Origin of the sequence: Alishewanella sp. WH16-1 (genome assembly GCF_001441695.1) — a bacterium.
Taxonomy (GTDB): domain Bacteria; phylum Pseudomonadota; class Gammaproteobacteria; order Enterobacterales; family Alteromonadaceae; genus Alishewanella; species Alishewanella agri.
In genome coordinates, this window is the sequence record NZ_LCWL01000112.1 from 1 (window position 1) to 56,719 (window position 56,719).

58 protein-coding genes (1 of these 58 cut by a window edge) are annotated in these 56,719 nt (G+C 50.8%); 45 read left to right on the forward strand and 13 right to left on the reverse strand.

All coding sequences use genetic code 11. From position 1 onward, the window contains the following. Nucleotides 1-256: 256 nt before the first annotated feature. Entirely contained in the window at nt 257-2,791 is a 2,535-nt protein-coding gene (locus tag AAY72_RS11370; protein WP_057787588.1) for a penicillin-binding protein 1A, read from the reverse strand. Between the two features lie 156 nt (nt 2,792-2,947). Here AAY72_RS11370 and AAY72_RS11375 point away from each other — a divergent pair, with 156 nt between their 5' ends. The 9 genes from AAY72_RS11375 to AAY72_RS11415 all read left to right on the forward strand — a co-directional run bounded on the left by AAY72_RS11375 (nt 2,948) and on the right by AAY72_RS11415 (nt 11,829). Further along, the gene (locus AAY72_RS11375; protein WP_057787590.1) at nt 2,948-4,027 is read left to right on the forward strand and encodes a pilus assembly protein PilM; all 1,080 of its coding nucleotides are present in this window, start codon (nt 2,948-2,950) and stop codon (nt 4,025-4,027) included. Further along, nucleotides 4,015-4,608 (forward strand): PilN domain-containing protein, encoded by a 594-nt coding sequence (locus tag AAY72_RS11380; protein WP_057787592.1) that lies wholly within the window; start codon nt 4,015-4,017, stop codon nt 4,606-4,608. The genes AAY72_RS11375 and AAY72_RS11380 overlap by 13 nt, the downstream gene beginning before the upstream one ends. A gap of 2 nt (nt 4,609-4,610) precedes the next feature. Next, nucleotides 4,611-5,210, forward strand: a complete 600-nt coding sequence (locus AAY72_RS11385) for a type 4a pilus biogenesis protein PilO (RefSeq protein WP_057787594.1) — start codon at nt 4,611-4,613, stop codon at nt 5,208-5,210. Next, nucleotides 5,207-5,737: a pilus assembly protein PilP gene (locus tag AAY72_RS11390; protein ID WP_008985601.1), complete on the forward strand. Its 531-nt coding sequence runs from the start codon at nt 5,207-5,209 to the stop codon at nt 5,735-5,737. The genes AAY72_RS11385 and AAY72_RS11390 overlap by 4 nt, the downstream gene beginning before the upstream one ends. A gap of 15 nt (nt 5,738-5,752) precedes the next feature. Beyond that, the gene (locus AAY72_RS11395; RefSeq protein WP_008985602.1) at nt 5,753-7,819 is read left to right on the forward strand and encodes a type IV pilus secretin PilQ; all 2,067 of its coding nucleotides are present in this window, start codon (nt 5,753-5,755) and stop codon (nt 7,817-7,819) included. 163 nt (nt 7,820-7,982) lie between these two features. Further along, complete coding sequence (gene aroK, locus AAY72_RS11400) at nt 7,983-8,501, forward strand: shikimate kinase AroK (protein WP_008985603.1); 519 nt, start codon at nt 7,983-7,985, stop codon at nt 8,499-8,501. 23 nt (nt 8,502-8,524) lie between these two features. After that, complete coding sequence (gene aroB, locus AAY72_RS11405; RefSeq protein ID WP_057787596.1) at nt 8,525-9,580, forward strand: 3-dehydroquinate synthase; 1,056 nt, start codon at nt 8,525-8,527, stop codon at nt 9,578-9,580. Next, nucleotides 9,580-10,995 (forward strand): SPOR domain-containing protein, encoded by a 1,416-nt coding sequence (locus tag AAY72_RS11410; protein WP_057787598.1) that lies wholly within the window; start codon nt 9,580-9,582, stop codon nt 10,993-10,995. The genes aroB and AAY72_RS11410 overlap by 1 nt, the downstream gene beginning before the upstream one ends. Before the next feature lie 3 nt (nt 10,996-10,998). Beyond that, nucleotides 10,999-11,829 (forward strand): Dam family site-specific DNA-(adenine-N6)-methyltransferase, encoded by an 831-nt coding sequence (locus AAY72_RS11415; protein ID WP_040292135.1) that lies wholly within the window; start codon nt 10,999-11,001, stop codon nt 11,827-11,829. On the opposite strand, the gene AAY72_RS11420 is transcribed toward AAY72_RS11415, so the two are convergent. From AAY72_RS11420 to AAY72_RS11430, 3 genes are all read right to left on the reverse strand, one after another. Further along, the gene (locus AAY72_RS11420; RefSeq protein WP_057787600.1) at nt 11,826-12,020 is read right to left on the reverse strand and encodes a DUF2970 domain-containing protein; all 195 of its coding nucleotides are present in this window, start codon (nt 12,018-12,020) and stop codon (nt 11,826-11,828) included. The genes AAY72_RS11415 and AAY72_RS11420 overlap by 4 nt on opposite strands. A 1-nt stretch (nt 12,021) precedes the next feature. Continuing rightward, entirely contained in the window at nt 12,022-12,261 is a 240-nt protein-coding gene (locus tag AAY72_RS11425) for a hypothetical protein (protein WP_008985608.1), read from the reverse strand. Between the two features lie 115 nt (nt 12,262-12,376). Then, the gene (locus AAY72_RS11430) at nt 12,377-13,060 is read right to left on the reverse strand and encodes a TorF family putative porin (RefSeq protein WP_057787602.1); all 684 of its coding nucleotides are present in this window, start codon (nt 13,058-13,060) and stop codon (nt 12,377-12,379) included. A gap of 226 nt (nt 13,061-13,286) precedes the next feature. On the opposite strand from AAY72_RS11430, the gene rpe reads away from it, so the two are divergent. The 11 genes from rpe to speD all read left to right on the forward strand — a co-directional run bounded on the left by rpe (nt 13,287) and on the right by speD (nt 23,501). Further along, nucleotides 13,287-13,961 (forward strand): ribulose-phosphate 3-epimerase, encoded by a 675-nt coding sequence (gene rpe / locus AAY72_RS11435; RefSeq protein ID WP_057787604.1) that lies wholly within the window; start codon nt 13,287-13,289, stop codon nt 13,959-13,961. A gap of 49 nt (nt 13,962-14,010) precedes the next feature. Then, on the forward strand, nt 14,011-15,015 hold the full coding sequence (gene trpS, locus AAY72_RS11440; protein ID WP_008985611.1) for a tryptophan--tRNA ligase: 1,005 nt from the start codon (nt 14,011-14,013) through the stop codon (nt 15,013-15,015). 29 nt (nt 15,016-15,044) lie between these two features. After that, nucleotides 15,045-15,836, forward strand: coding sequence for a DUF6671 family protein (locus tag AAY72_RS11445; RefSeq protein ID WP_057787606.1), 792 nt, complete (start codon nt 15,045-15,047; stop codon nt 15,834-15,836). A 59-nt stretch (nt 15,837-15,895) separates the two neighbouring features. Beyond that, the gene (locus AAY72_RS11450) at nt 15,896-16,867 is read left to right on the forward strand and encodes an L-threonylcarbamoyladenylate synthase (RefSeq protein WP_057787608.1); all 972 of its coding nucleotides are present in this window, start codon (nt 15,896-15,898) and stop codon (nt 16,865-16,867) included. Nucleotides 16,868-16,885: 18 nt separating this feature from the next. Continuing rightward, nucleotides 16,886-17,470 (forward strand): aminodeoxychorismate/anthranilate synthase component II, encoded by a 585-nt coding sequence (locus AAY72_RS11455; protein ID WP_057787611.1) that lies wholly within the window; start codon nt 16,886-16,888, stop codon nt 17,468-17,470. 277 nt (nt 17,471-17,747) lie between these two features. After that, nucleotides 17,748-18,953, forward strand: coding sequence for an aspartate aminotransferase family protein (locus AAY72_RS11460; RefSeq protein WP_304439250.1), 1,206 nt, complete (start codon nt 17,748-17,750; stop codon nt 18,951-18,953). 169 nt (nt 18,954-19,122) lie between these two features. After that, nucleotides 19,123-20,139: an arginine N-succinyltransferase gene (gene astA / locus AAY72_RS11465; RefSeq protein ID WP_008985616.1), complete on the forward strand. Its 1,017-nt coding sequence runs from the start codon at nt 19,123-19,125 to the stop codon at nt 20,137-20,139. Nucleotides 20,140-20,153: 14 nt separating this feature from the next. Then, nucleotides 20,154-21,623, forward strand: coding sequence for a succinylglutamate-semialdehyde dehydrogenase (gene astD / locus AAY72_RS11470; RefSeq protein ID WP_057787615.1), 1,470 nt, complete (start codon nt 20,154-20,156; stop codon nt 21,621-21,623). Between the two features lie 131 nt (nt 21,624-21,754). Next, a complete protein-coding gene (locus AAY72_RS11475; RefSeq protein ID WP_008985618.1) occupies nt 21,755-22,105 on the forward strand; it encodes a DUF3802 family protein in 351 nt (116 codons plus the stop codon). 106 nt (nt 22,106-22,211) lie between these two features. Next, nucleotides 22,212-22,622 (forward strand): OsmC family protein, encoded by a 411-nt coding sequence (locus tag AAY72_RS11480; protein WP_008985619.1) that lies wholly within the window; start codon nt 22,212-22,214, stop codon nt 22,620-22,622. Between the two features lie 72 nt (nt 22,623-22,694). Beyond that, nucleotides 22,695-23,501, forward strand: a complete 807-nt coding sequence (gene speD / locus AAY72_RS11485; RefSeq protein ID WP_008985620.1) for an adenosylmethionine decarboxylase — start codon at nt 22,695-22,697, stop codon at nt 23,499-23,501. A 57-nt stretch (nt 23,502-23,558) separates the two neighbouring features. On the opposite strand, the gene AAY72_RS11490 is transcribed toward speD, so the two are convergent. Further along, nucleotides 23,559-24,455, reverse strand: a complete 897-nt coding sequence (locus tag AAY72_RS11490) for a phosphoribulokinase (protein ID WP_008985621.1) — start codon at nt 24,453-24,455, stop codon at nt 23,559-23,561. Nucleotides 24,456-24,591: 136 nt separating this feature from the next. Here AAY72_RS11490 and AAY72_RS11495 point away from each other — a divergent pair, with 136 nt between their 5' ends. Next, nucleotides 24,592-24,984 carry an MAPEG family protein gene (locus AAY72_RS11495; RefSeq protein WP_008985622.1) on the forward strand — a complete coding sequence of 131 codons (393 nt, stop codon included), beginning with the start codon at nt 24,592-24,594 and terminating at the stop codon, nt 24,982-24,984. Here the strand turns inward: AAY72_RS11495 and AAY72_RS11500 are convergent. The 3 genes from AAY72_RS11500 to AAY72_RS11510 are packed head-to-tail and all read right to left on the reverse strand — an operon-like array spanning nt 24,981 to nt 28,978. Continuing rightward, nucleotides 24,981-26,756, reverse strand: a complete 1,776-nt coding sequence (locus AAY72_RS11500; RefSeq protein ID WP_057787617.1) for an ExeM/NucH family extracellular endonuclease — start codon at nt 26,754-26,756, stop codon at nt 24,981-24,983. The genes AAY72_RS11495 and AAY72_RS11500 overlap by 4 nt on opposite strands. 56 nt (nt 26,757-26,812) lie before the next feature. Then, nucleotides 26,813-28,102, reverse strand: coding sequence for a phosphoribosylamine--glycine ligase (gene purD, locus AAY72_RS11505; protein WP_057787619.1), 1,290 nt, complete (start codon nt 28,100-28,102; stop codon nt 26,813-26,815). A gap of 33 nt (nt 28,103-28,135) precedes the next feature. Then, nucleotides 28,136-28,978, reverse strand: a complete 843-nt coding sequence (locus AAY72_RS11510) for a class I SAM-dependent methyltransferase (RefSeq protein ID WP_057787621.1) — start codon at nt 28,976-28,978, stop codon at nt 28,136-28,138. Between the two features lie 170 nt (nt 28,979-29,148). On the opposite strand from AAY72_RS11510, the gene trmJ reads away from it, so the two are divergent. The 21 genes from trmJ to AAY72_RS11615 all read left to right on the forward strand — a co-directional run bounded on the left by trmJ (nt 29,149) and on the right by AAY72_RS11615 (nt 50,581). Then, complete coding sequence (trmJ, locus tag AAY72_RS11515) at nt 29,149-29,892, forward strand: tRNA (cytosine(32)/uridine(32)-2'-O)-methyltransferase TrmJ (protein ID WP_008985626.1); 744 nt, start codon at nt 29,149-29,151, stop codon at nt 29,890-29,892. 5 nt (nt 29,893-29,897) lie between these two features. Next, nucleotides 29,898-30,701, forward strand: a complete 804-nt coding sequence (cysE, locus tag AAY72_RS11520) for a serine O-acetyltransferase (protein ID WP_008985627.1) — start codon at nt 29,898-29,900, stop codon at nt 30,699-30,701. Nucleotides 30,702-30,784: 83 nt separating this feature from the next. Next, nucleotides 30,785-31,264: a Fe-S cluster assembly transcriptional regulator IscR gene (gene iscR / locus AAY72_RS11525; protein WP_008608983.1), complete on the forward strand. Its 480-nt coding sequence runs from the start codon at nt 30,785-30,787 to the stop codon at nt 31,262-31,264. A 19-nt stretch (nt 31,265-31,283) separates the two neighbouring features. Next, the gene (locus AAY72_RS11530) at nt 31,284-32,498 is read left to right on the forward strand and encodes an IscS subfamily cysteine desulfurase (RefSeq protein WP_057787623.1); all 1,215 of its coding nucleotides are present in this window, start codon (nt 31,284-31,286) and stop codon (nt 32,496-32,498) included. A 27-nt stretch (nt 32,499-32,525) separates the two neighbouring features. Next, nucleotides 32,526-32,909 (forward strand): Fe-S cluster assembly scaffold IscU, encoded by a 384-nt coding sequence (iscU, locus tag AAY72_RS11535; protein WP_008985629.1) that lies wholly within the window; start codon nt 32,526-32,528, stop codon nt 32,907-32,909. Between the two features lie 6 nt (nt 32,910-32,915). Further along, nucleotides 32,916-33,239, forward strand: a complete 324-nt coding sequence (gene iscA, locus AAY72_RS11540; protein ID WP_008985630.1) for an iron-sulfur cluster assembly protein IscA — start codon at nt 32,916-32,918, stop codon at nt 33,237-33,239. 18 nt (nt 33,240-33,257) lie between these two features. After that, entirely contained in the window at nt 33,258-33,782 is a 525-nt protein-coding gene (hscB, locus tag AAY72_RS11545) for a co-chaperone HscB (RefSeq protein WP_008985631.1), read from the forward strand. 7 nt (nt 33,783-33,789) lie between these two features. Further along, nucleotides 33,790-35,646, forward strand: a complete 1,857-nt coding sequence (hscA, locus tag AAY72_RS11550; protein ID WP_057787625.1) for a Fe-S protein assembly chaperone HscA — start codon at nt 33,790-33,792, stop codon at nt 35,644-35,646. Between the two features lies 1 nt (nt 35,647). Further along, nucleotides 35,648-35,986 (forward strand): ISC system 2Fe-2S type ferredoxin, encoded by a 339-nt coding sequence (gene fdx, locus AAY72_RS11555; protein ID WP_008985633.1) that lies wholly within the window; start codon nt 35,648-35,650, stop codon nt 35,984-35,986. A 70-nt stretch (nt 35,987-36,056) separates the two neighbouring features. Further along, the gene (gene ndk / locus AAY72_RS11560; RefSeq protein ID WP_008950043.1) at nt 36,057-36,488 is read left to right on the forward strand and encodes a nucleoside-diphosphate kinase; all 432 of its coding nucleotides are present in this window, start codon (nt 36,057-36,059) and stop codon (nt 36,486-36,488) included. Nucleotides 36,489-36,596: 108 nt separating this feature from the next. After that, nucleotides 36,597-37,724 carry a bifunctional tRNA (adenosine(37)-C2)-methyltransferase TrmG/ribosomal RNA large subunit methyltransferase RlmN gene (locus AAY72_RS11565; protein WP_008985634.1) on the forward strand — a complete coding sequence of 376 codons (1,128 nt, stop codon included), beginning with the start codon at nt 36,597-36,599 and terminating at the stop codon, nt 37,722-37,724. A gap of 23 nt (nt 37,725-37,747) precedes the next feature. Then, nucleotides 37,748-39,412, forward strand: coding sequence for a type IV pilus biogenesis/stability protein PilW (pilW, locus tag AAY72_RS11570; RefSeq protein WP_057787627.1), 1,665 nt, complete (start codon nt 37,748-37,750; stop codon nt 39,410-39,412). Beyond that, the gene (locus tag AAY72_RS11575) at nt 39,399-40,352 is read left to right on the forward strand and encodes a RodZ domain-containing protein (RefSeq protein WP_057787629.1); all 954 of its coding nucleotides are present in this window, start codon (nt 39,399-39,401) and stop codon (nt 40,350-40,352) included. The genes pilW and AAY72_RS11575 overlap by 14 nt, the downstream gene beginning before the upstream one ends. After that, a complete protein-coding gene (gene ispG, locus AAY72_RS11580; protein ID WP_057787631.1) occupies nt 40,352-41,452 on the forward strand; it encodes a flavodoxin-dependent (E)-4-hydroxy-3-methylbut-2-enyl-diphosphate synthase in 1,101 nt (366 codons plus the stop codon). The genes AAY72_RS11575 and ispG overlap by 1 nt, the downstream gene beginning before the upstream one ends. A gap of 93 nt (nt 41,453-41,545) precedes the next feature. Next, the gene (hisS, locus tag AAY72_RS11585) at nt 41,546-42,811 is read left to right on the forward strand and encodes a histidine--tRNA ligase (RefSeq protein ID WP_008985638.1); all 1,266 of its coding nucleotides are present in this window, start codon (nt 41,546-41,548) and stop codon (nt 42,809-42,811) included. Between the two features lie 19 nt (nt 42,812-42,830). Beyond that, nucleotides 42,831-43,460, forward strand: a complete 630-nt coding sequence (locus AAY72_RS11590) for a tetratricopeptide repeat protein (protein WP_008985639.1) — start codon at nt 42,831-42,833, stop codon at nt 43,458-43,460. A gap of 9 nt (nt 43,461-43,469) precedes the next feature. Beyond that, on the forward strand, nt 43,470-44,657 hold the full coding sequence (gene bamB / locus AAY72_RS11595) for an outer membrane protein assembly factor BamB (protein ID WP_057787633.1): 1,188 nt from the start codon (nt 43,470-43,472) through the stop codon (nt 44,655-44,657). A gap of 75 nt (nt 44,658-44,732) precedes the next feature. After that, entirely contained in the window at nt 44,733-46,220 is a 1,488-nt protein-coding gene (gene der, locus AAY72_RS11600; protein WP_057787634.1) for a ribosome biogenesis GTPase Der, read from the forward strand. Between the two features lie 10 nt (nt 46,221-46,230). Further along, the gene (locus AAY72_RS11605; RefSeq protein WP_057787637.1) at nt 46,231-48,486 is read left to right on the forward strand and encodes an arginine/lysine/ornithine decarboxylase; all 2,256 of its coding nucleotides are present in this window, start codon (nt 46,231-46,233) and stop codon (nt 48,484-48,486) included. 102 nt (nt 48,487-48,588) lie between these two features. Then, nucleotides 48,589-49,686 carry a DUF2157 domain-containing protein gene (locus tag AAY72_RS11610; RefSeq protein ID WP_057787639.1) on the forward strand — a complete coding sequence of 366 codons (1,098 nt, stop codon included), beginning with the start codon at nt 48,589-48,591 and terminating at the stop codon, nt 49,684-49,686. Continuing rightward, nucleotides 49,679-50,581 carry a DUF4824 family protein gene (locus tag AAY72_RS11615; protein WP_057787642.1) on the forward strand — a complete coding sequence of 301 codons (903 nt, stop codon included), beginning with the start codon at nt 49,679-49,681 and terminating at the stop codon, nt 50,579-50,581. Before AAY72_RS11610 ends, AAY72_RS11615 begins: the two co-directional genes overlap by 8 nt. Nucleotides 50,582-50,633: 52 nt before the next feature. On the opposite strand, the gene AAY72_RS11620 is transcribed toward AAY72_RS11615, so the two are convergent. Together AAY72_RS11620 and AAY72_RS11625 are read right to left on the reverse strand one after the other, a co-directional pair. After that, complete coding sequence (locus AAY72_RS11620) at nt 50,634-51,971, reverse strand: TonB family protein (protein WP_057787644.1); 1,338 nt, start codon at nt 51,969-51,971, stop codon at nt 50,634-50,636. An 84-nt stretch (nt 51,972-52,055) separates the two neighbouring features. Next, nucleotides 52,056-52,658, reverse strand: coding sequence for a gamma-glutamylcyclotransferase (locus AAY72_RS11625; RefSeq protein WP_057787771.1), 603 nt, complete (start codon nt 52,656-52,658; stop codon nt 52,056-52,058). A gap of 139 nt (nt 52,659-52,797) precedes the next feature. Between AAY72_RS11625 and AAY72_RS11630 the strand changes: the two genes are divergently transcribed. Both AAY72_RS11630 and AAY72_RS11635 read left to right on the forward strand, forming a co-directional pair. Continuing rightward, nucleotides 52,798-53,040: a type II toxin-antitoxin system Phd/YefM family antitoxin gene (locus AAY72_RS11630; RefSeq protein ID WP_057787774.1), complete on the forward strand. Its 243-nt coding sequence runs from the start codon at nt 52,798-52,800 to the stop codon at nt 53,038-53,040. A 17-nt stretch (nt 53,041-53,057) separates the two neighbouring features. Then, a complete protein-coding gene (locus AAY72_RS11635; protein WP_057787647.1) occupies nt 53,058-53,348 on the forward strand; it encodes a type II toxin-antitoxin system RelE/ParE family toxin in 291 nt (96 codons plus the stop codon). Nucleotides 53,349-53,393: 45 nt separating this feature from the next. Here AAY72_RS11635 and AAY72_RS11640 read toward each other — a convergent pair whose 3' ends face one another. Further along, complete coding sequence (locus tag AAY72_RS11640) at nt 53,394-54,563, reverse strand: GGDEF domain-containing protein (protein WP_057787649.1); 1,170 nt, start codon at nt 54,561-54,563, stop codon at nt 53,394-53,396. Nucleotide 54,564: 1 nt separating this feature from the next. Beyond that, the gene (locus AAY72_RS11645) at nt 54,565-55,209 is read right to left on the reverse strand and encodes a DsbA family protein (protein ID WP_057787651.1); all 645 of its coding nucleotides are present in this window, start codon (nt 55,207-55,209) and stop codon (nt 54,565-54,567) included. 281 nt (nt 55,210-55,490) lie between these two features. Between AAY72_RS11645 and AAY72_RS11650 the strand changes: the two genes are divergently transcribed. Next, nucleotides 55,491-56,540, forward strand: a complete 1,050-nt coding sequence (locus AAY72_RS11650) for an NAD(P)-dependent alcohol dehydrogenase (protein WP_008985649.1) — start codon at nt 55,491-55,493, stop codon at nt 56,538-56,540. Between the two features lie 73 nt (nt 56,541-56,613). Here the strand turns inward: AAY72_RS11650 and xseA are convergent, their stop codons facing one another. Further along, nucleotides 56,614-56,719: the final stretch of an exodeoxyribonuclease VII large subunit gene (gene xseA, locus AAY72_RS11655; protein WP_057787776.1), read on the reverse strand. It continues 1,232 nt past the right edge of the window; 106 of the gene's 1,338 nt are visible here — the last part of the coding sequence; the start codon falls outside the window, past its right edge; its stop codon occupies nt 56,614-56,616.

Here is a 56,719-nt window from a genome sequence, read left to right on the forward strand (position 1 = left end):
ATTAACTGATCGGCATTAGGCAAAGCCGGTTTTTTTATTGGATGTGCTATTGGGCTGCTAGGGCGTGTTGACGTTTGCTGCTTATTTTTGCAGCCAAACGCTGCCCGAAGGGTTCGCGCTGGCGGCGCTTTGCTCTTTGTCACTCGTCACTTATTTAGAATAACTAAACTGCGCTCCTCGTTTCGCGATCAAAGCGCCGCCAGTGCGAACAAAATCTAAGCAGAAAACGTCAACACGCCCTAAGGAGCAACAGCAGTTAGAATAACTCCTCCAGCTCGTCTTTCTTGTCGGTGGTTTCCCCAAACTGAATTTGTGGCACACTGCCTGACACATATTGTGTTGGCTCGGTACCCAACTTAAAGAATTCAAAGGTACTGGTATGATCAGTGCTACGGCTCAATAAACCCGTTGTTGTATCAATTCGGACCGAGGAAATACCCACCGGCGGCGTCACACTTTGCTCAGGATAGGCTGGTAAAACATCGCGGGCAAAATTTTGCCAGGCAGGCAAGGCGGTGCGGGCACCCGCTTCAACACCAGCGCTTTGTTCGCGGCCTAAATTGGCGTTCCAAAGTGCCCGGCCCAGACTGCGATTAGCATCGTCAAAACCGACCCAGGTTGTTATGGCCAATTGCGGTGTAAAGCCGGAAAACCAGGTATCTTTCGAGTCGTTGGTGGTACCGGTTTTGCCCGAGATATCGCGACGTTTCAAGTTTTGTAACTGCCAGGCGGTACCATTCCAACCTGTGCCCTGACGCCAGTCACCGCCACCCCAAACACTACTTTTTAACGCATCAGCAATCAAAAACGCATTTTGTGCTGAAATCACTCTGGGCGCTGTGGTAACAGTTGGTTCGCTGGCAGATGTCGGCTCGCTGGTATCAGTATGCTGGCTTGATTCGACACAATCATCACAAGCCAGCAGTGGTTGATGTTTAAACACCAATTGATCCTGGGCGTCTAAGACTTTGTCTACGACGTAAGGTTGCACCAAAAAGCCACCGTTGGCGAAGACCGCAAAACCAGTTGCAACTTCTAATGGCGTTAATGATGCAGAACCTAATGCCAAGGTCTCGTTGCGGGGTAAATCAGCCGGGTTAAAGCCGAATTTTTGTAACTGCGCGATGGATGCATCGATACCAATGCCTCTCAGTAAGCGAATGGATACCACGTTTTTCGACTTTGCCAGAGCTTCACGGATCCGGATCGGACCATCATAAACTGCCGGCGAGTTGCGTGGTCGCCAGGCGATACCCGCGCCGCTGTCCCAGTGATGGATGGGGGCGTCATTCATAATGCTGGCCAGCGTATAGTTATGCTCCAGTGCAGCCGAATATATAAAAGGCTTAATATTGGAACCAACCTGACGTTTAGCCTGGGTCGCACGGTTAAACTGGCTTTGTGAAAAACTGTAGCCACCAACCAGAGCTTTAATGGCACCGTCCTGTGGATTTAATGCCACTAGCGCACTGCTTGCTTGAGGGATCTGACTTAGTTGCCACTGTTCATTTTGCTGCCGAACCAAAATATGCATCCCCGGCTGCAGTATGGCCGCTGCGCTTTTGGGGGCAACGCCCTGACGCTCATCGCTGATATAGCTGCGCGCCCACTTCAGGCCATCCCAGTTCAGCGTTTGTTGCTGGCCGCCTTTTAGCATTACCAGCGCACTTTGCTGGTTGACCTGCAGCACGACTGCAGGCACCAAATCTTCAATGCCCTGTTGTCGGTCCAAATAATTAATAATTTCCGCTTCATCGGGCCGTTCGGTTTCAATAAATACCGGTTCTTCCGTCTGCTGTTCCGCTAATTTAGCTTGCCAAACATTCGCCACCGGACCACGATAGCCATGACGCTCATCATAATCGTATAGATTTTGCTGCAAGGCGCGGCGGGCAAGCGCCTGTTCCTTACTATTAATGGTGGTGTAGACCTTAAAGCCTTCGGTATAAGCAACTTCTTCCCCGAAGCGCTCTACCATTTGCTGACGTACCATCTCGGCGATATAAGGTGCCGATGCTGTAATCTGTGCGCCATGCAAACGGCTGGTTACTGGCGCAGCGATAGCCGCCTCATAAGTGGCCCGGTCGATCGCCTGCGTCTCTAGCATTCGACCCAATACCACATTGCGTCTGGCCCTGGCATTACTGGCGGATCGCACGGGATTTAAAATCGAAGGCGCTTTCGGCAGGCCGGCGATAATCGCCATCTCATCAACAGTTAGTTCGTGGACTGTTTTACCGAAATACACCTGCGCTGCGGCTCCAACACCAAAGGAGCGATGCCCAAGCTCAATTTTGTTCAGATACAACTCGAGAATTTCGTCTTTGGTCAGTAACTGCTCAATATGAATCGCCAGAAAAATTTCTTTTACTTTGCGAATCAGTTTTTTCTCGCGACTGAGAAAAAAGTTTCGGGCTAATTGTTGAGTGATGGTACTGGCGCCCTGACTGAGCTCACCGGAAGTTGCCACCACAGTGGCTGCGCGGATAATGCCGATAATATCAATGCCGGGATGTTCATAGAAACGGGTGTCTTCGATCGCAAGAAATGCCTGAACCAACAGTGGCGGCATCTCGTCGAGTCTTAGCGGGATACGTCTTTGCTCACCGAACTGCGAAATCAGTTCGCCATCTGCAGTAAAAACTTGCATTGGCGTTTGCAGGCGCACATCTTTTAATGTAGCGACATCGGGCAACTCGTCTTTCAGCAGTAAATAGGTGACCAGGATGGTCGTTATACCGGCAAAAAACGCCACCACAACAAAAATTAAAAGTTTTTTAAACCAAGACACCGTGTGACCCCAATTTTAACTCCCAATTTCGTAATATCGCTGCTAGTATATATTTATTAGACTGAGATTAAACGCTTTTTCTTGCCAAAAATTCGTGTCTGGGCTAAGAATACCTAAATACAAATCGGCTAACAAAAACAACGGCTGCAGGACGCTATGATAAAAAGCCTGTTTAGTAAACAAACCCCCGTGATGGTGGGTATTGATATCGGCTCTCACTCGGTGAAGGCGGTATTGCTCAGCCAACACAATGGTCTCTTCAAAGTAGAAGCCTTTGCGATAGAGGCTATGCAGAAAGGCGCGATGTCTGACCGCGAGGTTCAGGATATCGAGGCTGTCGGTAACGTACTGGCGAAGATCCGGAAGAAAATTCCGCGCTCTGTCAAATACGCCGCCATTGCTATTTCTGGTTCTACAGTAATCAGTAAAGTGATTTTCATGGATGTGTCCTTAACGGATGCTGAACTGGAGAGCCAGATTGAGGTGGAAGCCGACACCCTGATTCCCTATCCGTTGAATGAGGTGAGTCTCGATTTTGAAAAGTTGGATGTCAATGAGGCTGACCCGTCAAAAGTTAACGTCTTGCTAAGCGCGGCAAGAACCGAAAGTGTCGAAGCCCGCGTCGCTGCCTTGGCACACGGTGGTTTTACGGCAAAAGTCGTTGATGTGGAGAGCTACGCCTTAAGTCGGGCTACTGAGCTTTGTCTGGCGCAGTTACCGGCTGATGCAGGCAGTAAAGTGGTTGCAATGGTAGATATCGGCGCCACTATGACGTTGCTGAGTATCGTAGAGGATGGCAAAACGCTTTACACCCGCGATCAGGTATTCGGGGGTGAACAGTATACCCGTAGTATCTTGTCGTATTATAACAAGAGTTATGATGAGGCCGAACACGCCAAAGTAAATGGCGAATTACCACCCAATTACACCTTTGAAGTGCTGGCTCCCTTCCAAACCATGCTGTTGCAACAAATTCGTCGCGGCATTCAGATGTACCTGACCAGTAGCGGCAGAGAAGCCGTCGATTATCTGGTGGTATCAGGCGGTTCAGCGCTGATTGAAGGCATTGATAAACTGCTGATCGACGAACTGGGTATCCACACCGTGATTGCTGATCCTTTTGCTAGCATGGAAATCGCTACAGCCGTCGACCGTGAAACGCTAGACCGATATGCACCGCAGCTGATGGTAGCCAGTGGTTTGGCGTTAAGGAGTTTTTCACCATGGCATATATAAACCTGCTGCCCTGGCGTGAAGCCGCCAGAAAAGAGCGTCAGAAAAACTATGTCATGGTGCTGGCATTGACCGCCCTGGTGAGTTTCCTGGTGTGTTTTCTGATTAATATGATCTACAACGCCAGGCTGGATGGTCAAGCGAAACGCAATCAGTATCTGGAGAGTGAAATCCGAATTCTGGACCAACGTATTGCGGAAATCCGCGCCTTGAATGAGACAAAACGCAGTTTGCAGCAGCGTATGACGTTGATTGAACAGTTACAAGGCAGCCGAAATCTTGGCACAGAAGTGATGTTGGAGATCACGCGCATTGTACCTACCGGCGTTTACTTGACGCAGCTTGAGAAAAAAGGCTCAGCGCTGCTGTTGTTAGGCAAAAGCGAATCAAATAATCGTTTATCCAATATGCTGCGTGAGGCAGAGCAGTCTGAGCTGTTGACCACACCTTATCTGGAATTTATTGAAGCGGGTAAAGAACGTTCCTCTTTGCTGAGTGATTTCAGAATGCACGTGAAAATTGCCGGTTATGAAGCATTGGAACAACAAAACGTTCCTGCCGGTAATCCGCAGGGGGGCAGATAATCATGGCGTTGAATATGAAGTTATCTGAGATTGATGTAAGTGATCTAGACCTGGAAAATATGGGGTCATGGCCGTTAGCGGTGAAATTTATCTTCGCGCTGATTGTTGCTGCTCTGGTTTCGGTTCTTAGTTACTACCTGCTAATTGACGCTAAAATTGATGAGCTGAGCGCCGCCAAACAAAAAGAAACTGAACTGAAGCAAACTTATCAAACCCGTTATGCGTCAGCAGTTAATCTGGAAGCTTACCGCGAGCAGATGAAAGAGATGGAAGAGACCTTTGCGGTCTTGCTAAAGCAGTTGCCAACAACGCATGAAACGCCTGGTTTACTGGATGATATTACTTATGTTGGCACGACCAGTGGCCTGACCTTTTTGCGGATTAATTGGGAACCCGAGGTTGAAAAAGAGTTTTACACTGAGTTGCCGATTAAAATTGATGTCGTAGGCGATTACCATCAATTTGGTAATTTTGTCAGCGAAGTGGCTAAGTTGCCACGGATTGTTAGCTTGCATGATTTTACGATCCAAGCCGATAAGGACGATAAGCTAAAGTTCAACGTAGTAGCTAAGACCTATCGGTACAAGGAGAGTAAACAATGAGAGCACTGCTGACAGTGGTTGTTTCTGCATTATTTCTTACCGGTTGCTTTGACGACCTCAGTGATATTCAAGCCGAGTTAGAGACAGTAAAAGCGAATACGCGGCCCAGGGTAGAGCCTTTACCACAGGCAAAGGAATTTATTCATATCCCTTATACCATGGCTAATGTGCGTAGTCCCTTCGCTGAACCAACACCGGAGGCGATCCAGGATCGTATTTCGCAGCAGCAAGACTGTATGCACCCGGATCCAGAGCGTCGGAAAGAACCTTTGGAACGTTTTGCACTGGACAATTTAAAAATGCGCGGGACTTTGGGCGACCAGGGACAAATCTGGGCACTGGTCGAATCGGCGGATAAAGCCTTACATCGTATTACCGTAAACAACTACATGGGGTTGTTCCACGGTAAGGTAACGAGGGTGGAGCCGACTCATATTGATCTGTTAGAGCTGATTCCGGATGGTTCTGGTTGCTGGGTAGAGCGAACCACGAGAGTTCAGATGTTCGATGCAACTGCAGGTAACTAAGTGTGCGAGTAAATCATGGATAAATTAAATAAAACGAAATACGCAGGATTTAAAGGCAGCAGACTTGGTTTGTTAGTGCTTCTATGCAGTACCTTGCCTGCTTGGGCCGCACCTTTGCTCTACGAGGTTCGCTATAACCCGTTGTTGAACGGCGAAACAGAAATTGAATTTGTGTTTGATGAAGCCTTGCAGCAGGAACCAAGGGTTGAGCTGTTACAGCAACCGGCCAGACTCAGTGTCACTTTCCCGACAGCTGAACTGGAGCAGCGCGTTGCTGATATCAAGGTTGAGCAGGCTGGGGTGTCAACAATTCGTTCGACGTTAAATGATGGTGGCGTAAATGCCGTTATCAACATGGATACCCTAAAAGTCTATCGCACCCGGTTGAATGATAATGTGTTCGCAGTGCACCTTGCCGATACACCGCAGGTGGTCCGCCCTGGCAGCGCGTCTGAAATTAATCCAAGTTTTATTAATCAGTTGCAAGCAATAGATTTTCGCCGCGGTGATCGTGGCGAAGGTCGGGTTCTGGTGTTTCTGAAAGAAAACGCCGCCGCAGTTGATGTACAGGAGCGATTGGGTAAGCTGGAAATTGAGTTCCACAACACGGCTATTCCAGATGAATTACTGTATCAGCTGGATGTGGTAGATTTTGCCACTGTGGTAAAAGGAGTTGAAACTTTCCGTGAAGGAAGCTCAACCAAACTGGTGATTGATGCGACTGAGCAATTTACCTTTAACTACCAGCAAGTTGACAACATCTTTTCTGTAAGCCTACAACGTGATGCTACCAATCGCAGTATTCTGGGCGGTGGGCGTGAGTACAAAGGCCGTCCGATCTCATTAAACTTCCAGGATATCCCCATTCGTACCGTGTTACAGATTATTGCCGACTATAACGGCTTTAACCTGGTTACCAGCGATACTGTGACGGGTAATATTACGTTGCGCTTAGACGGTACGCCCTGGGATCAGGCGCTGGATATTGTATTACGGGTTAAAGGTTTGGATAAGCGGATGGAAGGCAATATCCTGATGGTTGCGCCAACCGAAGAACTGGCTTCCCGTGAAGCGAGGGAATTAGAGGCGAAACAGCAGGTTGAACAATTAGAACCTTTGTACTCTGATCTGCTACAAATTAATTATGCCAAGGCTGCGGATTTAGCAGGTTTACTGTCAAACCGCGAAGCAACACTGCTGTCTGAGCGCGGCAGTGTGGTCGTTGACGAACGTACCAATACTATTCTGTTAAAGGATACGGCGCGCAATATTGAAAGCGTACGGCGTTTGATTGAACGGCTGGATATTCCGGTGCGGCAAGTGCTGATTGAATCCCGAATCGTTACGGTAAATGACAATGTCACAGACGAGTTAGGGATCCGCTGGGGTTTTAGTGATCAGCAAAGCACCAGTGGCGGTAACCGTGGTGTATCGGGCAATGCAGACGGTGCTAACGGTATTTCAAACGGTAATTTTCCAGCACTGGACGATCGCTGGAATGTGAATTTACCTGTGGCTAACCCGGCAGGCAGTATTGCTTTCCACGTGGCTCGTTTGGCCGATGGTACCTTACTGGATCTGGAGCTGTCAGCACTGGAACAGGAGAACAAGGGTGAAGTCATTGCCAGCCCGCGTATAACCACCTCAAACCAAAAAGAAGCAAGAATAGAGCAAGGTGTCGAGATTCCTTATGTACAGGCTGCTTCCAGTGGTGCAACGACAGTGGAATTTAAGAAAGCGGTTTTAAGTTTAACGGTTACACCACAAATCACCCCGGACAATAAAATTATTCTGGATTTAGTGATTACTCAGAATACCCGGGGTGAGACGGTACAGACCCCAACCGGCCCGGCAACAGCGATCGATACCCAGCAAATTATGACTCAGGTGCTTGCTGATAACGGTGAAACTATCGTCCTGGGTGGCATTTATCAGCAACAAATAGTTTCAAACGTCAACAAGGTGCCTTTACTTGGTGATATCCCTTACATGGGGGTATTATTCCGGAACAAACGTGAACTCAACGAAAAGAGCGAATTGCTGATTTTTGTGACACCACGGATCCTAACTGAAGGTCAATAAAAGCCAAAGCTGGCGGTCAGCGATCGCTGCCGCCAGCTGGCCGAGAATTAACTTGCCAATCAAAGCCCATTCCTGACATAATTCAGCGCTTCAATTTTTCGTGGGAGCCTAACGGTCCTTAACTTAACATTCCTTTGAATTAGCTGATTTAGCAATACGACATATGGCAGAAAAACGTAATATCTTCCTCGTAGGCCCTATGGGTGCAGGTAAAAGCACTATAGGTCGTCATCTGGCAGAGATGCTTCACCTAGAGTTTTATGATTCCGACCAGGAAATCGAGCGCCGCACTGGTGCCGATATCGCCTGGGTATTTGATTTGGAAGGGGAAGCCGGTTTTCGGGTGCGTGAAGAAAATGTCATTCAGGATCTGACTGAACTGCAAGGGATAGTACTGGCGACCGGTGGTGGCTCAGTACTGAGTAAAGAGACCCGGAATCGTTTGTCTGCTCGTGGCATAGTAGTTTATCTGGAAACGCCTATTGAAAAGCAGGTTGCCAGAACGCAGCGTGATAAAAAACGGCCGCTCTTGCAAACAAAAGAGGAACCGAAAGAGGTCCTGGAGCGCCTGGCGGCAGAACGTAATCCACTCTATGCAGAGATCGCAGACTTCACGGTTCGCACTGATGAGCAAAGTGCGCGTTCTGTTGCAAATCAGATTATCGAGCAATTAGGTTTTTAACTTATTAGTAACGGGGGCTGCAGATGCATAAAGTTGAGGTACAACTTGGCGAGCGCAGCTATCCGATACAGATCGCCGCCAGTTTTACGGGATTATTGCCAGAGCTAGCGGCGGCGTCGCAGGTTGTTATTATTTCTAACCCGACAGTTGCTGAGCTGTATCTACCCGCCGTGGCAGCACTATTCCAGCATCCTCCAAAACACTTTCTGATCCCGGACGGCGAAGCTTATAAAACGCTGGCCTCCTTTGAACAAGCCTTATCGTTTTTACTGGAACAAAAGCTCTCGCGTCAGGTGCTGTTAGTGGCATTGGGCGGTGGCGTTATCGGTGATTTAACCGGTTTTGTTGCCGCCTGTTATCAGCGCGGCGTACGTTTTGTGCAAATTCCGACCACGCTGTTATCCCAGGTTGATTCTTCTGTTGGCGGTAAAACAGCAGTTAATCATCCGCTTGGTAAAAATATGATCGGTGCTTTTAAGCAACCGGAACAGGTTTTAATTAATACCGCAGTTTTACAGTCTTTACCACCGCGTGAGTTCGCTGCCGGTATGGCCGAAGTCATCAAGTACGCCATTTTGGGTGATCTAGAGTTTTTGACCTGGCTGGAGCAACATACCAAGGACATCGCTGCCAAAGATTCCGCCATCTTGTCAGAGATGATTCGACGTTGTTGTCAGATGAAAGCTGATATCGTCAGTCGTGATGAGACAGAGCAGGGTGAACGGGCATTATTAAACCTCGGCCATACCTTTGGCCATGCGATCGAAGCTTTTCTGGGATACGGTGAGTGGCTGCACGGTGAAGCGGTTGCGGTTGGGATGGTGATGGCGACGAAATTGGCGCTAAGCCGTAGCTGGTTGACGCCGTCGGATGTTGAGCGGGTAGAGAAGTTACTGAATGACTTCCAGCTCCCGGTGCAGCCACCTGAGCGTATGCAAATCAATGATTTCCTGCCATTTATGAAAACGGATAAAAAGGTGCAGCATGGGCAGATGCGCTTTATCCTGCCACGCCGGCTCGGACATTGTGTGCTAGCAGACGATGTCAGTGAGACTGAGCTTTACCAAGTTTTTAGCTGATGAAAATCAGAGGGCTACAGCAGCAACTTGCCGCCAATACCTATCTGCTGCCGTCGCAGCGAGAGGTGTTAACCCGCTTGCTATTTCAACTGGCATTCAACGATTTTTCGCATTTGGCATTAATTGGCGCAGCGGGCAGCGGTAAATCAACCATAGCGTTAGTTCTGGCTGAATTATTGTCTGATTGTCAGGAAATGCCGGTGAATGTCGCTTTGGTAAGCTTGCCGGCAGTCGGGGCTGAGTTAAGGCAACAACTCGCCCAGCATTGGTTTGCTACGTCATCACTGAATGCCGCCGATTTATTATCCCGAATCAAAGCGCAGCCCGACGCCGAATTTGTTTTGCTGTTAGATAATGCTGACTTCTTGCAGGCCGAGGATTGGCAATGGTTGCAGCAGTTACCCGTCCGGATCTTCAGTTTCCGCCAACAGCCAGATGAGCGGATGCAGCTGAATCTAAGTATACCCGCGCTGACTCTGGCAGATAGTCAGCAGTTGCTGCAGGACGAACGACTTGACGCCATTAGCTTAGCTGAACGTTTTGCTCATAGTCAGGGTAATTTATACCAGTTATTGCAACCTAAAAGCCGCCGCAGGGCCCAACTGCCAGCAAACGATAAGGCAAAGCGCGGCTTTCCTTGGCCACTGGCGCTGCTAACTGCGGTGCTTGCGTTAGTAGCGGCCTTTATCTGGATGCTGCCGACGGCGACAGAGCCTCCTGTGGGTACTTTGCCAACAAAGCTCGTTGAACAACAACCAACTTCGCAGGCGACGCCATCTATAGCGACCTCCGGTTCTGAACAGATTAACTCTGAAACCGATACTGATCAGAGGGCACTACCTGCAGTAGAGCTGGCAGATGTCACAAACCCGGATGCGACAGTGCCGGATATAGCCGAGATTACGCAGGATACGGAACCAGGCAGCGAGGAGCAGGTTGAGGCAACAGATATATTAGTTGCGGCAGACCAATTGTTGGTAACACCAAGCGACACTGCAGTGGTCTCCCCGTCAACGAATCTCGAGAGTGCAGCAAACGCCACACTGGCGACGGTAACGCCCGCTGACTCTGCAGAGTCAGATGTTGCCAATACTAAGCACGCCATTTTAAATTGGGCTGCCAACCAACGTTTGGTACAGTTGGCCGTTCTATCAGAGCAGGCGGCAGTGTTAAGGTTTGCAAACGACTTCCCAACAGTCGAGCACCTGGTCTATCAACGGCGCTGGCAAGGACGGGAGCAATGGGTAATCGTTGCAGGGCCTTTTGACAACAATGGTTCAGCACAAGGTTTTATTGAGCAGCTACCAGCCCGGTTACAGGCCAGCGGGCCCTTTCCGAAAATGGTGCGCTCAGTACAACAGGAAATATTAGCCTGGCAACGGTCGGCGCCGGCAGTGACAGAGCAGGGAAATTAATTGGTGCAGCAAAGAAGTCGTGCTTTTCTAAAATGGGCGGGTGGTAAGTATAATCTGGTTTCTCAGATCCAACAGCACTTGCCGCAAGCCGATTGTCTGGTTGAACCTTTCGTTGGTGCCGGCTCGGTTTTTCTGAATACTCAATTTTCTGCTTATCGTTTAAACGATATTAATGCCGATCTGATTGAGCTGTATAAAATCATTCAGCAGCAAGCGGAACGCTATATCGCGGATGCCCGAATGCTCTTTGTCGACAGCGCTAATACTAAAAGCAGCTATCTGAACTTACGACAACAATTTAACGATCAGCAGGATAAGTACCAGCGTGCACTGTTGTTCTTGTATCTGAACCGGCATGGCTATAACGGCTTATGCCGTTACAATATGTCCGGTAAATTTAATGTACCCTTTGGCAGTTATAAAAAGCCGTATTTTCCGGAAGCAGAATTATATTTTTTTGCAGAAAAAGCCCAGCGTGCGGAATTTAGCTGCTTAAGTTATCAGCAGGTGTTCGGCCAGCTGACAGCCGGTGATGTCGTGTATTGTGACCCGCCTTATGTGCCGCTGAGTAAAACGGCGAGCTTTACCAGTTATGCCAGCCAGGGGTTTACCCTTGATGATCAAGCGCAGCTGGCGATCTTAGCAGAGCAAGCTCAGCAAAACGGCTGCAGTGTATTAATTAGTAACCACGATACGACCTGGACACGGAAGATTTACCATCAGGCTCAGTTACAGAGTATCGCTGTTGGACGTTCAATTAGTCAGAAAGGCCATAGCAGGGGCAAGGTACAAGAATTATTCGCGTTGTATCAGGCAGGCTCTACGAGTCGCTAGTTCAGCACCAGAAAAACGATAAGTAGCAGTATTGCGACAAAAAACGCGGCAAGCACTATGCCGGTAACAATGTATGGTATTGCGCTTTGACTTTGAAAATCCTGCAGACGCTGCTGTTCTGACTGCACACCGATAAAAGCACCTAATACCGCTTTTACCACTTGCCGCAATCCGGGCTTAGAGGGACTCATCTCAGTTCTTTGGCGATTTTGCCGGCAGTAGCTGACTGACTAATTCCAGAAAGTCGACGAAGTGAAATTGTGCCGAGCGACTGTTACCGGATAACCAGTTTAGCCAGTTATGTTGTGAGTCTTTGCAAGCAGAAGTAGTGCCTGTACAGTTGTCTGAGGCTGCATTGTTCTGCCAAACAGCAAAAGCAAGCAACAGGCTACTGGCTAACAGCAGTGATTTGCTCGTTTTGGTTAGTTTCATGTTAATTCCTGTTAACGTGATGCAGAGGCGCTAATCATAGTTGATTCTATCGCCAGACACAAGCTGATTAATTATTATACGCTGTGGTCTGGCGATGAAAAGCGCGCAGCAACCGTTAAAACGCTTTCGAAACGCCGAAAATTACCCGGCTGTCACACAGGTTACAGTCTTTAATATCGGTATCAACATAGGCCAGCGACAGCCCCAGGCCTAACACTTCGGTACTGAGGGTGACACCGTAATCCAAATAACTGGCGCTGCTGTCATCGGCATACTCGTTATGGCCCAAATGAAAATCCAGTGCCAGATTATCGGTCAAGGCCAGGCTGTAGCCAGCATAAACATAGTAGTAATTACCGCTGTTGGCATAATAGTCATCACTATAAGCCAGTCCGAAGGTAAGATCTTTGTAGGAGACCGAGCCATACAGTTCCCAGAAATTCGAGCCTTCGAATTCGGTATTCGGATAACCATAGCGCATAATACCGACATCAGCGGTCCAATCTTCCGCAATATCACCACTCCAGCCGAACAAAACATCCAGCTCTAAGGTGCCCTGGCCACCGAAGTCGACACTGGAACCCCAGACTGAAACATACCAGCCTGATTCCGTCGCCAGCGTCAAGCCACCCTGTAAGGCGGGCGCTTCGTCGGTTTGTGAAATCCCCCGAAATGCATAATCAGATACAATCGTAATATCGCCACTAACTTCAACTGCCTGCGCAGTTTGGCTGCTCAACCCGGCCGCCAATAACAGGCCGCTTAACCCTAATGTTATTACACTTTTGCTTGCTGTCATTGTTAGATCCCCTCAGATTAGATTCATCCAGACAATTCCAAGATATGTGCCATTTTATAAAAGTGTTTAATAACAGTTGCTTAGGGTTTATCGGTTGATGCCTGAACCGCAGGCTTGCCGTCTGCTGGTGCAGCCTTGCCTGATTTTTGTGCAATCACCCGCTAACCATGCTGCTTTCTGCGGTAGAATTCAGTAAAGTCTGCCTTTTGTGCCGGGGAACGCCGCTATGCAACCTTATTTAATTGCGCCTTCTATTTTATCCGCCGATTTTGCCCGTTTGGGCGAGGATGTCAGCAAGGTGCTGGCGGCAGGCGCCGATGTCGTGCATTTTGATGTGATGGATAACCATTATGTGCCTAATCTGACGATAGGTCCGATGGTGTGTCAGGCTTTGCGTAACTACGGTATTACCGCACCTATTGATGTGCATCTGATGGTCGAACCGGTGGACAGCTTGGTGCCGCAATTTGCCAAAGCCGGGGCCAGCATTATTACTTTCCATCCTGAGGCGTCGCGCCATGTCGACCGTACCTTGCAGCTGATTAAAGATCAGGGTTGTCAGGCTGGCCTGGTATTTAACCCGGCGACACCGCTAAGTTATCTTGACTATGTGCTGGATAAGGTCGATGTGATTTTGTTGATGTCTGTGAATCCTGGTTTTGGTGGCCAAAAATTTATTCCGGCAACTTTAGACAAACTGCAGGCGGCGCGGCAGTTAATTGATAGCAGTGGTTTGCCGATCCGTTTAGAGATTGATGGCGGTGTCACGGTAGCCAATATTGCCGAAATTGCTGCCGCCGGGGCGGATATGTTTGTTGCCGGTTCTGCAATTTTTAACAGTCCGGATTATGCAGCAACGATCGCCCAGATGCGCCAGCAACTGGCAGCGGTAACGGGTTAATGTATAATAGCGGTCTTTTTTTTGAACTTAACACAGGACTTTGCACAGCATGAGCCGTAAACCCATAGTACTCAGTGGCGCCCAGCCGTCCGGACAATTGACCATCGGTAACTATCTGGGCGCGCTGCGGCAGTGGGATCAGATGCAGGACGACTACAACTGTTTATACTGCATTGTTGATTTACATGCGATTACCGTACGTCAAGATCCTGCTGCCCTGCACAGTGCTTCGCTGGACAGCCTGGCGTTGTATTTGGCTTGTGGCATTGATCCCAAGCGCTCGGCGGTGTTTATGCAATCGCACGTGCCGGAGCATAGTCAACTGGCTTGGGTATTGAATTGCTATACTCAGTTCGGTGAGCTAAGTCGGATGACGCAATTTAAAGACAAGTCAGAGCGACACAATAACAATGTCAACGCCGGCCTCTTTACCTACCCGGTGCTGATGGCTGCCGATATTCTGCTGTATCAGGCAAATCAGGTACCGGTAGGTCATGATCAGAAGCAGCACCTGGAATTGGCGCGTGATGTGGCCTTGCGCTTTAATGCGCTGCATGGCGAAGTATTCACTGTACCAGAGCCCTTTATTCCTCAGGTGGCAGCCCGGGTAATGAGCCTGCAGGAACCCACTAAGAAGATGTCGAAATCGGATGAGAACCCGTGGAATTTCGTTGGCTTGCTGGAAGATCCGAAGATGATCAGCAAAAAGTTCAAAAAAGCCATTACCGACTCCGAAGATCCACCGCGGGTGTATTTTGATTTGGACAACAAACCCGGTGTTGCCAATTTGCTGAATATCTTAAGTGGTGTGACGGGCAAAACGGTGGCCGCGCTGGAGGCGGAATACGAGGGCAAGATGTATGGCCATTTAAAAGGCGACGTTGCGGATGCCGTCATCAGCTTGCTGGAGCCGGTGCAACAAAGCTTCCGTGAAATCCGTGCTGACCAGACACTGATGCAGCAAGTGATGCGGGAAGGTGCCGCCAAAGCACGTGAACATGCCAGCCGTACCCTGGCCGCAGTGAATACTGCGGTGGGTTTTGTTGCACCTTAAGCAGCCCGGTTAGCTTGGAGCCGCGCCAGATGCAGCCGGTCGCTTTTTTAACTCAACATGGCAAGGTACCGCTACTGGTTGACGCTTTAGCTCCGCTGGGTTGGCAGGTTTTTGGCGTAACGGGTTTTGATACTGATTTATTGGGCAGTTTTGCCGGCGAGCAGCCACGTTTTATGACTGCCGCTGAGTGCGCGTTACGCAAAGCGGCCATTGCCGCCGAGCTGGCAGGGACTGCCATCGGTATCGGCAGTGAGGGTAGCTTTACGGCGGGTCCTTACGGTTTGGGTACCTTAAATCAGGAATTGTTGTGCTGTGTCCATCTTGATGAGGGCTGGGCGGTTACGGCGCGAGCGCAGCAACTGTGCAGTGCCCGTAGCTGGCAAGTGACAGCAGCTACCGAACTGGAAACGATATTGCCTACGCTGCCTAATCAGCAGTTATTGTTGGTCAAACAGGGCCCGCGACTGGCCAAAGCATTGAGCGTTGCGCAAGCCCGGCGGCACTGCGTTGACTGGCTGGATGCCGGCCCGGTGCAATTGGAATATGATCTGCGGGCGCATTGCAGCCCAGAGCGGCAACAGGTGATCCGGTTAGCGGCAGAAAATTTGTACCAACGGTTACAGCAACGCTGTCCGCATTGCCAGACTCCGGGGTTTTGGCCAGAGCAAGCGTTAAGCGGATTGCCTTGTGCCGATTGTGGTCAACCTACGCCGCAGGCGAGAGGTCATCGCGCCAGCTGTCAACGCTGTGATTACCAGCAAGACCAGTTACACAGCAGCGGCTATGCCGATCCTGCCTACTGCCAGTACTGTAATCCATAGACGGTGCAACCGATAACAGGCTGACCCATAAGCCGGGTTGGCCATAAACAGAGTACCAGATGAACACAGAGTTATTAGCTGCGGATAAGCCAGCGGATCTGAACCGGGCTGCAGCCTTATTACAGCAGGGCGCTTTGGTGGCAGTGCCCACTGAAACGGTATATGGTTTAGCGGCCAATGCGGCAGATCCGACTGCCGTGGCAAAAATTTTTCAGGCCAAAGGGCGGCCCGCGGATCATCCGTTGATTGTCCACATCCCGGACCTGGCGATGCTGGAACAGTTCGCCATTAAGATCCCGGCCACAGCCTATCAATTGGCAGCCGCGTTCTGGCCGGGGCCACTTACCCTGTTGTTACACAAGGCACCTGATGTGAGTCCGGTCGTCACTGGCGGCTTAGAGACCATTGGTATTCGTATGCCGGCACATCCTGCCCTGCTGGCCTTACTGCAACAAGCCAGGCTTGCGGTAGCGGCACCTTCCGCCAACCCTTATAAAAAGCTCAGCCCAACCCGTGCCAGCCAGGTGCTGCATGGCATGGCCGGGAAAGTTGCTGCGGTGTTAGATGGTGGTCCTTGCCAACATGGTCTGGAGTCGACCATTGTCGATCTGACGGGTGAGCAAATCCAAATCCTCCGCAGTGGGCCGATTAGCGCGACACAACTGGAACAGGTGTTAGGATGCCGTGTCACGACGCCGCTACAACATCAGGTAAAGGTTTCAGGGAATGTCGGTGCCCATTATCAGCCCAATACTCCCGTTTATCTGTTAGCGCCGGAGGCATTGTTGGCGCGCCTCGCCAGCAGTAATGCGCGTCGAGCGGTGCTTTATTATTCGGCCTTGCCAGTGACCAACGCGGCCTATCAACAACAATTGCCGGCGACAGCAGCCGGCTATGCGCAGCAGCTTTATCATCAGCTGTTTTTAGCCGATCAACAGGGCGTTGCTGAAATTCTGGTTGAGCAACCGCCACACAGTTCTGGCTGGGAAGCGGTACAGGATCGGCTGCGCCGGGCCGCCCACCATGAGTAGCCGCTACAGGTCCGCGCTATGTTATTGATGATTGATAACTATGACTCCTTTACCTGGAATCTGGTGCAGTATTTTCAGGCGTTGGGGCAGCAGGTATTGGTAAAGCGTAATGATGAGCTGAGCTTAACGCAAATCCGGCAATTAGCACCAGACTATCTGGTGATTTCACCGGGCCCGGGTACCCCGGATCAGGCGGGGATCAGTTTGGCGGCGATTGAACACTTTGCCGGCAAAATGCCAATTCTCGGTGTTTGCCTTGGACATCAGGCGATAGCACAAGTACTGGGCGCTAAGGTCATTCGGGCGCGTCAGGTGATGCATGGTAAAAATTCAATGCTTGAGCATCAGCAGCAATCGGTTTTTGCCGGCTTGCCCACTCCGTTGAGCGTTACCCGCTATCATTCTCTGGTGGTGGCGGCGGACACCTTACCCTCGCAGGTCGTCCGAACCGCTTACACTGCGCCGGAAACAGATGGCTTGCGCGACCTGATGGGGTTGTGGCTGCCAGAGTTACAGTTACACGGCGTGCAATTTCACCCGGAAGCAATCCTTACTGAGCATGGTCGGACCATGTTGGCGAATTTTTTAGCAGTGACTGCTTAAGCCGAGCGTGAAAAGCCGGCTAGTGGGCTGCATGGCTGATGCCGCTTGCGTTAAGCCGCTATTTGTTTGGCAATGCTTACAGCAGGCTGCCGCTTAGTTATTCAAATCCTATGCAAATCTATCTGCAGCCCTTATTTTTTCAGGGCTGCACCGCTTTTTCCGGGCAAGACAACACTATTTAAATCTGTAATAATGCAGTTAAGGCCATCCGAAATGGCTCACTAATGCATTTGTACCCGCCAGTAAAATAAGAGGACAACATAACATGACTGCTGATATTCAGGTAACCAGAGCGCTGTTTGATGAAGTAATGGTACCCAACTACGCTCCGGCAAAATTGATCCCGGTAAAGGGCCAGGGTGCCCGCGTCTGGGATCAGGAAGGTCGTGAGTATATCGACTTTGCTGGTGGTATCGCTGTTAGCAGTTTGGGGCATTGTCATCCGGCACTGGTCAAGGCGCTGAAAACCCAGGCCGACAAGTTATGGCACCTGAGCAACGTGTTAACCAATGAGCCGGCACTGCGTTTAGCGAAAAAGCTGGTTGACCAAACCTTTGCTGAGAAAGTTTATTTCTGTAACTCAGGCGCCGAAGCCAACGAAGCCGCGTTTAAACTGGCACGGCGCTGGGCACTGGATACCCATGGCGAGCATAAAAACGAAATTATCTCTTTTGCTAAGAGTTTCCACGGCCGGACTTTCTTTACGGTCACCGTTGGTGGTCAGGCGTCGTATTCTGATGGTTTTGGTCCTAAGCCAGGCGCGGTGCTACATGCCGAATTTAATAATCTGGACAGTGTAAAAGCGCTGATCTCTGATAAAACCTGCGCCATAGTGGTAGAGCCGATCCAGGGCGAAGGCGGCATTATTCCGGGCGATGCCGAATTCTTAACGGGCTTACGCCAGCTATGTGACCAGTACAAGGCGTTACTGGTGATGGATGAAGTACAAACGGGTGTCGGCCGTACCGGTAAACTGTATGCCTATATGAACTATGGCGTGACGCCGGATATTCTGACCAGTGCCAAGTCGTTAGGCGGCGGTTTCCCGGTTGGCGCTATGTTAACCACGACAGCGATTGCTGCGCATCTGAAAGTCGGTACCCATGGCAGCACCTACGGCGGGAATCCGCTGGCCTGCGCGGTTGCTGAAGCTGCTATTGATACCATCAATACGCCGGAAGTATTAAATGGTGTGCTGAAAAACGAACAGATTTTCCGCGAATGCCTGCAAGCGATTAACGCTAAATATCAGGTGTTTAGTGAAGTTCGTGGTAAAGGTATGCTGCTGGGTGCGGTGTTAAATGAAAAATATAAAGGCCGCTCGCGCGACTTCTTCCTGGCAGCAGCAGAACAAGGCTTATTTGCCCTGGTTGCCGGTACTGACGTAGTGCGGTTTGCGCCGTCGCTGGTGATTACCGAAGAAGAAATCCGCGAGGGGATGCGCCGCTTTGAAGCCGCGGTGCAGCAGGTTACCAGCGCTTAATATCACAAGCTCCTAAGGTGTCAACAAGAACACCGGAGCCGGCAGAGCTCAGACTCTGCCATGAGCCGATTCTTTTTAAAGCAAGCAAATTGGTATCCAACAGTGGGCACGCAGCGAGGTCACTTGCTGCAGCACAACTGGATATAAAGCAATAATGGAGTAAGCGACCATGATGTTAATTCGCCCGATCCGAGCGAATGATTACCCGGCGCTGTATCAGATGGCAGTGGAATCCGGGCACGGCTTTACCTCGCTGCCGGTAAATGAAGAGCTGCTAATGCGCAAGATTAGCCGCTCTGAAGCGTCCTTTGCCAAAGCGGTAACCAGTCCCGGCGATGAAGGCTATCTGTTTGTACTGGAAGACAGTGTCACCGGGCAGATCTGCGGTACCAGCGCACTGGAGGCAGCAGTCGGTTTGGATGATGCCTTCTACCATTATCATCTTGGCAAGGTGGTTCACAGCTCGCGCTCGCTGGGTGTTTACAAGACAGTAGATATCCTGACGTTATGCAATGATTACACTGGTGTCAGTGAGCTCTGCACGCTGTTTTTACGCACGCCATACCGACAAAAGCACAATGGTCGTTTGTTATCGAAGATGCGCTTTTTATTTCTGGCTGAGTTCCAGCAGCGCTTCGCCGATAAGGTGATTGCCGAGCTACGCGGCGTGTCCGATAGCCAGGGTAATTCACCGTTCTGGCAATGGCTACAGGAAAACTTCTTTGCGCTGGATTTTCCAACCGCTGACTATCTGACCGGTATCGGTCAGAAAGAGTTTATCGCAGAGCTGATGCCAAAATATCCAATCTATGTCAGTTTACTGAGTAAAGCTGCGCAGCAAGTGATTGGCAAAGTCCATGAGCAAACTCGCCCCGCTCTGGCGTTACTGGAGTCTGAGGGGTTCGCCTGTCGCGGCTATGTGGATATTTTTGACGCTGGCCCGACGGTCGAGGCCCGGGTAGAGCAAGTGCGCACGGTTCGGGACAGCAAACGTTTTCAGGTGCGCATCGGCGAGGTAAGCGGTGGTGAGCCGTGTTTAATTAGTAATACGTCGCTCGCTGGTTTCAGAGCCTGCTGGGCCGAACTGAATCTGATGGCAGAGCAAGACTATATTATCATCCCGCCTGCGTTGGCAACGGCACTGAATGTCAGTGCTGACGACTGGGTGCGGGTGAGCAAAATCTAACACAGGAGTAGCAGATGAATCAGGCAGTGCAGTTTATTAATGGCCAGTGGCTGGCCGGTACTGGCAAGCCAATGCAGTCGGTTGATCCGGCAAAAAATCAGCTGATCTGGCAAGGGCAGGCAGCGGGTAGTGAGCAAGTTGCGGCGGCGGTTGCTGCCGCGCGTAACGCACATTACGCTTGGGCTGATCTGAGTTTCGAACAGCGGGTAAGTATCGTAAAACGCTTTGCCGAATTATTAAACCAGCATAAAGAAGCGCTGGCCGCCTGCATTGCCGAAGATACCGGTAAAGCCCTGTGGGAAAGCCGTACTGAAGTCACCGCCATGATCGGCAAAATTGATATCTCGGTGCGCGCCTATGAGGAGCGTACCGGCAATAAAGAGAATCCGATGCCGCAGGGCCGAGCTTTTGTTCGCCACAAACCGCATGGCGTGGTGGCGGTATTTGGTCCTTATAATTTCCCTGGCCACTTACCGAACGGCCATATAGTGCCGGCACTGCTGGCTGGTAATACCGTAGTATTTAAACCCTCAGAGCTGACACCAAAGGTGGCGGAGCTGACGGTGAAAATTTGGCAGGAAGCGGGTATCCCGGCCGGGGTGATTAACCTGGTACAGGGCGAGGTTGAAACCGGTAAAGCCCTGGCCAGTGATGACGGAATTGATGGTTTATTCTTTACCGGTAGCTCGCGCACCGGTCATTATCTGCATCAACAATTTGCTGGCCGGCCAGAGAAAATTCTGGCGCTGGAAATGGGCGGGAATAACCCGTTATTGGTCAAGGACGTGGCCAATATTGATGCTGCAGTACATGACATTATTCAGTCGGCCTTTATTACCTCTGGTCAGCGTTGTACCTGTGCCCGTAAGCTTTATCTGCCGGCCAATGCGGAAGGGGATGCGATTTTGGCGCGGTTACTGGACGTCAGTAGCAAGATCCTGGTGGGTGAATACGATGCCCAGCCCCAGCCATTTATGGGCGCGATGATTTCCGTCGCCGCGGCGCAAAGTATGCTCAAGGCCCAGCAGCAGCTGGTGGCATTGGGTGGTAAAGTATTACTGGAGCTGCGGCAGCTGGACCCGGCAAAAGCCCTGGTGACGCCAGGTATTATCGAATGCTCTGCCATTAGCGAATTCCCGGATGAAGAGCATTTTGGCCCGCTGTTAAAAGTGTTCCGCTTCAGCGACTTTGATCAGGCCATAGCCGCAGCCAATAACACCAGCTTTGGTTTATCCGCCGGCTTACTGAGCGACAGCTATGAGCTATACCAGCATTTTTATAAGCTGATCCGCGCTGGTATCGTAAACTGGAACCGGCCTATTACCGGCGCCAGCTCAGCGGCACCCTTTGGAGGGATCGGTAAGAGCGGTAACCACCGCGCCAGTGCCTACTATGCTGCCGATTACTGTGCGTACCCGGTGGCGTCCGTCGAGCTGGAGCAAGTGGTGCTGCCGGAACAATTGTCACCCGGCTTACAGTTTTAACCACGGATAAATCGGAGCTACGGCTCCGATTTGTTTTCCAGGCAAATATTTGCTTAAATGATTGAAAACCTTTCGCTGTTCGGGCAAGTTATCCGGCAGTCGCTTTTCAGTCAGTGGTGCACAGGTACACTATGGTTATTGATAAACCCGGATATGAACACCTGATCCAGTTTCTAACTGAACATCTGGCACTCTTTACTGCAACCGGGCCGGCGGCAGACAGTGGTAAAACCATAGGTGTGTTGCTGGAAGAAAAAATCGCTGAACAAATTATCGCTCTCTGTACCCAACATACCGAACTGGAAACCAACCACCGCTCGCTGATAATTCGCGAAGTTGATGGTATTATGTATGACTTTCAGGAAATCCTCTCTTCGGTGCTGGATAAACCGGCTACCCAACCGCAACAAGATCTGATCTATGAGATCGCGTTATTAATCAAAAATCTGTTCGATAACGCCATTGCCGCGTTATTTGACTAAGCCGTATCATCGCTGACGCCTCTTACTGACGAGGATAATTTTGCTGGCCTGTCTGCCCACTTTTCCGTAGAATACTCAGCCTTAAAATTGAGCTGGGGTCAGTCTGATGGAAGCAACCGTAAGCTGGGTAAATAATCTGACTTTTCTGGGGCGCTCTGGTAGCGGTCATGCCGTGGTGTTTGATGCCGACCGCGACAGTAATACCGCTCCAACGCCAATGGAAATGCTGTTAATGTCTGCTGGGGCCTGCTCCTCGGTGGATGTGGTCGGGATTTTGCAAAAAGCCCGGCAACAGGTGCAGCACTGTGAAGTACAGCTCTCGGCCGAACGGGCAGAGACGGTACCTAAAGTCTTTACCAAACTGCATTTGCATTTTGTGGTAACAGGTACAGATGTCAGTGAAAAGCAGGTTGAGCGGGCCGTTAATCTGTCTGCTGAAAAATATTGCTCTGTATCGATCATGCTGGCTCAAAGTGTCAAAGTAACGCATTCGTTCAGCATTAAACAGGCTGAATAATTAGGGTGACTGCAAGGTCAGGCTGAAAGTTAACTGCGGCGTCTGGTGCGTCGTTAGCGGAGAGCAAAGAAATTGGTTAAGCCTTTTGAAAAACTGAAACTACATGGTTTTAATAACCTGACCAAGAGTTTAAGTTTTAGTCTGTACGATATCTGTTATGCCAAAACCGAACAGCATCGGCAGGAATATATTGAATATATTGATGAGCAATACAATGCGGATCGCCTGACTGATATCCTGACTGAAGTGGTGGATATTATCGGCGCCAATATATTGAATATCGCCCGGCAGGACTATGATCCGCAAGGTGCCAGCGTCACCATTCTGGTTAGTGAAGAGCCGGTATTAATCGATCCGGATAATTCAGAAAACCCCGGGCCGCGGCCGGATGCCGTAGTGGCGCATCTGGATAAAAGTCATATTTGTGTTCATACCTACCCGGAAGTGCACCCGCATGATGGCATCTGTACTTTCCGCGCGGATATCGAAGTATCTACCTGCGGTATTATTTCACCATTAAAGGCGCTGAATTTTCTGATCCACAGTTTTGAATCGGATGTGGTGACAATTGACTATCGGGTACGGGGTTTTACCCGCGATGTCAGTGGTACTAAGCATTATATCGATCATCCGATTACCTCAATCCAGAACTTTATGGATGAAGACACGAAGAAAGCGTTCCAGATGATCGACGTTAACGTCTATCAGGAAAACCTGTTCCATACCAAGATGATGCTAAAAGAAGGGGATTTAAATAATTACCTGTTTGGTATGGGTACCGACTCGATGACGCCGGAAGAGCAGAAGCAAATCACGAAAAAAGTATTCCGTGAAATCAAAGAAATCTTTTACGGTCGTAATCTGCCTGAAGTGAAATAACGGTATTAGCTTACCGCCTGACAGCCAGCGTTATGCTGGCTGTTCTATTTTTAAGATTTAAATATTAAACAATGAGCCCTGGCCGCGGGCTTCCCGTCTTTTCTGCATCAGTGCTTCAATCAGTGGCGTTAGGATCAGCTCCATCGCCAGCCCCATCTTGCCTCCTGGCACGACCAAAGTGTTAACCCGCGACATAAAGGCACCGTCAATCATTTGCAGATAGTACGGGAAATCTACATGTTTGATACCGCGAAAACGGATCACCACAAAGCTTTCATCCAATGACGGGATGTCTTTGGCACTGAACGGGTTTGAGGTATCAACGGTGGGTACCCGCTGAAAGTTGATATGAGTGCGCGAGAACTGCGGTGTAATATGGTTAAAGTAATCTTCCATACTGCGTACTATGCTGGCTTGCACAGCTTCGCGGCTGTGGCCGCGTTCCGACGTATCGCGGATAATTTTCTGAATCCATTCCAGATTGACGATCGGCACCATACCAATCAGCAAGTCGACATGCTGGGCGACATTATGTTGTTCTGTCACTGCGGCGCCATGTAAGCCTTCGTAAAACAGCAGATCGGTATTTGGCCGCAGGTCTTGCCAGGGCGTAAAGGTACCCGGTAGTTGATTATAGGGCACGGCTTCGTCAAAGGTATGCAGGTAATGACGGATGCGGCCGGTGCCATTTTCCGCATAGCTGGCAAAGAAGTTTTCCAGCGCACCAAAATCATTGGCTTCAGCGCCAAAGTAGCTGATATGCCGTCCCTCTTCCTTTGCTTTGCGCACTGCCACATCCATTTCTGGCCGGCTGTAGCGGTGAAAACAATCGCCCTCAACAAAGGCGGCGTCGATACCGAGGGTACGGAAAATATGTTTAAACGCATTACTGGTTGTGGTGGTGCCGGCACCGGAAGAGCCGGTGACGGCAATAATTGGATTTTTGTGTGACATAAGGCATACCTTAAGCTGAACTGAAAAGTACCTTAGCGGATCCTGAGGTCATTACGCAACCTGCCTTTTTGTTGATCCGAAATAGCTGTGCCGAGTACAAGCTGGTATCACAGAGCGTCTAACAGGAGAAATTCGCATGTCTGGCATCTTATTGCCGTTATTGATTATTGCTTTTTTGCCTTACCTGGCCAAGCTACCTTTGGTTTGGGCAATGCAGCGGGCCGGTGGCTACAACAACCATTATCCGCGGCAGCAACAAAGCCAACTCACTGGTTTCGGTCAGCGCTGCACAGCAGCGCACTACAATAGCTTTGAAGCGCTGGCGTTCTTTAGTGTCGCAGTATTGATGGTGATCGCAGTGGGGCAGGTCAGTGACACCATGCAGTTGTTAGCCTGGAGCTTTGTCGCGTGTCGGGTGGCGTACTTATTTTGTTATTGGCTAGACTGGGCAACCGCGCGCAGCTTGATTTGGCTGGCCTCAATGGCCAGTGCCATCAGCCTGATGCTGCTGGCACTGGGAAGTATTTAAAAGCGGAAGGTTGCTAAGATCGGATCGTGATCAGAGGAACGATAGGGCAGCGGGGCAAATAATTGCTCTCGCTGACTGGCCGGTTTAAAGCGGGTGCTGTAATCCAGTAGGACTGGCTCATCGGCATTAATCGGCCAATGTGTAAAGCTCACCAGTTTTCCGGCCAGCGCCGGGGTGGTTAGCAGGTGGTCCAGCGAGCCACTCTGGCCGCGAAACACGAACGAGTAAGAGTCGGCTTTACCATCGTCCAGATACTGCCAGCCCTGCTGTTCAAACCAGCGGATCGGATCTTCCTGCCGGTAGGCATTAAAATCACCCATAATCACCTGATAGTCGGTATTCACACCGGTTGGCTGAGTTGCCAACCAGCTGTGCATTGCTGCCGCCGCTTCCAACCGGGCGGCATTCCAGCACGCCTGACCATCCCCCTGATCGCGTTGTAACAGATAATCGCTACTGCCGCGCCTTGGGCAGCTACCTTTGGATTTGAAATGATTAATGGTGACAGTTACCAGTTCGCCCGAGGCAGTATGACGGAAGCTTTGTGCCAGAGGCGGGCGATGCAGACGGGTAAAGGGGGCTGCCGTTTGCGTTGCCGCCTGCCCTTCGGCGCTAACCCGACTTGGGCGATAAAAAATACCCACTTTAATATCGTCACCACCCGGGGTTACCGGTGCGATCACTTGTTGGTAAGGCTCACTACTGCGTGCATTAAGCGCCGCCAGCAAGGTCGCACTGGCACTGCCATCAGCATAGCCATTATTTTCCAGTTCTAACAAACCGATAATATCCGCATCCAACGCCAACAGGGCTGCCACCAGTTTCTCCTGTTGACGCTGCAGTTCAGTCGGATTACGGGCACCACGACGGGTTGGAAAGGCTTCAGCCTGGCCATGACCGGTAAAAAAGTTCAGCACATTGTAGCTCGCTATGCGTAGCTCATTAGTTGCTGTTTTTGCCGGCGCTTCAGGTCTGGGGTTGCTGCTAACAAAAGTCGGCTTGGCGGTAGGTAGCAAACGATAGCCGCGCTCATCCTGATGCAAAATACCTTCAATGTTTAACACCTGATCGCCCACTCTCAGCGTTTGATAAGCGCTAAGACTGGTGTCCGGATAGGGCAGTGGATCAGGATTCTGGCGATAGCTGCCATCATCCAGCAAGATGCTCCGTCTGGTATAGTCCGCCGCCAGCTGCTGCGCCGCTGCACCGGGTGCTACCACCTGGGTCGGCACCATTAAGCGCTTATCGGCCAACATCAGCTCGCCATAGCGGCCAAGATTAAAACTGTCGGTCACGACCAGCGGTTGTTCGATCCGCAGCCACATCCCTTCGTAAGCTTCCCAGCTCAGCTCTGGCGGCAGCGGTAAGGTCAGACTTACTGGCTTTGTTTCGCCGCTGCCGCAGGTATCGAGCACAGTGGCATCGATCAGGCTGGTCAATTGTTCAACCTCTGCCACCGTGCCGCTTAGTTGTAGGATTTGACCACTTTGATACTGTTGCGCGTTAGCTAAAGCAACAAAAATGGCCTCGGCGGTTAGCGGATCCTGATCCGGACTCAGGCTCTGTATCATCAGACCGGGCAGAGGACCATCGGCATATACCACGCCCAACACCATCCCCTGGATGGTTACTGTTTTGCCAAGCAGCGGGCTTTCTTCACCCTGGCCCTGAGTTTGCGCAATACTGTGTGTTACTGACTGACAAGTCAGCGGTGCCTGTTGACAGCCAGCTGTTAAAGCGCCGGCAACGACAAGCCATAAAAATTTATACATATTGGATGTCCGATAAAAAAAGGTGCCGCAGCACCTTTTGCAAAAATATTTAAAGGTTATTGCTGCTGTTCACGTGCCACAGCCCGATAACCAATGTCGGTGCGGTAATACAGCTGCTCCCAGCTAATCGCCGCCGCCAGTTTATAAGCCGCTTGTTGCGCGGCGGTGACAGTATCACCCAGCGCAGTCGCACACAGTACCCGGCCACCGTTCGTCAGCACCTGACCGTCTTTTAGTTCAGTACCGGCGTGGAATACTTTACCCGGCAAGGTCGCAGCTTGTTCCAGCCCGCTAATAACCTTGCCTTTAGCATAGGTATCCGGATAACCACCAGCGGCCAGAACCACACCCACTGCGGCCAGTGGATTGAAGTCAAGCTGCATTTGATCCAGTTTACCGTCCACCGCAGCCTGACACAGCGCCACCAGATCCGACTGCAGCCGCAGCATAATCGGCTGCGTTTCCGGATCGCCAAAGCGGCAGTTAAATTCGAGTACTTTTGCCGAGCCATCCGGCGCAATCATCAGACCGGCATACAGGAAGCCGGTAAACACATTACCCTCGGCGGCCATACCGCGGACGGTCGGATAAATCACCTGTTGCATTACCCAGTCGTGTACTTGGGGGGTAACCACTGGTGCCGGCGAGTACGCGCCCATACCACCGGTATTCGGCCCTTTGTCAGCATTATCACGGGCTTTGTGATCCTGTGACGACGCGAAGGCCAGCGCATGTTGACCATCAACCATCACGATAAAGGACGCTTCTTCACCGGTCAGGAATTCTTCAATCACTACGCGGCTGCCGGCATCACCAAATTTATTGCCACTGAGCATATCGTCGATCGCGGCAAAGGCTTCGGCTTCCGTTTGGGCGATAATCACACCTTTGCCTGCGGCCAGACCATCGGCTTTAATTACGATAGGCGTGCCTAAACGACGCACATAGTCTTTTGCGGCGCTAATGTCAGTAAAGTTCTGGTAAGCAGCGGTTGGGATCTGATGCCGGGCTAAAAAGTCCTTCGCAAAAGCTTTCGAACTTTCCAACTGTGCGGCTGCACGGGTTGGGCCGAAAATCGCCAGGCCGGCAGCGCGGAATTTATCCACGACTCCTTTCGCCAGCGGCGCTTCCGGACCAACGATAGTTAGCGCGATCTGCTCTTGCTGAGCAAAGGCCAGCAAGGCATCAACATCATCTGCGGCAATGGCCACATTATGTAAATTGCTTTCCAGTGCCGTACCAGCATTCCCCGGTGCCACAAACACCTGAGTGACCAACGGCGATTGCGCCGCTTTCCAGGCCAGAGCATGTTCGCGACCACCACCACCTATTACCATTACTTTCATCAGTTTTTCCGTTTTTAGTCAGGACGCCCGACATCAGGGCGTAGCAGGTTTCCGAAACTTCAGGGTCATGCGGTCACTTTCACCGATGGCCAAATATTTTTCCCGATCCTGATCACCCAGTCGCAAACTAGGCGGCAAGGTCCAGACCCCGTTAGGGTGGTCTGCCTTATCTTTCGGGTTCGCATTAATCTCACTGCGCGCTTCCAGCGTAAAGCCAGCCTGTTCTGCCAGTTTAATGGTCAGACTTTCCGGCATATAGCCGCTGCGGGTCCAGTCGCTGTCAAGCTTACTTTCAGGTAAACGGTGTTCGACGATACCGAGCACACCACCAGGCTTTAAAGCGGTATAAAAATGGGCGAAGGCGGTCAGCATCGCTTCCTCGCCACCGGCAATATACCAGTTGTGCAGGTTGCGGAAGGTCAGCACCACATCTGCGCTACCGGCAGGCGCAATTTCCACGCCGGGGCGGGGGGCAAACTCTGTGATCTTCACTTTGCTGTAGGCTGGATCGGTGGCCAGCTTCTCAATAAAGGCCTGACGGCTACGTTGGCCATAACCTTCTGCGCTGGCAGGAAAGTGGGCAGCGTAATAAACACCTTGTTCAGCAAGCAAGGGCGCCAGAATTTCGGTATACCAGCCGGCACCCGGGGAAATTTCTACCACTGTGGCTTGCGGCGTTACTTCAAAAAACTGCAGCGTCGGCAGCGGATTGCGATATTGGTCGCGCGCAACATTGGCTGCCGAGCGCAAAGGATTGTTATTTACTGCCTGTTCAAGGCTGGCTGCGGGGGTGGTTGCAACCACTGCAGATGACAGTAACAGGCTGCTTAACAGCAGGGTAGGACGACTCAGAACACGGCTCAGTTGGGTTAACATCAACAGCTCCTTCTAAAAGTGGCGATAGTTTAGCAAAGCAGCCGTCGAAATGCAGCGGCTTTTGGCAATGGCTTACTTCTGACGATTTGGGTGGCTAGACTGCTAAATTTCAATCTACAATACCCAATGGCTATGTTAGAATAGCCGACCTTTTTAGTGCAGGTTGTCCTATGTTAGATCAGATTAAAGTCGTATTAGTTGGCACCACGCATACGGGTAATATCGGTTCAGTGGCGCGAGCCATGAAAACCATGGGCTTATCGCAACTGTGTCTGGTAGCACCAAAGACGGCACCGGATGGGCAGGCTTATGCGTTGGCGGCCGGTGCCAGTGAAATTCTGGCTGCAGCCAAAACCTTTGACACCCTTGAACAAGCCATTGCTGATTGTGCGCTGGTGATAGGCAGCAGCGCCCGCTCCCGTACCCTAAGCTGGCCGATGTTATCCAGCCGCGAATGCGGTATCAAAGCCGTGCAGCAAGCTGCGACAGCACCGGTGGCGCTGGTATTTGGCCGCGAAAGTAATGGTTTGAGTAACGAAGAATTACAGCTGTGTAACTACCATGTTTGTATCGAGGCCAATCCGGAATACAGCTCACTGAATCTGGCGATGGCGGTACAGATTTTCTGTTACGAAGTACGCATGGCGTATTTAGCTTCGCAGCAACAGACGCAGGAAAGTGATCTCGCGGTTTATCCGACGTCGCTACAAATGGAAAACTTTTTTCAGCATTTGGAAACGGCGCTGACGCATACCGGCTTTATTATCAAGCAACATCCAGGTGTAGTGATGACCAAGTTGCGTCGCTTGTTTACCCGGGCGCGGCCGGAGGAAGCCGAATACAATATTTTACGCGGTATCCTGACCTCGATGTTGCGGTTGGAAAAAGTGGATCAGACTACTCACAAGGAGTAATTGGCATGTTTTCCGGTATCAAAGAAGATATTCGCAGTGTATTTGATCGCGATCCGGCGGCGCGCAGTACTTTTGAGGTATTAACTACCTATCCGGGTTTACATGCCATCTGGCTACACCGGCTGAGTCATAAATTATGGCGGGCGAATTGGAAATGGCTGGCGCGCTGGTTAAGTACTATTGGCCGCTGGTTAACGGGCGTTGAAATCCATCCCGGCGCGCGGATTGGCCGGCGTTTTTTTATCGATCATGGTATGGGTGTAGTGATCGGGGAAACGGCAGAAATTGGCGATGACTGTACCCTGTATCATGGCGTGACACTGGGCGGTACCAGTTGGAGCCCTGGCAAGCGCCATCCGACCCTGGGGAAAGGTGTAGTGATTGGCGCCGGCGCCAAGGTGTTGGGGCCCTTATATGTTGGTGAAAATGCCCGTATCGGTTCGAATGCCGTGGTGGTAAAAGATGTGCCGGCGGGTTGTACTGTGGTCGGTATTCCGGGGCGGATTGTTGCCAAGACGGACGCTGAAACCTCAGCGCAGCGGCAACAACTGGCGAAGAAGTTTGGCTTTGATGCTTATGCGGTGTCGGCAGATAACCCGGATCCGGTGGCTAATGCGATTGGAAGTTTATTGGATCATATCCATTTTCTGGATAACAAGGTTACCGAGCTGTGCCAGAGCGTCAATCAGCTGGGGGGGAATGTCTGTTCTGAGCTGCCGCAAGTGAAGATTGACGAAGCCGAATTTAAACTGGCCGAACAACGTGCCGCCGAGCAGCGGCGTAAAGAAGACGAAACTAGCGGCGCTTAATACCTGACTGTTTTAGTCGGGTTTATACTTGACTAAAATAGTCAGGAATGTACAATAGCAGCATTCTGCAACAGGAGTTGACTATGCGTTTAACCTCCAAAGGCCGTTATGCTGTTACCGCCATGCTGGACGTGGCTTTGCACGCTGTCAAAGGCCCAGTACCGCTAGCTGATATCTCTGAGCGGCAAGGTATTTCATTGTCTTACCTTGAGCAATTATTTGCCCGTTTACGTAAGCAGGGCCTGGTCAGTAGTGTGCGAGGCCCGGGCGGGGGCTATCAGTTAGGTCTGCCGGCGGCGGCAATTTCTGTTTCTGCAGTGATTGCGGCGGTAGATGAGTCAGTTGATGCCACCCGCTGTCAGGGCAAGTCAGATTGTCATGGCGGTGCCCGTTGTCTGACCCACACCCTGTGGAGCAATCTAAGTCATCGAATTGAAGACTTCCTGACCAATATCAGCCTTGAAGAGCTGGTCAATCAGGAAGAAGTGCGGCAAACCGCTTTGCAACAAAGCCGTAAAGTAAAGAATCCGGCAACTGATATCGAAGTCAGCTGTCAGCTGTAAGCGCAACACGGAGCCAACAATGAAGCTACCCATTTATTTAGACTATGCTGCGACTACCCCGGTTGATCCGCGGGTTGCTGAGAAAATGATGCAATTCCTGACAATGGATGGCCAGTTTGGTAATCCGGCGTCACGTTCGCATCGTTTTGGCTGGCAAGCTGAAGAAGCGGTAGAGATCGCCCGCAGTCAAATTGCGGAGCTGGTAAATGCCGACCCGCGCGAAATCGTTTTTACCTCAGGCGCGACCGAGTCGAATAACCTGGCGATTAAAGGCGCTGCCGAGTTCTACCATAAAAAAGGTAAACACCTGATCACCGTCAAAACCGAACACAAAGCGGTGTTAGATACTATGCGCCAGTTAGAGCGTGACGGCTTTGAAGTGACTTATCTGGACGTGGAAGCCAACGGTCTGGTTGATCTGGTTAAATTAGAACAAGCCATGCGCCCGGATACCACTGTTGTCAGCATTATGATGGTGAATAACGAAATTGGCGTGGTGCAGGATGTTGCGGCAATAGGTGAACTGTGTCGCAGTAAAGGTATTATTTTCCATGTTGATGCCGCTCAGGCCACCGGCAAGGTTGAGATTGATCTGCAGCAGCTGAAAGTCGATTTAATGTCGTTCTCTGGTCATAAAACCTATGGCCCTAAAGGTATTGGCGCTCTGTTCGTGCGTCGTAAGCCTCGGATTCGTTTAGAAGCACAAACCCATGGTGGTGGTCATGAGCGCGGTATGCGTTCAGGCACCTTGGCGACACACCAAATCGTTGCGATGGGTGAAGCCTTCCGCCTGGCCAAAGAAGAAATGGCCGCAGAGCAGCAGCGGATCACCGCACTGCGCGATCGCTTGTGGAACGGCATTAAAGATATTGAACAGGTATTTTTAAACGGTGATGCCAAGGCTCGGGTACCGAATATTACCAACGTCAGCTTTAACTATGTTGAAGGTGAGTCGCTGATTATGGCGCTAAAAGATATCGCCGTGTCTTCAGGTTCAGCCTGTACCTCTGCCAGCTTAGAGCCATCTTATGTGCTGCGGGCTCTGGGGCTGTCAGATGAATTGGCACACAGTTCAATTCGTTTTAGTATCGGCCGTTTTACTACCGAAGAACAGATTGACCACACCATTAAAATTGTACATGAAGCTATCGCCAAGCTGCGCGAAATGTCGCCGCTGTGGGATATGTACAAAGACGGTATTGATTTAAACACTGTAGCCTGGGTCGCGCACTAAGCGCACACCAGCAAAGAGGTAATTATCATGGCATACAGTAACAAAGTAATTGATCACTACGAAAACCCGCGTAACGTTGGTTCTTTCGCTAAAGATGATCCCAGTGTTGCCACCGGTATGGTCGGCGCACCTGCTTGCGGTGACGTAATGAAGCTGCAAATTAAGGTTAATGAACAAGGCATCATTGAAGATGCCAAGTTTAAAACCTATGGTTGTGGCAGTGCTATTGCCTCCAGTTCACTGGTAACCGAATGGGTTAAAGGCAAGACACTGGACGAAGCCCAGCAGATCAAAAACACCGACATTGCGCAGGAACTGGCGTTGCCGCCGGTAAAAATTCACTGCTCAATCCTGGCTGAAGATGCCATCAAAGCTGCAATCGCTGATTACAAACAGAAGCGCGGAGGCTAAGGCCAGATGGCGATTTCGATGACAGCGGCGGCAGCTGAGCGGGTCAGTAGTTTTCTACAGAACCGTGGCAAGGGGGTCGGATTACGGGTTGGCGTAAAAACTACCGGTTGTTCTGGTTTGGCCTATGTGCTGGAATTTGTCGATGAGCTGAACGAAGATGACCAGGTGTTTGAAGATCACGGCTTAAAGCTGGTGGTGGATGGCAAAAGTCTGGTCTATATCGACGGTACTCAGCTGGATTTCGTTAAAGAAGGTCTGAACGAAGGCTTCAAATTTAACAACCCGAATGTTAACGGCGAGTGCGGTTGCGGCGAAAGCTTCACGGTATAAGTCAGGCACTGAGGCACGATGAACTATTTTCAGTTGTTTGATCTGCCAGAACAGTTTGAACTGGATCTGGCAGAGCTGGGTTCGCGCTATCTGGCACTGCAAAAGCGGTTTCATCCGGATAACTTTGCCGCCGGTTCAGAGCGGGACCGGCTGCTTGCCGTGCAGCAAACCGCCAATATTAACGATGCTTATCACAGCCTGAAACACCCGCTGCTCCGCGCTGAGCACATGCTGGCGCTGCGCGGTATTAAGCTCAGTAACGAACAACGCAGCTTTACCGATCCAGAGTTTTTAATGCAACAAATGGAATTGCGTGAGCAGTTGGCTGAATTATCGGCCGAGCCGGATCCCGAGCAGGCACTGTTTGCAATCGAACAGCAGTTACAGCAACAACGCAAAGCCTTACTCAAAGACTTACATCAGGCGCTGGCTGCTACTACGGCAGAGCAGGATCAGCTGGCAGCAGAACTGGTACGTAAGCTAAAATTCTTCTACAAACTGCAGCAAGAGCTGGAGTTAATCGAACAGCAACTACAAGACTGAATTCATTATGGCGTTATTACAAATTGCCGAGCCGGGCCAGAGCGCGGCGCCGCATCAACATAAATTGGCTGCCGGTATTGATCTGGGCACCACCAACTCGCTGGTGGCGACAGTCCGCAGTGGCGAAGCCAAAGTACTGCTGAATCAGGCGGGTGAGGCGATGGTACCCTCAGTGGTGCAATATGGCGCAGCGCAGGTTGTGGTGGGCTCCGCAGCCGTCGCGGCCGCCGTCAGTGATCCGGATAATACCATAGTGTCGGTAAAGCGTCTGATGGGCAAAGGCTATCAGGAAACGCTGGCGCTGAACGAAAAATTACCCTATCAGCTGATTGAACAAAGCGGCTTGGTAGCGATTGAAACGGCTGCCGGCGTGAAAAACCCGGTGGAAGTCTCTGCAGAAATTCTGGCTACCCTGGCTAATACCGCCAGTCAAACCCTCGGCGGTGAGCTTAATGGTGTCGTTATTACGGTGCCAGCCTATTTTGATGATGCACAGCGCCAGGCTACCAAAGATGCCGCTAAACTAGCCGGTCTCAATGTGCTGCGCTTGTTAAATGAGCCGACGGCAGCGGCACTGGCTTATGGCCTTGATTCGGGTCAGGAAGGCATTATCGCCGTTTATGATTTAGGCGGTGGCACCTTTGATATTTCAATTCTACGCTTACGACGTGGCGTGTTTGAAGTGCTGGCAACCGGTGGCGATTCGGCACTGGGTGGTGATGATTTTGATCAGGCGCTGGTGAGCTTTTTGCAGCAGCAACATGACCAGCACAGCCTGTCGGCCAGTGCCCGCCGGCAATATCAGCAACAAGCCAAAGCCATTAAAGAGCGGCTGACAGACAGCGAGAGCACCGATTATAGCTTTAGTGCCGATGGCAAGCAGCTAACGGGCAGTGTAACTCGCCAGCAATTTGAAGAACTGATTAGCCCACTGGTAAAACAAACTATCCGGGCTTGCCGGCAGAGTTTACGCGATGCCGGTTTAACTACCGATGAGGTGTTAAAAGTGGTAATGGTCGGTGGTTCAACCCGGGTTCCCCTGGTACGTCAACAAGTGGCAGCTTTTTTTGGTACTGAGCCATTAACCTCGATTGACCCGGACCAGGTCGTTGCTATTGGCGCGGCGATTCAGGCCAATGTACTGGTTGGCAATAAGGCCGATAATGAAACCCTGCTGCTGGATGTGATCCCGCTGTCGCTGGGCATTGAAACCATGGGTGGCCTGACCGAAAAAATTATCCCGCGTAATACCGTGATCCCGGTGGCGCGGGCGCAGGAATTTACCACCTTTAAAGATGGTCAGACGGCGATGGCGATCCATGTGGTACAGGGTGAGCGTGAGCTGGTCGAAGATTGCCGGTCGCTGGCGCGTTTCGAGCTACGTGGTATTCCACCGATGCCGGCTGGCGGTGCCCATATCCGCGTCACGTTCCAGGTCGATGCCGATGGTTTGCTTAGCGTCAGTGCGATGGAAAAATCCACCGGCGTGCAGGCCAATATTCAGGTGAAGCCTTCTTATGGCCTGACTGATGATCAGGTGGCGCAGATGATTAGTGGCTCGATGCAATATGCACGGCAGGATATGCAGCAGCGCTTATTGCGTGAGCAGCAAGTCGAAGCGGAGCGGGTGCTGGAAGCGGTCAGTGCCGCGCTGGCCACTGATGCCTCACTACTGAACGAACATGAATTAACCACCATCCGCGAGGCACTACGCCAGCTAGCGGAGCTGAAACAGCAAGGCGATACGGCAGCCATTAAAGCCGCGATCGAACACACTAACCAATTAACCGATGATTTTGCGGCACGACGGATGGATAAATCGATCCGGCTGGCGCTGCAGGGTCATAAAGTCGACGAGGTCTAACATGCCCCAAATCGTATTTTTACCCCATCCAGAGTTGTGCCCTAAAGGGGCGGCACTTGAAGCCAAAAGCGGTGAGACGGTATTGGATGTGGCGTTGAAAAACGGTATCGCGATTGAGCATGCCTGCGAAAAATCCTGTGCTTGTACCACCTGTCATGTGATCGTGCGCGAGGGCTTTTACTCGCTAAATCCGAGTGACGAGCTGGAGGATGATATGCTGGACAAAGCCTGGGGTTTAGAGCCGGAATCACGTTTAGGCTGTCAGGCTATTATTGCCGATGAAGATCTGGTAGTCGAAATTCCAAAATATACCGTCAATATGGTTAGCGAAGGGCATTAGGTTTTTTTTCGATTTTAGCGTATACTTTGCCGCCCAAAATTTTAACCCTTTAGACTAACAGGAGCCTGACATGGCCTTAGAACGTACTTTCTCTATCGTGAAGCCGGATGCCGTAGCGAAGAATCTGATCGGCGCAATTTACAGCCGCTTTGAAGCCGCTGGCCTGCGCATTGTTGCTGCCAAGATGTTACACTTAAGCCGGGAACAGGCTGAAGGTTTCTACGCTGAGCACAAAGAGCGTCCATTCTTCAACGCGCTGGTATCTTTTATGACGTCTGGCCCGGTAATGGTACAGGTATTAGAAGGTGAAGACGCTGTACGTAAGAACCGTGAAATCATGGGTGCCACTAACCCGAAAGATGCTTTAGCCGGTACTTTACGTGCGGATTTCGCTGCCAGCATCGATGAGAATGCGGTACACGGTTCAGACGCTGCGGCTTCTGCAGCCCGTGAAATTGCCTACTTCTTCACTGACGCTGAGCTGTGCAGCCGTACCCGTTAATCCGGTAGCTGTCTGCAAAGAGACTAAGGGGGCAGCAGCCCCCTTAGTGCATTAAGCACTGCAGGAAGAAAGTTTTTTGTTGATATTGGTTAGCTGGAGTTTACTGGCATGAGCAACACCCCCGAAGTCGTCAATTTGCTGGACCTGACCCGGTCGCAAATGCAAGAGTTCTTTGTCAGTCTTGGCGAAAAGCCATTCCGCGCTGATCAGGTGATGAAGTGGATTTATCACTTCTGTGTCGATGATTTCGACAAAATGACCAATATCAACAAAAAACTCCGCGATCTGTTAAAGGCACGCTGCGTGATTAAGGCGCCGGTCGTGGCCACCCGTCAGGACAGTGCCGATGGCACCATCAAGTTTGTGATGGCGCTGGAAGGTGGTCAGGAAGTCGAAACCGTCTGGATCCCGGAAAAAGATCGCCGTACCCTTTGTGTGTCGTCGCAGGTGGGTTGCGCACTGGATTGTTCCTTCTGTTCTACGGCGCAGCAAGGCTTTAACCGTAACCTCAGTGTCTCAGAAATTATCGGTCAGGTGTGGCGGGTATCGCAGATTATCGGCAGCTTTGGTGATACCGGTGAAAAGCCAGTCACTAACGTGGTGATGATGGGTATGGGTGAACCGCTGCTCAATCTGAATAACGTGGTACCCGCGATGGAACTGATGATGGAAGACTTCGGCTTTGGTTTATCAAAGCGCAGGGTCACGCTCAGTACTTCAGGTGTAGTACCGGCCCTGGATTTACTGCGTGAAAAGATTGATGTGGCCTTAGCGATCTCGTTGCACGCGCCGAATAATGCGCTGCGCGACGAGCTGGTGCCGGTAAACAAAAAATACCCAATGGAAGAATTTCTGGCGGCCTCGCGGCGTTATATTGAGCATTCTAAGGCCAATGATAAGGTCACGGTGGAATATGTGATGCTGGAAGGCATCAATGACAGCACTGATCAGGCGCATGAACTCGCTAAAGCATTGAAAGATACGCCATCTAAGATTAATCTTATTCCATTCAATCCGTATCCGGGTTCGCCGTATAAGCGCTCCAGCAATTCACGGATTGATCGCTTTAACAAGGTCTTACAAGAACACGGTTTTACTGTTATGGTACGTAAAACCCGCGGTGATGATATCGACGCCGCCTGCGGGCAGCTGGTGGGCGATGTGATCGACCGGACGAAACGTTTACTGAAAAAGCAGCAAAAAGGCGAGAACATAGCGGTAAAAGTGCTGCAATAACAACAAATGGATGGCCAGTGGTAATGCAGAAACTTCCTGTGGTAACCGCGCTGACGGCATTGTGTTTACTCTCGGCCTGTGTGTCAGAGAGCACTTATGTGGCGAATGACCGCCAGGTCACGCAGCGCAATGTGGATAACACTGAAGCGGCTAAAACCCGTATTTCACTGGGCTTAAACTATTTGCGTCGCGGTGATAGCACCCAGGCACTGTTCAATCTGGAGCGTGCCCGGACTATGGCCCCTAATTTGCCAGAGGTGTATAACGCTCTGGCTTTTTATTATCAAACGGTAGGTGAGCATGTGCAGGCAGAAAATGCCTACAAGCAAGCCATTGCCCGTGATGCCAATAATGCTGACGCCTACAACAACTATGGTGCCTTCTTATGTCAGATTGGCAAGTTCGAAGACGCCGAACGTTTGCTGCTGACGGCTATCGCTAAACCCGGGTATATCCGTGTCGCCGAAAGTTACGAAAACCTGGCCTTATGTCAGTTAGAACAAGATGGTTTTGAACGCGCCCGTAACTTCCTGGCGTCGTCGCTAAGTCATAATGGTACCCGTATCACAGCGCTGATTAACAGTGCCTCGGTCAATTACGCGATGGGGAATTTGCAGGATGCGAAAGCCGATTTGCAACGGATCCAGCGCTTAGGGCGGGTATCGGCGCGCAGCACCTTGCTGAACTATCTGGTGTCAGAGAAACAGGGCGATCTGTCGACGATGAAACACGCCGAGCAGTTGTTGCTGACGTTGTATATTGATAGCAACGAAGCGCGGCTGTTACTGCAACAACGCTTGCTTGAAAGCGAGTTTGAACAGTTACGTGAGCGTTATAAGCAACATCTGCTGGCGGATTTTCTACCGGCAGTGCAGTCGGATAACGCTAAAGCGGCGGCGAATCAACCGGTCGCCAATCCACAACTGCGGATCCGGCGCAAAGTCGCTGAACCCGCCACTGTAGTGGCGAATGAGCAACAGGTAGCCGAGCCAAATCAGAACCGCCGGCCAGAAGCAAGCGTCCAGGCCGGGCCAGCCCCGGCAACTTTTACTGAGCAGCAACAGGTACAAGCCTTGGCCCAACCTGCTGCTTTGCCGGAAGAACGTGAACTCGTTCAGCCAGAGCCGGAGGTGCCTGCTACACCGCCTGCCACTAACCCTGCTAATGTAGAGACGACAACACAGCTTACCTTAGCGGAACCCACTGCCAGCAATGCCGTCCCTGAGTCTGAAGCCGCAGTCGCGGCGCCGGCATATAGCAGCAGCGGTCTGCAGTATGCCGATACCAATGCTGAAGCTGCTGCGGAGGTGCCGGTGCATTTGGTCACCGAGGGCGAATCGTTACATAGTATCTCGGTACAATATAATATTGTGTTAGCACGGCTGTTAGAATGGAACCATCTGACTGAGCAATCACGGCTTAGAGTCGGACAAAAAATTTATCTGGGGCCCAATGATGCGCCGCCAGAACCCAGTGCACCGCCGGTTCGTTTGGCCGCAGCACAACCCGTTGATAATTATTTTCATCAGGTAGCAGAGGGCGATACCATGTTTGCCATCTCATACCGTTATAATATTCGTCTCGAACGTTTTATGGCCTGGAATAATCTGACAGAAGAAAGTCGCCTGTCGATCGGCCAACGTTTATATATCGTGGATCCGGCAACTATTAATAATGAATCAGAATGATGTCACTCCGGCACAGGAATTAAGTGTTGGTCAAATTTTACGCCAGGAACGCGAACAGCGGCAGCTCAGTCTGGAGCAAGCTGCGCAGCAACTGAATCTTCGGGTTGAAGTGCTGCGTAGCCTGGAAGATGATCAGCCAGACAGCAGCATTTTACCGACTTTTATGCGCGGCTATTTAAAAGCCTATGCCCGGTTTTTAAAACTGCCAGCGCAGCCGCTATTGCAGCAGTTTGAGCAACAGCATCAGGTAAAAAGCGCGCCGGTAAAGCAGATGCGTACTTTCTCCAACCGCTCAGCACGACAACGCACAGAAAAACGCTTTATGTGGCTAACCTGGCTCATTGTCTCGATCATTATGTTGTCATTGGCGCTGTGGTTTTGGCAGAGTGCCCGCGACAGCGGTCTGAATGTCGCAGACGCCTTGAATAGTCAGGCAGCCAGTAACCCGTCGGATCCGGCCGCAGTCGTCACAGTACCTGCCGAGATGGTTGTGCCGACGTCTGAACCGACAACTGAGCTTAGTAATGAACCTGTACCAGAACAAGATAGCGGCAATGTCAGCAGTGAACAGTTAGTTGCTGATCTGGCGCAACTGCCCGTAGCGACGCAGCAACAACTACTGGCATTGTCTCAGCCAGCGGTAGAGGAGCCGGCGGCGACGGAAAGCTTTGGCGATAGTCGCAATGCCGGTTTAGATGTATTGAAGATGACCTTTACTGACAACTGTTGGATTGATGTGGTCGATGCCAATGGCGAGCGCATCGCTTACGGCACCAAACAAGCCGGCTACGTAATGGAACTGAATGCTAAAGCGCCTTTCGTGATTACGCTGGGCAATCCGGGGGTGGTGAGTATTGAGTTAAATCAGCAGCCCTATGATATGTCCCGCTTTCCCGGGAATCGCGTCGCCAAGTTCACTTTGCCAGGACAACCTGATTAATGTTTGCAGAAAATCCAATTAAACGCCGGCCCAGCACGCAGATTAAGGTCGGCAATGTATTGATCGGTGGCGATGCGCCTATCGCCGTACAATCAATGACCAATACCCGTACTACCGATGTTGACGCGACCGTGGCGCAGATCCGTGCTATTGCTGCGGCAGGCGCCGATCTGGTGCGGGTATCAGTGCCAACTATGGAAGCGGCTGAGGCCTTTAAGCTGATCAAACAGCAATCGCCGATCCCATTAGTAGCAGATATTCATTTTGATTACCGCATCGCTTTGAAAGTCGCTGAATACGGTGTCGATTGCTTACGGATTAACCCCGGCAATATCGGCCGTGAAGATCGGATCCGCGCGGTGGTCGATGCGGCGCGCGATCACAATATCCCCATTCGTATCGGCGTCAATGGCGGTTCGCTGGAAGCCGATATTCAGGAGAAGTACCGCGAGCCAACACCGGAAGCCCTGGTTGAGTCGGCAATGCGGCATGTTGATATTCTCGATCGGCTGAACTTTGATCAGTTTAAAGTCAGTGTTAAAGCGTCAGATGTGTTTTTAGCAGTAGGCGCTTATCGTTTGCTGGCGCAGCAAATTAAACAACCACTGCATTTAGGGATCACCGAAGCTGGTGGTGCCCGCGCTGGTGCGGTTAAGTCAGCTATTGGCTTAGGTATGCTGCTGGCGGAAGGCATTGGCGATACGCTGCGCATTTCGCTGGCCGCTGATCCGGTGGAAGAAGTCAAAGTGGCCTTTGATATTCTGAAGTCGCTGCGTATCCGCTCGCGCGGCATAAACTTTATTGCCTGCCCCAGTTGTTCGCGGCAGGAGTTTGATGTGATTAAAACCATGAACGAGCTGGAGCAGCGGCTGGAAGATGTGGTAGAGCCACTGACCGTCTCGGTAATTGGTTGTGTGGTAAATGGCCCGGGTGAAGCCTTGGTGTCGGATTTAGGTGTGGCCGGTGCCAGTAAAAAAAGCGGCTTTTACCTCAATGGCGAGCGCCAGAAACTGCGACTTGATAACGACAATATCGCTGAACAACTCGAGCAGCAGGTGCGGCAGTATTTGCAGCAGCGGATCGCGGTAAAGCAAGTCTAGGGCGACATTTCAGCCACTACCGATTATAATCACGCTTTTTTATTAACCTATTGCATCTGGGCGCTGCGGCGCCCCCCTAATGGAAGCAAAATTTTGTCAAAGCAAATTCAGGCAATTCGCGGCATGAATGACTGCCTGCCGCAGGACAGTGCCCTCTGGCAATATGTAGAAACGACCTTGCGCGACACGGCTGCCAGTTATGGTTACAGCGAAATCCGTTTCCCGATCGTCGAAATGACCGAGCTGTTTAAACGTTCAATTGGTGAAGTCACCGATATCGTTGAAAAAGAAATGTATACCTTTACTGATCGCAATGGTGACAGCCTAACCTTGCGCCCGGAAGGTACCGCTTGCTGTGTCCGCGCCGGCAACGAACATGGTTTACTGTACAATCAGGAACAACGGCTGTGGTATACCGGCCCGATGTTCCGCCACGAACGGCCGCAAAAAGGTCGTTACCGCCAGTTTCATCAGTTTGGGCTGGAAGCCTTTGGTATTGCCACCCCGGATATTGACGCTGAAGTAATTATCCTGACGGCGCGGATTTGGCAAAAACTGGGTTTAACGCCGTATGTGAAACTGGAACTAAACTCACTTGGCTCTAATGAGGCCCGAGCTGCCTATCGCGATAAGTTAGTGGCTTACCTGGAACAACATAAAGATTTGCTGGATGAAGATAGCTTGCGCCGGCTGTATAGCAACCCACTGCGGGTGCTGGATAGCAAGAATCCGGCGCTGGCGGAGGTGTTAGCCAAGGCACCAAAACTGGCAGAGCACCTGGACGAAGAATCCGCAGCGCATTTTGCCTCCTTGCAGCAGCGTTTAACGGCGGCGGGTATTGAGTTTGTGATTAACCCACGCTTGGTGCGCGGCCTGGATTATTACAACAGAACGGTATTTGAATGGGTCACCACTGAGCTTGGCGCTCAGGGTACCGTCTGTGCCGGTGGTCGTTATGACGGTCTGGTTGAGCAACTGGGTGGCAAAGCGACCCCTGCGGTGGGCTTTGCGATGGGGCTGGAGCGGTTAATCCTGTTACTACAAAGCCTGAACCTGGCCCCGGATTTACCGGCGCAAGCGGATATTTATCTGCTGGCAATGGGTGAAACTGCGGAACTTGCCGCCATAAGTGTTGCCGAAAGGCTGCGTAGCGAGTTACCGGCAAAACGTGTTATCTTGCACTGCGGTGGCGGTAACCTGAAAAAACAATTTAAGAAAGCAGACAAGTCAGGCGCAGCCATAGCCCTGATTTTAGGTGATGAAGAACTGGCGCGGCAGGAAATTACCGTTAAATGGCTGCGCGAAGACAAGCCACAACAAACGCTTAAGCTGAGTGAACTGGCTCAGCAGCTGGCCTGAAAGTATACGGAGTAGTTAGGTGGAAATTTATAATAGCGAAGAACAACAGGTTGAGGCCATTAAACGCTTTTGGAACGAATACGGCAAAGCCATAGTCGGTGGTGTGGTTATTGGTTTGGCGACACTCTACGGCTGGCGTTACTATCAGGCAGAGCAGCGCGCCAGTGCCGAAGCCTTATCCAGCAGCTACAGCCAGTTATTGCAACAACAAAGCAGTGACGATGCCTGGTTAACTCAGGCGCAAAGCTTTATCAGCGCTCAGGGCACCAACAATTATGCCATTTTTGCTGCCCTGCTCACTGCAAAAGAAGCTGTTGCTAAAGGTGATCTGGCGTTGGCCAGCCAGCAGCTAAGCTGGGTAGTACAGAACAGCAAAGATAGTAGCGTCAAGGCCATCGCTCAGTTACGTTTGGCGCGTATTCAGCGCGAAACTGGTGATCTGACCGCGGCACTGGCGACTGTCAATCAGGCGATGCCTGCCAGCTTTGCTGCGGCGCAAGCAGAACTTAAAGGCGATATTTTGCAGCAAAGCGGTGATTTAGTGGCGGCGAAAGCAGCCTATCAGCTGGCGTTTGATAATGCCGGTCAGAATACCCAGCTGTTACAAATTAAACTGGATGAGCTGGCGCACATCTCTGCAGCGAATTAAGGGGCAGGCATGAGATTTTCGGTAAAACAGGCGGCAGTTGTCCTGTTCAGTTTCAGTTTGCTGGCATGTTCAAGTAAAGAGAAGCTGGTACTGCCTGAAGTAGAGAACCAGATTAAGCCACGCGAGGTCTGGAGTGCTCAGGTTGGTAAAGGCGTTGCGCATTATGAGTCAGGGTTAAAACCACTGATCCTGAATGACAAAGTCTACATGGCCAGCCGTGAAGGCCTGGTTGTGGCCTTTGAGCTGAGTTCCGGTAAAAGATTATGGACCTTCGACCTGCGTAAGGACGATACCTTATCGACGTTACAGAAACTAAGACAGCGCTTCAGTGCTGATAATGCACGGATTGCGGGTGGTATCAGTCACGGCTTCGGTAATATTTATCTGGGTACCGAGAATGGCGATCTGGTGGCCTTGAATGCCGAAACCGGTGCCTTAGCCTGGCGGGTGCAGGTTCCGGGCGAAGTGCTGGTCAGTCCGGCTGTCGGTGATGGTTTTGTAGTTGTTAAGCTGGGTACAGGCTCGCTGATTGGTTTAAGCCCTGACAATGGCGAGCAGCGCTGGGTATTCGAGAACGAGCAACCGCCGCTGACTATCCGTGGTGTTAGCGAACCAGTCATCGATAGCGGTGGTGTGGTTTATGGCACTGCTAATGGCCGGGTTGGCGTCCTGGTAGTCGATCGTGGCTTCCAGGCGTGGGAAGAAAACATTGCTACGCCAAAAGGCAGCACAGATTTATCCCGTCTGGTCGATGTTGATGCCAAGCCGATCGTCATAGCCGGAACCGTCTATACTATAGCTTTTAACGGTGAGCTGTTCGCACTGGAACTGCGTAGTGGTCAACAACTGTGGAAGCGTGATTATGCCAGTTTCCGCAATATGACAGTACAGGGTACGGTGTTGTATTTGGTGGATTCTGAAGGCCGGATTTATGCCATCGATCGGCGCAATGGTACTGAACTGTGGAGTCAAACCGGTTTACACCGTCATTTCCTGACCGGGCCTGCGGTCTATAAAGACTACCTGGTGGTGGGTGATAATAAAGGCAATCTCCACTGGTTAGATCGTAACAGTGGTGATTTTGTAGCCCGGCAAAGTTTTGACAGCTCCGGCTTTTTCCGTGAGCCGGTCAGCAACAATGAGGTACTGGTGATCAGTACCCGCGATGGCGAGCTGACCGTTCTGCAAACGCCTTAACACAGGCGGGTTGCGTATTTAAACTGAAAACAGGCCTGAGTCAGGCCTGTTTTGTTATTTTTTGAGGTTGACACCATGTTACCTGTTGTGGCCCTGGTAGGGCGCGCCAATGTTGGCAAATCGACGTTATTTAACCGCTTAACCCGCAGCCGTGATGCCTTAGTGGCAGACTTTCCGGGCTTAACCCGTGACCGCAAATATGGCACGGTAAAGTTTGAAGGCATGGAGTTTATTGTGGTGGATACCGGTGGTATCGATGGCAATGAACAAGGCATTGAAGTGGAAATGGCGGAGCAGTCATTAAAGGCCATTGCTGAAGCGGACGTGGTGCTGTTTATGGTCGATGCCCGTGCCGGTGCCACTGTTGGTGATACGGCTATTGCGGCGCATATCCGTAAAGTCGAAAAGCCGGTGTTCTTGGTGGCGAATAAAACCGACGGGCTGGATGCCGATACCGCAGTGGCAGATTTCTACAGTCTGGGTTTAGGCGAAGTCTACCCGATTGCCGCGGCGCATGGCCGAGGCGTCACTTCCTTACTGCAAACGGCCTTACTGCCGTTTTTACAACAAAGCATGCCTGAGGTGACCGCTGAGGGCGAGGCTACAGAGTACGAACCGAGCGAGTTTAAAGAAATCAGCGAAGAAGAAGCCGAGGCCGAAGCGGCACGTTTACGCTCTGAGCATATTAAACTGGCGATTGTTGGCCGGCCGAATGTCGGTAAATCGACGCTGACCAACCGCATCCTCGGTGAAGAGCGGGTGGTAGTTTATGACATGCCGGGCACCACCCGCGATTCGATTTATATCCCCATGCAGCGCAATGGCCGTGACTATACGCTGATCGATACCGCTGGCGTGCGTCGTCGTGGCAAGATTGACGATATGGTAGAAAAATTCTCCGTGGTGAAAACCCTGCAGGCGATTGAAGATGCCAACGTGGTGGTGTTGGTGTTGGATGCGCGCCAGGGCATTTCTGATCAGGACTTAAGTATCCTCGGTTTTGTGCTGAACGCCGGTCGCTCACTGGTACTGGCAGTGAATAAATGGGATGGCCTGAACGACAGCGTCAAAGACGAAATTAAACGTGAGCTGGACCGCCGCTTAGGTTTTATCGACTTTGCCCGGCTGCACTTTATTTCGGCCTTGCATGGCTCTGGCGTCGGCAATCTGTTTGAGTCGGTGGAAGAAGCCTTTGACTCTGCTACCAAGCGGGTCAGTACCTCGCTGCTGACGCGGATTATGAAAATGGCGCAGGAAGATCACCAGCCGCCAATGGTCGCCGGACGGCGGGTGAAGTTAAAATATGCCCACGCCGGTGGTTACAATCCGCCTATTGTGGTGATTCATGGTAACCAGGTAAAAGATCTGCCGGATTCCTACAAGCGCTATCTGATGAATTATTATCGCAAGGCGCTGCAAATGATGGGCACGCCAATCCGCATTGAATTCCGTGAAGGTGAAAACCCCTTTACCCCGACCAAAAAGAACACTGAAACCGCGTTGCAGAAATATAAGCGCGAGCGGCTTCTAAAAGCGCGGCAAAAACTGGCGCAGAAGAACTAAGGATTAACTGATGAAATTTCGTTTTCCGGTCATTGTAATAGATGAAGATTTTCGCTCTGAGAATATTTCAGGCTCAGGCATCCGTGATCTGGCTGAAGCTATCGGCAGCCATGGTTTTGAAGTCATTGGCTATACCAGCTATGTCGATCTGACCGCCTTTGCCCAGCAAGCCAGCCGCGCCTCCTGTTTTATTTTGTCGATTGATGATGAAGAGTTTGGCAGTGGCAGTGAGCAGGAAGTCAGTGCGGCACTGACCGAGTTGCGCGCTTTTATCAAAGAAGTGCGCAAACGTAACGCCGATATTCCGATTTTCCTGTATGGCGAAACCCGCACCAGCCGGCATATCCCGAATGATATTCTGCGCGAGCTGCATGGCTTTATTCATATGTTTGAAGATACGCCGGAGTTTGTGGCACGGCATATTATTCGCGAAGCACGTAAATATCTGGATGCATTAGCGCCACCGTTTTTTACTGCCTTAATGGATTACGCTGAAGACAGCTCATACTCCTGGCACTGTCCGGGTCACTCTGGTGGCGTAGCTTTCCTGAAGAGTCCGGTGGGCCAGATGTTCCATCAGTTCTTTGGTGAGAATATGCTGCGTGCCGACGTTTGTAACTCGGTGGATGAGTTAGGTCAGCTGTTAGACCACACTGGCCCGGTAGCAGAGAGCGAAGCCAATGCGGCGCGGATCTTTAATGCTGACCATTTATTCTTTGTCACCAACGGTACTTCAACCTCGAATAAAATGGTCTGGCACTCAGTGGTCGCGCCGGGTGATATCGTCGTGGTGGATCGTAACTGTCATAAATCCATTCTGCACTCGATTATTATGACTGGTGCTATTCCGGTATTTTTAATGCCAACCCGTAACCATTACGGCATTATCGGCCCGATCCCGAAAAGCGAGTTTTCACCTGAAGCCATTGCGAAAAAGATTGAGGCTAATCCCTTTGCCCGCAATGCGAAAAATAAAAAGCCACGGATTCTGACCATCACCCAGAGTACCTATGACGGTATTTTGTATAACGTGGAAGAAATTAAGCAGGAGCTGGGTTCGACTATCGATACGCTGCACTTTGATGAAGCCTGGCTGCCGCATGCCAGCTTCCATGAGTTCTACCACAATATGCATGCCATCGGTAAAGATCGGCCGCGCTCAGAAGACACCCTGGTGTTCTCGACCCAGTCGACGCATAAACTGTTAGCCGGTTTATCGCAGGCGTCGCAAATCCTGGTGCAAAATGCCGAAAAGCGCAGCCTGGACACCCACCGGTTTAATGAATCCTATCTGATGCACAGCTCGACCAGCCCGCAATATGCCATTATTGCCAGCTGTGACGTCGCGGCCGCAATGATGGAGCCACCAGGCGGTACAGCCTTGGTTGAAGAAAGCCTACTGGAAGCGATCGATTTTCGCCGTGCCATGCGCAAGGTTGATGCCGAGTTTGGTGACGATGACTGGTGGTTTAAAGTCTGGGGTCCGGATCGTTTGCCGGAGGAGGGCATCGGTAACCGCGAGAAGTGGGTACTGCACGCGCAGGACAGCTGGCACGGCTTCGGTGAGATTGAATCCGGCTTTAATATGCTTGATCCGATTAAGGCCACTATCATTACACCGGGCATGAACCTGCAAGGCCAGTTTGATGATACCGGTATTCCGGCGGCCATCGTTAGTAAGTATCTGGCTGAACACGGTATTATTATCGAGAAGACCGGTCTGTATTCGTTCTTTATTATGTTTACTATCGGTATTACCAAAGGGCGCTGGAACTCGATGGTGACCGAACTGCAGCAATTTAAAGACGACTATGACCAGAACCTGCCAATGTGGCGGGTCATGCCGGAGTTTGCTGCCAAGAACCCGCGTTACGAGAAAGTTGGCCTGCGTGATCTGTGTCAGCGCATCCACAATATGTATCGCAAGTATGACGTAGCCAAGGTCACAACGGAGATGTACCTGTCGCAAATTGATACTGCTATGACCCCGGCAGATGCCTGGGCTAAGATGGCGCACCGTGAAATTGAGCGGGTATCGATTGATGATATTGAAGGCCGCGTGACTGCCATGCTGGTGACGCCTTATCCACCGGGAATTCCACTGATGGTACCGGGCGAGCGCTTTAATAAAACCATTATCAATTATCTGAAATTCACCCGCGCCTTTAACAGCGAGTTCCCGGGCTTTGAAACCGACGTGCACGGTTTAGTACGGGAAACCATCGATGGTGAAGTGAAGTACTTTATTGATGTGGTAAAAGAGTAAAATGCAGGCGAACTGTTGCATCTGACAACAGTTCGCCTATGCTGCATGGAGGCAGGACGGTAACAAGAGTATTACCGTTGCGAACAGGGAACGGCCACTATCTTGGATACACATTCTTCAATAAATAAAACTCAGGCTCAGGCTCGCGTTAATCAAATCCGCGCCTTTCAGGCCGAGCAGCAGTTGTTGTCTGAACAAGGCATCCTCCAACTGGACGACAACGCCAGTCAGCAAATTCAGCGCTATCACCAAGCCGTGTTACAGCAATTACAGCAGAGTCAGGATATTGATCTGAACGCACAAGCCAGTCATTTATCTTTGGGCATGCAAATCGTCTCCTTTTTAGGTGCTGTGGCGCTGGCGGCGAGTTTATTCTTTTTGTTTTATCAGTATTGGGGCTACTTTGACACGCCACTACAGGTTGGCATCCTAATCAGCGCGCCCTTATTAAGTTTAGCACTGGTCAGTTGGCTGCAACGGGTTGATCGCACCGGCTATTATGCCAAGTTAGCCGCGCTGGTGTCGTTTGCGGCCTGGGTGCTGAATATTGTGATGCTGGGCAGTATTTTTAATTTACCGGCCTCGCCAAATGCTTTTGCCGTCTTTGCGCTCTATGCCTTTATGTTGGCTTACACCCTGCGGGTGCGTCTGCTGTTGGCGGCGGGCATACTCTGCTGTTATTTGTTTATTGGCGCCCGCTTTGGCAGCTGGATGGGCAATTACTGGGTGTCGACCGGCGAATATCCGGAGCATTTTCTGCTAACCAGTCTGTTATTCTTTGTGTTGCCGCTTAAATTTAAGCAGCAGCGCTATGAGGGGTTTGCCGCGCTGTACCAGATTTTGGCGGCAGTCGTGTTTTTTATTGCGGTACTGATCCTGGCGAACTGGGGCAGTGTCAGTTATTTACCCTGGTCGCATGGCGTTATTGAGGGGCTGTATCAGGTGCTGGGATTTGTCTGCAGCGCTTTGCTGGTGTTGTACGGTATCCGGCAACAGGCCGCAAAGTTAATGCTCACTGGTAATGTGTTCTTCGCGTTGTTCCTGTATACCAAGTTTTTTGACTGGTGGTGGCACTGGTTACCGAAGTACCTGTTCTTTTTCCTGTTGGGGCTGACCGCCATTCTGGCACTGTTAATCTTTAACCGGTTACGGCTGGTGGTACAAACCGCAGCCAAGCCAGATGAGGTGGCCAATGTCTAAGCCAGAGGCAAAAAAGCTGCTACTGTTAGCGGTGATAACCGTACTGGGCGTCAACGCCTTTATCCTTGGCAAAGTCTGGCTAAACCGCAGTGTGGTTGTGGCTGAGCTGACGCTGAGTGAGCGGGAGCTTGACATGCCATATCACTGGGGAATGGCCAAAGAAGATTCATCATTACGCCTAAATCTGATCTGGACCACGCCCTGGTTAACGTCAAGCGAGGATGATTGGCAATATTTGTCTCGGCAGCAACAACGTATCTTAAGGTTGCAGCAGCCGCAGTTTGCCAGTTTTCGATTCGGTAGCTGCACAGATGGCTATCAGCGGCAACAGCGTTCAGGCTGGGTGTTGCTGGAGTTTAATGGTCAGAGTTATCAGGACTACCTGAAACAAGCGGAACAACATTATGCTGTGATACAACAACGGCTGATAGCAGAAGCGGCTGCGGAGTTAAATGCTGGCATGGCACAGGACAGGCTGCAGGCAGCAGCAAAACGCCGGCAGGAGCAGCAGCAACGTGCCGAAGAGCAATGGCGGGTTGCCCGCGAGGAGGCAACCCGCCTCTTTGTGATTGATGCCGCCGCCGACCGCAACTTATTACAGCAAACACTGGCAAAACATAGTGGGCCGACAGCCGGTCAGCTATTGCTAGTGCCGGCAGATATCCAGCTTAGCTATACCTGGTGTCAGAACGATAAAGCAGAAAAACAGCCCGAAGTGCTGATAAACCGCTTGGCGGTGCAGTCGCTATATGTCGCCAAGCCGTATGCGCAACGCTTGCCAATAGATACCGATCGTCAACAGAAAACTCGCTTTCAGGCTCAGGTATACTATGGCCGTTTTGCAGAGCCCTGGATTGCGAATTTGGCGTTAGCGTCAGCCGCTGTTTCAGAGTAGCGATATTTCACTGCAAGGAAAGTGGCGCCGTCAGGTTAATCAAGAAGCAGTGTTATGGCATACTTTGTAAGTGCTTTTTAAGTTCATGCGCGGTCGGATAATCTTTGGCGATAGCTGCATCCAGGAGCTCGTGGCCGGCCTGATATTCGCCATTTATAATAGTTCTGCCCGCAAACCATGCCATCGTCTCAGCATCTTGTTCAGCAATCAAAATTTGCGCCCAACGTTCATCATACACAGCGATAATTCGCTGTGCTGATTTGCTTCCGTTTCTTGCCGCTTTCTCCCACCAAAAACGAGACGTTAAACTGGCGGGAATTGTTACTATGGGTATGACATTTATTGGTCGCCGCGAACTTGCCGATGCTTTGCTGAGCCGATATCGATAAGTTGCATCAGGCTTGCCCGATAATTTCAGACCAATTAACGATTTCAGCGTATTTTCGGCAGCAAAATGGACATTGAATTGTTCGGTAATAGTACCATCAGCAGCCACCTGCACCTCAGCATGACCGACAAAGCCAGCAAAATTCGCCCTGACTTTAGCTTTCGGTGTAAAAACCGTTAGGTCTAGCTCCTTCTCAACCGGTAAAGTTGGATCAACAACAATTAGCAGATCTTTCTGCGTATCCAGCAGCTCTAACAAACTGGCGAGCAAAAATTGATGGTGCGAAGAGCCAAGCCAGGCACCCCGCCAGAGTTGATGTTGTTCGATTAGCGCAGCGACAGCATCGATATCTAAGGTCTCATTTAACTTAAAGTCAAAACGCCAGAACCGAATATACTTTTCCCCGGTCGCTTCGAACTGCCAATCTTTAATCGCCCTCAGCGCGCTTTTGTTGAAGGTCTGTTCCGGATAGGCATCCAGTACATCAGCGGTGGCAACCTTTCCCTGTTCATCTACTAAAAAGCGCACATTGACGTAACCTACCACCCCGGCTTTAAACGCATTTATTGGATAAATCGGGTAATCCCCTTTGAGCCGGGCGGTCAGATACACTGTTTTCGCCGGACCTTGCTCAGGCAACAACCACCACTTCGCATGCTGTGCTAAAGTCAGGAAATGTTGCTCAGCCAGGGCGAGTTGTTCAGCGCTTACTAACTGACGTAATTGCGCTAATCCCTCAGCCGTGCCTTGATGCCCCAATTTTTCCGCCAAAGTAAAGTAGGCAATAGCCATACTCTCATCAGCAATAACGCCCTCTCCCTGAAGATACATCAAAGCCAGGTTAAAGGCGGCGTCTGCATGACCATAAGGGATTAGTTTTTGAAAATGCTCTTTAGCTGCTTGATAATTTTGAGTTTGATGAGCTTTTATTGCCTGCGCCCAGTCTGCTTGTATTGGACTGGCCATTGCAACGGCCAGAGCAATAAATAGTACCTTTTTCATTAACAATGTCCGTTCCAGCAAACTGTTGCTTCACTCTAATATAAGCCAGGCTTTGGTTAAGTACAAAAGTAATTTAATTGTAGTTTAATCGTGATTTTTTAACCCTAACAGCAGCTGCTCCAGCGTAAATACATGTTCGTCCTGCTCATTAAGTTGGCGCAGAGCCTGCGCCAGCTGTAGCAAATACTCGCTATTGGCGCCGCTCGGGCCATGGCTTTTGGCAATCTGTCTGGCAATATCGGCTTCCGGTGCCGGCCCTAAATAGGCGGCATTATCCGGATTGGCAATATAGACCACGCCTTGCTCGATGCCTGAGTTATCCGCTGTGGAGTGGGGACCTGCGTTATCCAGCCAGTGTAGTTCGGTAAAAAAGCGCAGATAGCCGTTTTTCTCCCGTTGATCTAAATGAGCAAAGGTAGCCGGTGTTACCTGATACGCCATACCAACACAGCGCTTACCGGCCGCTTCCACCAGGGTAACAACCCGGCCTGGCGCCTCTGGCGTACCACGGTGATCGTGCGAACCTTGCCAGAAGCGGCGCTGCCAGCCATAAATACAGGCCGGCCGGCAAGCGAGATAGAGAAAATCGGTTTTATAAATTAAAGACCCATAACCGAACAACCATACCGTATTCAGATGATCTAAGGGTTGGCGTTGTTGGTTTAAAGTAATGGTGTTATGTGACATAGCGCTCATGATTGAGATGGTTACAATGCTGCATTAGCAGGCTCAAGTAGAGTAAATGCAGATCGCACGATTTGATTATTTAGCCTGTTCCGTGTTATTTGCTATACTTTGGTTGTGTTTTCTAATCGGGTTCTTTGCCATGCAAACCTTAACCGCTAATGACGCCAAAAGAAACTTCGGTGAGTTACTGCTTAACGCGCAGCGCGAGCCAATAAAGATCAGCAAAAACAGCAAAGATACCGTTGTCGTTATGTCTATCAGGGACTTCGAAGCCCTTGAGCTGATGAAAGCAGATTACCTTAAGCATTGTTTTAAAGCTGCACAAGAAGAGCTGGCGCAAGGCAAAGCTGTCGATGGCGAAACCTTTCTTCGTGCGTTATAAAAACTTCCAGGCAGCCTATGCGTTATAAGCTCAGCAGCTTAGCCCAAGCGCATCTGCAGGGCATCAAAACCTATACCGTCGAAAACTATTCTGCCGCTCAGTGGCAAAAATACAAAACAACCCTACTAACCGCTTTGCAAATGTTGGCCGACAATCCCGATTTGGGATTAAATTGTGCCGATATTTACCCAAATGGTTACTATTTCCCAGTTGGAAAACATGTAGCATATTTCACAAAGGAAGCTGATTTTATTTTGATTGTTGCGATCCTGGGACAACCACAGCTGCCGCAAAATCACTTGAAATAATGGCAATGTTAGAGCGGTAACCACAACTTATAGCAACCATAGTCATCATCTTTTGACAAAGGTGCAGGGGGTAAAGTGTGCTAGTGTGGTAGTGTTTCTGCCGGCTTGCTTACTGGCATAGAGTGCTTTGTCGGCTAGTTTAAATGCCCCGTTGCGATCATGCTGCACGGGGATAACATGCACCATACCAATACTGATCGTCAGGTTAACCTGATCCTCGTCAAGCCATACCAGCTGTTGTGCTACCTGTTGGCATAAACGCTGCCCGACTTTTAACGCCGTTTGCTCGTCAATATCAATAAGTAGCGCGGCATATTCCTCACCGCCGATCCTGCCAATAATATCGTTGCTGCGTAATTGCTTTGACAGCAGCCTGGCAACTGCGGTTATGGCCTTGTCTCCCACCGCATGACCAAAAGTATCGTTAATACGCTTAAAAAAATCGATATCGATCATCATAACGGCAGCGGGGGTTATCGGATACTGTCGCCAGTAACGCTCAAGTTGATAGAAAAAATGCTCGCGGTTGGCCAGCCGGGTTAAACCATCGCGTTGGGATTTTAGCGTCAGTTTGCGTTCCAGTTTTAAAAAGCTTAACCAGGGCAGCAGTAAAGCAGTTAGTGTTGTCAGCAGAATATGGCTAAGTAAGGTGTAAATTGACGCCTCCGGCAAGCCATGCAGATTCAGTTGCTGCCAATTCATCAGCACCAGCGTCGCCTGGATAAACATCACAATCGCATGGCTAACAAAGACGCCTTGCAGGGTACGGGTAAAAGTCGGCTCGGTGATCACCGATTTTTGCAGTAAACCCGCGCAAAGGCAGAATGTAATACCGATCGAGATCGCGGCGACCAGGCTAAGCAAGCCGGGATGCTGATAACTGAGTAACATCAGTAACAGCGCCAGAGTAAGCAGCCAAATTGCCTGTTGGCGGCGCTTTCTGGTGTAGCGAAAACGGGAAAATTGTACTAAGCCGGCGAGTACATAAACCGGCGCCAACAATAGCAGGCTATCGGCAATAAAGAAGCTAAGCCAGGACGGTAGCGGGTAGGGCCGAAGCACAACCAACGCCGAGCCCAACACAAAACTGCCGCACGAATAGGCCCAAAGCTTAAAACAGCGCTCCTTCGGTTTACGGCGGTACAGCAAATAAAGATAAAGACCGACAGTTAAATTGGTGGTTAACGCCAGCGTGATAACTGTCGGCAGATGCATACTAGCTGACCTGAGCGGCGATTTGCCGCAGCGCTGCCGCCAGTTGTTGCGGCTCCTGGGCGCCGGAAATCAGGTATTTATTATTGATAATAAAGGCCGGCACGGAAGAAATGCCAGCATGCTGATAGCGGGCGATATCCTGTTGTACCTGCTCGCTGTAGGCATCTGAGGCCAGAATTTGCGCTGCCGTTGTCACATCTAACCCCAGTTTAGCCACACAGCCGAGCAGCACCTGATGCCTGGAGACATCGGCAGCCTCACCAAAATAGGCGGTGAATAAGGCCATTTTCATTGCCGTCGCCTGGCCTTGCGTCTCTGCCCATTTCACCAGCCGGTGTGCATCAAAGGTATTACAGGTAAAGCGCTGCTGCATCTTGCTAAAATTTAAGCCAAGTTCTGCCGCCACTTCCATAATGTAAGCCTGACTTTGCCGCATTTCGGCTTCGGATTTACCGTATTTACGGCTTAGCGCCGGCAGGATCGGCTCTTGCGGCGCGTTTTTATCCGGATTGAGCTCAAAGGCATGCCATTCCAGTTCAATCTTAAGTTCAGGCAGGCTGGCCAAAGCGCGCTCTAAGCGGGCATAACCCACAGCGCACCAGGGGCAGGCGATATCGGAGACAAGATCAATTTTTAGATTAACCATTTTGGGGTTCTCTTATAGTCACTTAACAGGTTGGGGTGATACTCATTACCACCATTACCCTGAGGTTGAGCTGGCGCCCAGCTTTTTAATAAACGCAGTATAACGTTAAAACCGTAGAGCGGGCATGCACATTCTGGGTCGCTATTTTAGTAACAGCGCCGCTGTTAGCTTGCTGTTTGATAGTATGGCCTCTATCCTTCAACCTAACACCGCACTCGCGCGATGAGCAAAAGCAAAGTGCTAATGCTGCAGTATCTAAACTAATCTTGGGATGAAATCACATGAAAACAATTGGTTATGCAGCTTTTTCTACTGATGCAGTTATGGCCCCTTATCATTTTGAGCGGCGGGCCTTGCGGCCTAATGATGTCGCCATTGAGATTTTATTTTGTGGTGTCTGTCACTCAGATTTACATACTGTAAATGGCGATTGGGGGCCACAGCCGTATCCGTTAATCCCGGGACATGAGATTGTGGGCAGAGTGCAGGCTGTCGGATCTGCGGTAGTACATTATAAAGAGGGAGACCGGGTGGCGGTTGGCTGTTTGGTTGATAGCTGCCAGCAGTGTGATCAGTGCGAAAAGCATGCGGAACAATATTGTCGTACCGGTATCACCCCGACCTATGGCGCGCCGGATCGTGTTGATGGTGTTATTACTCAGGGTGGCTACTCTAAGCACATCGTCGTGCGGGAAGAGTTTGTGCTGCGAATTCCGGAAAACATGGATCTGGCAAAGGCCGCCCCTATTCTCTGTGCTGGTATCACCACCTATTCGCCACTTCGTACCTGGCAGGTCGGCCGCGGCAGCCGGGTTGGGGTAGTTGGGCTAGGGGGCCTGGGGCATATGGCGGTGAAATTGGCTCATGCGATGGGTGCTGAGGTAACCGTCATTAGCCGCTCAGATCAGAAAAAAGCACAAGCCATCGCTATGGGTGCGAAAGCCATGCTGATTTCATCTGATACTGCAGCGATGAACGCTGCCGCTAGCGCCTTTGATTTAATTATTGATACAGTACCAGTCAAACATGATGTAAGTATTTATACACCGCTGCTGGATGTTGATGGCACTCTGGTGATCGTCGGGCAGGTTGGTCCACTAAATGAGCTGATGACCATTCCGTTAATTATGGGGCGGCGGCGAATTGCAGGATCATTAATTGGTGGTATTGCTGAAACACAGGAAGTTTTGAACTTCTGTGCCGAGCATGATGTTTATCCTGATTGCGAGATGATTCGCATGGACCAGATCAATGAGGCCTTTAGTCGATTAAAAGAAGGCGACTTAGCGCGTCGTTTTGTAATTGATATGGCCTCCCTCAACCCGAACTAAGCAAATAAGCGCTGCGGACACAGGCTGCAAATGCAGCTGTGTCCAATGTTGCCAGCACTGTTATTAGCTATGGTTATTGTGTGGTAAGTTTTTTCACCTCAGCTTCAAAGGCCCCTTCGGCCAGCTTAACCGTGACTTTATCACCAGGCGCTAACTGCGAGTTACGAGTAACTACCTGT

Excerpts from the sequence above, each read along its gene's own strand:
- AAY72_RS11425 (WP_008985608.1), bottom strand. The coding sequence starts at position 12,261 with ATGAAACTAACCAAAACGAGCAAATCACTGCTGTTAGCCAGTAGCCTG.
- AAY72_RS11480 (WP_008985619.1), top strand. The coding sequence starts at position 22,212 with ATGGAAGCAACCGTAAGCTGGGTAAATAATCTGACTTTTCTGGGGCGC.
- AAY72_RS11575 (WP_057787629.1), top strand. The coding sequence starts at position 39,399 with ATGAATCAGAATGATGTCACTCCGGCACAGGAATTAAGTGTTGGTCAA.
- AAY72_RS11390 (WP_008985601.1), top strand. The coding sequence starts at position 5,207 with ATGAGAGCACTGCTGACAGTGGTTGTTTCTGCATTATTTCTTACCGGT.
- AAY72_RS11650 (WP_008985649.1), top strand. The coding sequence starts at position 55,491 with ATGAAAACAATTGGTTATGCAGCTTTTTCTACTGATGCAGTTATGGCC.
- ispG (WP_057787631.1), top strand. The coding sequence starts at position 40,352 with ATGTTTGCAGAAAATCCAATTAAACGCCGGCCCAGCACGCAGATTAAG.
- cysE (WP_008985627.1), top strand. The coding sequence starts at position 29,898 with ATGTTTTCCGGTATCAAAGAAGATATTCGCAGTGTATTTGATCGCGAT.
- AAY72_RS11385 (WP_057787594.1), top strand. The coding sequence starts at position 4,611 with ATGGCGTTGAATATGAAGTTATCTGAGATTGATGTAAGTGATCTAGAC.
- AAY72_RS11645 (WP_057787651.1), bottom strand. The coding sequence starts at position 55,209 with ATGGTTAATCTAAAAATTGATCTTGTCTCCGATATCGCCTGCCCCTGG.
- AAY72_RS11640 (WP_057787649.1), bottom strand. The coding sequence starts at position 54,563 with ATGCATCTGCCGACAGTTATCACGCTGGCGTTAACCACCAATTTAACT.
- AAY72_RS11430 (WP_057787602.1), bottom strand. The coding sequence starts at position 13,060 with ATGACAGCAAGCAAAAGTGTAATAACATTAGGGTTAAGCGGCCTGTTA.
- trmJ (WP_008985626.1), top strand. The coding sequence starts at position 29,149 with ATGTTAGATCAGATTAAAGTCGTATTAGTTGGCACCACGCATACGGGT.
- hscA (WP_057787625.1), top strand. The coding sequence starts at position 33,790 with ATGGCGTTATTACAAATTGCCGAGCCGGGCCAGAGCGCGGCGCCGCAT.
- AAY72_RS11530 (WP_057787623.1), top strand. The coding sequence starts at position 31,284 with ATGAAGCTACCCATTTATTTAGACTATGCTGCGACTACCCCGGTTGAT.
- AAY72_RS11380 (WP_057787592.1), top strand. The coding sequence starts at position 4,015 with ATGGCATATATAAACCTGCTGCCCTGGCGTGAAGCCGCCAGAAAAGAG.
- AAY72_RS11630 (WP_057787774.1), top strand. The coding sequence starts at position 52,798 with ATGCAAACCTTAACCGCTAATGACGCCAAAAGAAACTTCGGTGAGTTA.
- AAY72_RS11615 (WP_057787642.1), top strand. The coding sequence starts at position 49,679 with ATGTCTAAGCCAGAGGCAAAAAAGCTGCTACTGTTAGCGGTGATAACC.
- astA (WP_008985616.1), top strand. The coding sequence starts at position 19,123 with ATGATGTTAATTCGCCCGATCCGAGCGAATGATTACCCGGCGCTGTAT.
- astD (WP_057787615.1), top strand. The coding sequence starts at position 20,154 with ATGAATCAGGCAGTGCAGTTTATTAATGGCCAGTGGCTGGCCGGTACT.
- AAY72_RS11395 (WP_008985602.1), top strand. The coding sequence starts at position 5,753 with ATGGATAAATTAAATAAAACGAAATACGCAGGATTTAAAGGCAGCAGA.
- AAY72_RS11495 (WP_008985622.1), top strand. The coding sequence starts at position 24,592 with ATGTCTGGCATCTTATTGCCGTTATTGATTATTGCTTTTTTGCCTTAC.
- pilW (WP_057787627.1), top strand. The coding sequence starts at position 37,748 with ATGCAGAAACTTCCTGTGGTAACCGCGCTGACGGCATTGTGTTTACTC.
- rpe (WP_057787604.1), top strand. The coding sequence starts at position 13,287 with ATGCAACCTTATTTAATTGCGCCTTCTATTTTATCCGCCGATTTTGCC.
- trpS (WP_008985611.1), top strand. The coding sequence starts at position 14,011 with ATGAGCCGTAAACCCATAGTACTCAGTGGCGCCCAGCCGTCCGGACAA.
- AAY72_RS11620 (WP_057787644.1), bottom strand. The coding sequence starts at position 51,971 with ATGAAAAAGGTACTATTTATTGCTCTGGCCGTTGCAATGGCCAGTCCA.
- hscB (WP_008985631.1), top strand. The coding sequence starts at position 33,258 with ATGAACTATTTTCAGTTGTTTGATCTGCCAGAACAGTTTGAACTGGAT.
- bamB (WP_057787633.1), top strand. The coding sequence starts at position 43,470 with ATGAGATTTTCGGTAAAACAGGCGGCAGTTGTCCTGTTCAGTTTCAGT.
- AAY72_RS11605 (WP_057787637.1), top strand. The coding sequence starts at position 46,231 with ATGAAATTTCGTTTTCCGGTCATTGTAATAGATGAAGATTTTCGCTCT.
- fdx (WP_008985633.1), top strand. The coding sequence starts at position 35,648 with ATGCCCCAAATCGTATTTTTACCCCATCCAGAGTTGTGCCCTAAAGGG.
- AAY72_RS11445 (WP_057787606.1), top strand. The coding sequence starts at position 15,045 with ATGCAGCCGGTCGCTTTTTTAACTCAACATGGCAAGGTACCGCTACTG.
- AAY72_RS11500 (WP_057787617.1), bottom strand. The coding sequence starts at position 26,756 with ATGTATAAATTTTTATGGCTTGTCGTTGCCGGCGCTTTAACAGCTGGC.
- AAY72_RS11565 (WP_008985634.1), top strand. The coding sequence starts at position 36,597 with ATGAGCAACACCCCCGAAGTCGTCAATTTGCTGGACCTGACCCGGTCG.
- AAY72_RS11510 (WP_057787621.1), bottom strand. The coding sequence starts at position 28,978 with ATGTTAACCCAACTGAGCCGTGTTCTGAGTCGTCCTACCCTGCTGTTA.
- iscU (WP_008985629.1), top strand. The coding sequence starts at position 32,526 with ATGGCATACAGTAACAAAGTAATTGATCACTACGAAAACCCGCGTAAC.
- AAY72_RS11410 (WP_057787598.1), top strand. The coding sequence starts at position 9,580 with ATGAAAATCAGAGGGCTACAGCAGCAACTTGCCGCCAATACCTATCTG.
- purD (WP_057787619.1), bottom strand. The coding sequence starts at position 28,102 with ATGAAAGTAATGGTAATAGGTGGTGGTGGTCGCGAACATGCTCTGGCC.
- AAY72_RS11635 (WP_057787647.1), top strand. The coding sequence starts at position 53,058 with ATGCGTTATAAGCTCAGCAGCTTAGCCCAAGCGCATCTGCAGGGCATC.
- AAY72_RS11455 (WP_057787611.1), top strand. The coding sequence starts at position 16,886 with ATGTTATTGATGATTGATAACTATGACTCCTTTACCTGGAATCTGGTG.
- AAY72_RS11375 (WP_057787590.1), top strand. The coding sequence starts at position 2,948 with ATGATAAAAAGCCTGTTTAGTAAACAAACCCCCGTGATGGTGGGTATT.
- aroK (WP_008985603.1), top strand. The coding sequence starts at position 7,983 with ATGGCAGAAAAACGTAATATCTTCCTCGTAGGCCCTATGGGTGCAGGT.
- ndk (WP_008950043.1), top strand. The coding sequence starts at position 36,057 with ATGGCCTTAGAACGTACTTTCTCTATCGTGAAGCCGGATGCCGTAGCG.
- AAY72_RS11420 (WP_057787600.1), bottom strand. The coding sequence starts at position 12,020 with ATGAGTCCCTCTAAGCCCGGATTGCGGCAAGTGGTAAAAGCGGTATTA.
- AAY72_RS11475 (WP_008985618.1), top strand. The coding sequence starts at position 21,755 with ATGGTTATTGATAAACCCGGATATGAACACCTGATCCAGTTTCTAACT.
- iscR (WP_008608983.1), top strand. The coding sequence starts at position 30,785 with ATGCGTTTAACCTCCAAAGGCCGTTATGCTGTTACCGCCATGCTGGAC.
- AAY72_RS11625 (WP_057787771.1), bottom strand. The coding sequence starts at position 52,658 with ATGTCACATAACACCATTACTTTAAACCAACAACGCCAACCCTTAGAT.
- der (WP_057787634.1), top strand. The coding sequence starts at position 44,733 with ATGTTACCTGTTGTGGCCCTGGTAGGGCGCGCCAATGTTGGCAAATCG.
- AAY72_RS11490 (WP_008985621.1), bottom strand. The coding sequence starts at position 24,455 with ATGTCACACAAAAATCCAATTATTGCCGTCACCGGCTCTTCCGGTGCC.
- aroB (WP_057787596.1), top strand. The coding sequence starts at position 8,525 with ATGCATAAAGTTGAGGTACAACTTGGCGAGCGCAGCTATCCGATACAG.
- AAY72_RS11450 (WP_057787608.1), top strand. The coding sequence starts at position 15,896 with ATGAACACAGAGTTATTAGCTGCGGATAAGCCAGCGGATCTGAACCGG.
- iscA (WP_008985630.1), top strand. The coding sequence starts at position 32,916 with ATGGCGATTTCGATGACAGCGGCGGCAGCTGAGCGGGTCAGTAGTTTT.